This is a genomic window from Photobacterium sp. 270122K, assembly GCF_059941365.1.
The window spans coordinates 1-57,496 of sequence record NZ_JBPOEN010000017.1; the positions used below are offsets into that span (position 1 = coordinate 1).

At 52.4% G+C, this 57,496-nt stretch carries 59 protein-coding genes (1 of these 59 cut by a window edge); 20 read left to right on the top strand and 39 right to left on the bottom strand.

What is annotated here, in order from left to right:
• The first annotated feature begins 248 nt into the window (after positions 1-248).
• Entirely contained in the window at positions 249-797 is a 549-nt protein-coding gene (locus tag ACSF8W_RS22485) for a gamma carbonic anhydrase family protein (protein ID WP_500849329.1), read from the top strand.
• Positions 798-802: 5 nt separating this feature from the next.
• On the opposite strand, the gene ACSF8W_RS22490 is transcribed toward ACSF8W_RS22485, so the two are convergent.
• The 4 genes from ACSF8W_RS22490 to tsaC all read right to left on the bottom strand — a co-directional run bounded on the left by ACSF8W_RS22490 (position 803) and on the right by tsaC (position 3,482).
• Complete coding sequence (locus tag ACSF8W_RS22490; RefSeq protein WP_500849330.1) at positions 803-1,066, bottom strand: DUF1488 family protein; 264 nt, start codon at positions 1,064-1,066, stop codon at positions 803-805.
• 26 nt (positions 1,067-1,092) lie between these two features.
• On the bottom strand, positions 1,093-1,914 hold the full coding sequence (gene aroE / locus ACSF8W_RS22495) for a shikimate dehydrogenase (protein WP_500849331.1): 822 nt from the start codon (positions 1,912-1,914) through the stop codon (positions 1,093-1,095).
• Between the two features lie 99 nt (positions 1,915-2,013).
• A complete protein-coding gene (hemF, locus tag ACSF8W_RS22500; RefSeq protein ID WP_500849332.1) occupies positions 2,014-2,919 on the bottom strand; it encodes an oxygen-dependent coproporphyrinogen oxidase in 906 nt (301 codons plus the stop codon).
• Between the two features lie 5 nt (positions 2,920-2,924).
• Positions 2,925-3,482, bottom strand: a complete 558-nt coding sequence (tsaC, locus tag ACSF8W_RS22505) for an L-threonylcarbamoyladenylate synthase type 1 TsaC (RefSeq protein WP_500849333.1) — start codon at positions 3,480-3,482, stop codon at positions 2,925-2,927.
• A 204-nt stretch (positions 3,483-3,686) separates the two neighbouring features.
• Here tsaC and purE point away from each other — a divergent pair, with 204 nt between their 5' ends.
• Both purE and ACSF8W_RS22515 read left to right on the top strand, forming a co-directional pair.
• Positions 3,687-4,178: a 5-(carboxyamino)imidazole ribonucleotide mutase gene (gene purE, locus ACSF8W_RS22510; protein WP_500849334.1), complete on the top strand. Its 492-nt coding sequence runs from the start codon at positions 3,687-3,689 to the stop codon at positions 4,176-4,178.
• Positions 4,175-5,293 carry a 5-(carboxyamino)imidazole ribonucleotide synthase gene (locus ACSF8W_RS22515; RefSeq protein WP_500849335.1) on the top strand — a complete coding sequence of 373 codons (1,119 nt, stop codon included), beginning with the start codon at positions 4,175-4,177 and terminating at the stop codon, positions 5,291-5,293. The genes purE and ACSF8W_RS22515 overlap by 4 nt, the downstream gene beginning before the upstream one ends.
• A 98-nt stretch (positions 5,294-5,391) precedes the next feature.
• Here ACSF8W_RS22515 and ACSF8W_RS22520 read toward each other — a convergent pair whose 3' ends face one another.
• Genes ACSF8W_RS22520 through ACSF8W_RS22535 form a run of 4 tightly spaced genes read right to left on the bottom strand, consistent with a single transcriptional unit; the run spans position 5,392 to position 8,626 of the window.
• Positions 5,392-5,964: a DNA topoisomerase family protein gene (locus ACSF8W_RS22520; RefSeq protein ID WP_500849336.1), complete on the bottom strand. Its 573-nt coding sequence runs from the start codon at positions 5,962-5,964 to the stop codon at positions 5,392-5,394.
• A gap of 34 nt (positions 5,965-5,998) precedes the next feature.
• Positions 5,999-6,475 (bottom strand): DUF494 family protein, encoded by a 477-nt coding sequence (locus ACSF8W_RS22525; RefSeq protein ID WP_500849394.1) that lies wholly within the window; start codon positions 6,473-6,475, stop codon positions 5,999-6,001.
• Positions 6,475-7,569 carry a DNA-processing protein DprA gene (dprA, locus tag ACSF8W_RS22530; RefSeq protein WP_500849337.1) on the bottom strand — a complete coding sequence of 365 codons (1,095 nt, stop codon included), beginning with the start codon at positions 7,567-7,569 and terminating at the stop codon, positions 6,475-6,477. Before dprA ends, ACSF8W_RS22525 begins: the two co-directional genes overlap by 1 nt.
• Entirely contained in the window at positions 7,562-8,626 is a 1,065-nt protein-coding gene (locus ACSF8W_RS22535; RefSeq protein ID WP_428478141.1) for a LysM peptidoglycan-binding domain-containing protein, read from the bottom strand. The genes dprA and ACSF8W_RS22535 overlap by 8 nt, the downstream gene beginning before the upstream one ends.
• Before the next feature lie 303 nt (positions 8,627-8,929).
• Between ACSF8W_RS22535 and def the strand changes: the two genes are divergently transcribed.
• The 5 genes from def to ACSF8W_RS22560 all read left to right on the top strand — a co-directional run bounded on the left by def (position 8,930) and on the right by ACSF8W_RS22560 (position 14,810).
• Positions 8,930-9,451 (top strand): peptide deformylase, encoded by a 522-nt coding sequence (gene def, locus ACSF8W_RS22540; protein ID WP_428478142.1) that lies wholly within the window; start codon positions 8,930-8,932, stop codon positions 9,449-9,451.
• Positions 9,452-9,477: 26 nt separating this feature from the next.
• A complete protein-coding gene (fmt, locus tag ACSF8W_RS22545) occupies positions 9,478-10,422 on the top strand; it encodes a methionyl-tRNA formyltransferase (protein ID WP_500849338.1) in 945 nt (314 codons plus the stop codon).
• Positions 10,423-10,501: 79 nt separating this feature from the next.
• Positions 10,502-11,797, top strand: a complete 1,296-nt coding sequence (gene rsmB / locus ACSF8W_RS22550) for a 16S rRNA (cytosine(967)-C(5))-methyltransferase RsmB (protein WP_500849339.1) — start codon at positions 10,502-10,504, stop codon at positions 11,795-11,797.
• A 185-nt stretch (positions 11,798-11,982) separates the two neighbouring features.
• Complete coding sequence (gene trkA / locus ACSF8W_RS22555; protein WP_500849340.1) at positions 11,983-13,359, top strand: Trk system potassium transporter TrkA; 1,377 nt, start codon at positions 11,983-11,985, stop codon at positions 13,357-13,359.
• A gap of 5 nt (positions 13,360-13,364) precedes the next feature.
• On the top strand, positions 13,365-14,810 hold the full coding sequence (locus ACSF8W_RS22560) for a TrkH family potassium uptake protein (RefSeq protein WP_500849341.1): 1,446 nt from the start codon (positions 13,365-13,367) through the stop codon (positions 14,808-14,810).
• A 95-nt stretch (positions 14,811-14,905) separates the two neighbouring features.
• Here the strand turns inward: ACSF8W_RS22560 and trhA are convergent, their stop codons facing one another.
• The 3 genes from trhA to ACSF8W_RS22575 all read right to left on the bottom strand — a co-directional run bounded on the left by trhA (position 14,906) and on the right by ACSF8W_RS22575 (position 17,414).
• A complete protein-coding gene (gene trhA / locus ACSF8W_RS22565; RefSeq protein ID WP_500849342.1) occupies positions 14,906-15,571 on the bottom strand; it encodes a PAQR family membrane homeostasis protein TrhA in 666 nt (221 codons plus the stop codon).
• Between the two features lie 210 nt (positions 15,572-15,781).
• Positions 15,782-16,570 carry a sporulation protein gene (locus tag ACSF8W_RS22570; protein WP_500849343.1) on the bottom strand — a complete coding sequence of 263 codons (789 nt, stop codon included), beginning with the start codon at positions 16,568-16,570 and terminating at the stop codon, positions 15,782-15,784.
• A gap of 166 nt (positions 16,571-16,736) precedes the next feature.
• Entirely contained in the window at positions 16,737-17,414 is a 678-nt protein-coding gene (locus tag ACSF8W_RS22575; RefSeq protein ID WP_500849344.1) for a FadR/GntR family transcriptional regulator, read from the bottom strand.
• Between the two features lie 349 nt (positions 17,415-17,763).
• On the opposite strand from ACSF8W_RS22575, the gene ACSF8W_RS22580 reads away from it, so the two are divergent.
• From ACSF8W_RS22580 to ACSF8W_RS22600, 5 genes are all read left to right on the top strand, one after another.
• Positions 17,764-17,937, top strand: a complete 174-nt coding sequence (locus tag ACSF8W_RS22580) for a hypothetical protein (RefSeq protein WP_500849345.1) — start codon at positions 17,764-17,766, stop codon at positions 17,935-17,937.
• A gap of 124 nt (positions 17,938-18,061) precedes the next feature.
• Positions 18,062-18,328: a YihD family protein gene (locus ACSF8W_RS22585; RefSeq protein WP_500849346.1), complete on the top strand. Its 267-nt coding sequence runs from the start codon at positions 18,062-18,064 to the stop codon at positions 18,326-18,328.
• A 371-nt stretch (positions 18,329-18,699) separates the two neighbouring features.
• Positions 18,700-20,142 carry a cytochrome c oxidase accessory protein CcoG gene (gene ccoG / locus ACSF8W_RS22590; RefSeq protein WP_500849347.1) on the top strand — a complete coding sequence of 481 codons (1,443 nt, stop codon included), beginning with the start codon at positions 18,700-18,702 and terminating at the stop codon, positions 20,140-20,142.
• A gap of 178 nt (positions 20,143-20,320) precedes the next feature.
• A complete protein-coding gene (locus ACSF8W_RS22595) occupies positions 20,321-21,310 on the top strand; it encodes a serine/threonine protein kinase (RefSeq protein WP_500849348.1) in 990 nt (329 codons plus the stop codon).
• 69 nt (positions 21,311-21,379) lie between these two features.
• A complete protein-coding gene (locus ACSF8W_RS22600) occupies positions 21,380-21,982 on the top strand; it encodes a DsbA family protein (RefSeq protein WP_500849349.1) in 603 nt (200 codons plus the stop codon).
• A 124-nt stretch (positions 21,983-22,106) separates the two neighbouring features.
• On the opposite strand, the gene ACSF8W_RS22605 is transcribed toward ACSF8W_RS22600, so the two are convergent.
• A complete protein-coding gene (locus ACSF8W_RS22605; RefSeq protein ID WP_500849350.1) occupies positions 22,107-23,633 on the bottom strand; it encodes a YifB family Mg chelatase-like AAA ATPase in 1,527 nt (508 codons plus the stop codon).
• A gap of 374 nt (positions 23,634-24,007) precedes the next feature.
• Between ACSF8W_RS22605 and ilvG the strand changes: the two genes are divergently transcribed.
• The 5 genes from ilvG to ilvA all read left to right on the top strand — a co-directional run bounded on the left by ilvG (position 24,008) and on the right by ilvA (position 30,337).
• Positions 24,008-25,654, top strand: coding sequence for an acetolactate synthase 2 catalytic subunit (gene ilvG, locus ACSF8W_RS22610; RefSeq protein WP_500849351.1), 1,647 nt, complete (start codon positions 24,008-24,010; stop codon positions 25,652-25,654).
• Positions 25,654-25,917 carry an acetolactate synthase 2 small subunit gene (gene ilvM, locus ACSF8W_RS22615; RefSeq protein ID WP_428478157.1) on the top strand — a complete coding sequence of 88 codons (264 nt, stop codon included), beginning with the start codon at positions 25,654-25,656 and terminating at the stop codon, positions 25,915-25,917. Before ilvG ends, ilvM begins: the two co-directional genes overlap by 1 nt.
• A 2-nt stretch (positions 25,918-25,919) precedes the next feature.
• Positions 25,920-26,855 (top strand): branched-chain-amino-acid transaminase, encoded by a 936-nt coding sequence (gene ilvE, locus ACSF8W_RS22620; RefSeq protein WP_500849352.1) that lies wholly within the window; start codon positions 25,920-25,922, stop codon positions 26,853-26,855.
• 66 nt (positions 26,856-26,921) lie between these two features.
• Complete coding sequence (ilvD, locus tag ACSF8W_RS22625) at positions 26,922-28,763, top strand: dihydroxy-acid dehydratase (protein WP_500849353.1); 1,842 nt, start codon at positions 26,922-26,924, stop codon at positions 28,761-28,763.
• Positions 28,764-28,768: 5 nt separating this feature from the next.
• Positions 28,769-30,337, top strand: coding sequence for a threonine ammonia-lyase, biosynthetic (ilvA, locus tag ACSF8W_RS22630; protein WP_500849395.1), 1,569 nt, complete (start codon positions 28,769-28,771; stop codon positions 30,335-30,337).
• 114 nt (positions 30,338-30,451) lie between these two features.
• On the opposite strand, the gene ACSF8W_RS22635 is transcribed toward ilvA, so the two are convergent.
• The 27 genes from ACSF8W_RS22635 to ACSF8W_RS22765 all read right to left on the bottom strand — a co-directional run bounded on the left by ACSF8W_RS22635 (position 30,452) and on the right by ACSF8W_RS22765 (position 54,776).
• Positions 30,452-30,811 carry a helix-turn-helix domain-containing protein gene (locus tag ACSF8W_RS22635; RefSeq protein ID WP_500849354.1) on the bottom strand — a complete coding sequence of 120 codons (360 nt, stop codon included), beginning with the start codon at positions 30,809-30,811 and terminating at the stop codon, positions 30,452-30,454.
• A 212-nt stretch (positions 30,812-31,023) separates the two neighbouring features.
• Positions 31,024-31,401 (bottom strand): helix-turn-helix transcriptional regulator, encoded by a 378-nt coding sequence (locus ACSF8W_RS22640; RefSeq protein ID WP_428478161.1) that lies wholly within the window; start codon positions 31,399-31,401, stop codon positions 31,024-31,026.
• A 294-nt stretch (positions 31,402-31,695) separates the two neighbouring features.
• On the bottom strand, positions 31,696-33,531 hold the full coding sequence (gene glmS, locus ACSF8W_RS22645) for a glutamine--fructose-6-phosphate transaminase (isomerizing) (RefSeq protein WP_500849355.1): 1,836 nt from the start codon (positions 33,529-33,531) through the stop codon (positions 31,696-31,698).
• Between the two features lie 17 nt (positions 33,532-33,548).
• Positions 33,549-34,316 (bottom strand): DeoR/GlpR family DNA-binding transcription regulator, encoded by a 768-nt coding sequence (locus tag ACSF8W_RS22650; protein ID WP_500849356.1) that lies wholly within the window; start codon positions 34,314-34,316, stop codon positions 33,549-33,551.
• 224 nt (positions 34,317-34,540) lie between these two features.
• Positions 34,541-35,902 (bottom strand): bifunctional UDP-N-acetylglucosamine diphosphorylase/glucosamine-1-phosphate N-acetyltransferase GlmU, encoded by a 1,362-nt coding sequence (gene glmU, locus ACSF8W_RS22655; protein WP_500849357.1) that lies wholly within the window; start codon positions 35,900-35,902, stop codon positions 34,541-34,543.
• A 214-nt stretch (positions 35,903-36,116) separates the two neighbouring features.
• Positions 36,117-36,539 (bottom strand): F0F1 ATP synthase subunit epsilon, encoded by a 423-nt coding sequence (locus tag ACSF8W_RS22660; RefSeq protein ID WP_428478165.1) that lies wholly within the window; start codon positions 36,537-36,539, stop codon positions 36,117-36,119.
• 17 nt (positions 36,540-36,556) lie between these two features.
• A complete protein-coding gene (gene atpD, locus ACSF8W_RS22665; protein ID WP_500849358.1) occupies positions 36,557-37,963 on the bottom strand; it encodes a F0F1 ATP synthase subunit beta in 1,407 nt (468 codons plus the stop codon).
• Positions 37,964-37,996: 33 nt separating this feature from the next.
• Positions 37,997-38,863: a F0F1 ATP synthase subunit gamma gene (gene atpG, locus ACSF8W_RS22670; RefSeq protein ID WP_500849359.1), complete on the bottom strand. Its 867-nt coding sequence runs from the start codon at positions 38,861-38,863 to the stop codon at positions 37,997-37,999.
• Between the two features lie 44 nt (positions 38,864-38,907).
• The gene (gene atpA, locus ACSF8W_RS22675) at positions 38,908-40,449 is read right to left on the bottom strand and encodes a F0F1 ATP synthase subunit alpha (protein WP_500849360.1); all 1,542 of its coding nucleotides are present in this window, start codon (positions 40,447-40,449) and stop codon (positions 38,908-38,910) included.
• Between the two features lie 16 nt (positions 40,450-40,465).
• Entirely contained in the window at positions 40,466-40,999 is a 534-nt protein-coding gene (gene atpH, locus ACSF8W_RS22680; protein ID WP_500849361.1) for a F0F1 ATP synthase subunit delta, read from the bottom strand.
• Between the two features lie 16 nt (positions 41,000-41,015).
• A complete protein-coding gene (gene atpF / locus ACSF8W_RS22685; RefSeq protein WP_428478170.1) occupies positions 41,016-41,486 on the bottom strand; it encodes a F0F1 ATP synthase subunit B in 471 nt (156 codons plus the stop codon).
• Positions 41,487-41,532: 46 nt separating this feature from the next.
• Positions 41,533-41,790: a F0F1 ATP synthase subunit C gene (gene atpE / locus ACSF8W_RS22690; RefSeq protein WP_005372317.1), complete on the bottom strand. Its 258-nt coding sequence runs from the start codon at positions 41,788-41,790 to the stop codon at positions 41,533-41,535.
• 67 nt (positions 41,791-41,857) lie between these two features.
• Positions 41,858-42,646 (bottom strand): F0F1 ATP synthase subunit A, encoded by a 789-nt coding sequence (atpB, locus tag ACSF8W_RS22695; protein ID WP_500849362.1) that lies wholly within the window; start codon positions 42,644-42,646, stop codon positions 41,858-41,860.
• Between the two features lie 8 nt (positions 42,647-42,654).
• Entirely contained in the window at positions 42,655-43,044 is a 390-nt protein-coding gene (locus ACSF8W_RS22700; RefSeq protein ID WP_500849363.1) for a F0F1 ATP synthase subunit I, read from the bottom strand.
• 178 nt (positions 43,045-43,222) lie between these two features.
• The gene (locus tag ACSF8W_RS22705; protein WP_500849364.1) at positions 43,223-44,116 is read right to left on the bottom strand and encodes a ParB/RepB/Spo0J family partition protein; all 894 of its coding nucleotides are present in this window, start codon (positions 44,114-44,116) and stop codon (positions 43,223-43,225) included.
• A gap of 9 nt (positions 44,117-44,125) precedes the next feature.
• Positions 44,126-44,920, bottom strand: a complete 795-nt coding sequence (locus tag ACSF8W_RS22710) for a ParA family protein (protein ID WP_428478174.1) — start codon at positions 44,918-44,920, stop codon at positions 44,126-44,128.
• 16 nt (positions 44,921-44,936) lie between these two features.
• Positions 44,937-45,557, bottom strand: a complete 621-nt coding sequence (gene rsmG, locus ACSF8W_RS22715; protein ID WP_500849365.1) for a 16S rRNA (guanine(527)-N(7))-methyltransferase RsmG — start codon at positions 45,555-45,557, stop codon at positions 44,937-44,939.
• Between the two features lie 9 nt (positions 45,558-45,566).
• On the bottom strand, positions 45,567-47,456 hold the full coding sequence (gene mnmG, locus ACSF8W_RS22720) for a tRNA uridine-5-carboxymethylaminomethyl(34) synthesis enzyme MnmG (RefSeq protein WP_500849366.1): 1,890 nt from the start codon (positions 47,454-47,456) through the stop codon (positions 45,567-45,569).
• Positions 47,457-47,884: 428 nt separating this feature from the next.
• Positions 47,885-48,331, bottom strand: a complete 447-nt coding sequence (gene mioC, locus ACSF8W_RS22725; RefSeq protein ID WP_500849367.1) for an FMN-binding protein MioC — start codon at positions 48,329-48,331, stop codon at positions 47,885-47,887.
• 196 nt (positions 48,332-48,527) lie between these two features.
• Positions 48,528-49,895 (bottom strand): tRNA uridine-5-carboxymethylaminomethyl(34) synthesis GTPase MnmE, encoded by a 1,368-nt coding sequence (gene mnmE, locus ACSF8W_RS22730; protein WP_500849368.1) that lies wholly within the window; start codon positions 49,893-49,895, stop codon positions 48,528-48,530.
• 96 nt (positions 49,896-49,991) lie between these two features.
• On the bottom strand, positions 49,992-51,605 hold the full coding sequence (gene yidC, locus ACSF8W_RS22735) for a membrane protein insertase YidC (protein WP_500849369.1): 1,614 nt from the start codon (positions 51,603-51,605) through the stop codon (positions 49,992-49,994).
• Between the two features lie 2 nt (positions 51,606-51,607).
• On the bottom strand, positions 51,608-51,865 hold the full coding sequence (gene yidD, locus ACSF8W_RS22740) for a membrane protein insertion efficiency factor YidD (RefSeq protein WP_428478180.1): 258 nt from the start codon (positions 51,863-51,865) through the stop codon (positions 51,608-51,610).
• A complete protein-coding gene (rnpA, locus tag ACSF8W_RS22745) occupies positions 51,832-52,188 on the bottom strand; it encodes a ribonuclease P protein component (protein ID WP_500849370.1) in 357 nt (118 codons plus the stop codon). The genes yidD and rnpA overlap by 34 nt, the downstream gene beginning before the upstream one ends.
• 12 nt (positions 52,189-52,200) lie before the next feature.
• On the bottom strand, positions 52,201-52,335 hold the full coding sequence (rpmH, locus tag ACSF8W_RS22750) for a 50S ribosomal protein L34 (protein WP_082210903.1): 135 nt from the start codon (positions 52,333-52,335) through the stop codon (positions 52,201-52,203).
• Positions 52,336-52,486: 151 nt separating this feature from the next.
• Positions 52,487-53,257: an amino acid ABC transporter ATP-binding protein gene (locus ACSF8W_RS22755; protein WP_500849371.1), complete on the bottom strand. Its 771-nt coding sequence runs from the start codon at positions 53,255-53,257 to the stop codon at positions 52,487-52,489.
• Positions 53,254-53,925 (bottom strand): amino acid ABC transporter permease, encoded by a 672-nt coding sequence (locus tag ACSF8W_RS22760; protein WP_500849372.1) that lies wholly within the window; start codon positions 53,923-53,925, stop codon positions 53,254-53,256. Before ACSF8W_RS22760 ends, ACSF8W_RS22755 begins: the two co-directional genes overlap by 4 nt.
• Before the next feature lie 95 nt (positions 53,926-54,020).
• The gene (locus ACSF8W_RS22765; protein WP_500849373.1) at positions 54,021-54,776 is read right to left on the bottom strand and encodes an amino acid ABC transporter substrate-binding protein; all 756 of its coding nucleotides are present in this window, start codon (positions 54,774-54,776) and stop codon (positions 54,021-54,023) included.
• A 306-nt stretch (positions 54,777-55,082) separates the two neighbouring features.
• Here ACSF8W_RS22765 and dnaA point away from each other — a divergent pair, with 306 nt between their 5' ends.
• Both dnaA and dnaN read left to right on the top strand, forming a co-directional pair.
• A complete protein-coding gene (gene dnaA, locus ACSF8W_RS22770) occupies positions 55,083-56,492 on the top strand; it encodes a chromosomal replication initiator protein DnaA (protein ID WP_500849374.1) in 1,410 nt (469 codons plus the stop codon).
• Position 56,493: 1 nt separating this feature from the next.
• A protein-coding gene (gene dnaN, locus ACSF8W_RS22775) for a DNA polymerase III subunit beta (protein ID WP_500849375.1) crosses the window boundary here: on the top strand, positions 56,494-57,496 show its 5' portion. It continues 98 nt past the right edge of the window; 1,003 of the gene's 1,101 nt are visible here — the first part of the coding sequence; the start codon lies at positions 56,494-56,496; its stop codon lies off the right edge, out of view.

The following is a 57,496-nucleotide window of genomic DNA, read 5'->3' on the forward strand; positions in this document are numbered from 1 at the left end:
CACACAGATTGCATGGTCAAATTGTTAAAGAACAATACTGAATTACGTTGCCGGCTAGCGCCGCTGTCCGTGTCAGTGAGGTCGCATTATAGAGCGTTCGATCACATTGGCAAGGGGCATTTCAAAAAAACTTCATATTTCAAGGTCGAGTGTGCAATTATCGAACAAAGCCTGTTTTTTATGATGTTAATACCATCAATAGCGGGCTTATTAGGCAGATTTAACTTCTCTTTCTAAGGCATAACTTCATGAATACTTATCTTCGTCCCTATAAAGGGATCTTTCCAACACTCGCGACGACGGTTTATGTTGACCCCGCCGCGGTACTCATTGGTGACATCACCTTAGCGGAAGATACCAGTATATGGCCACTGGTTGCCGCACGTGGCGATGTAAACACCATCCGCATTGGTGCCAGAAGCAATATTCAGGATGGCAGTGTTTTACATGTCAGTCGTCCTACTGAGGATAATCCGCACGGCTACCCTTTATTCATTGGTGAAGACGTGACGGTTGGCCATAAGGCCATGCTGCATGGCTGCCAAATTGGCGATCGGGTATTGGTCGGCATGGGCGCCATCATTTTAGATGGGGCGATTGTCGAAGAGGACGTCATTATCGGGGCGGGCAGTTTAGTGCCACCGAATAAGCGTTTAGAGAGTGGCTATCTTTATATCGGCAGTCCTGTCAAACAAGCACGTCCCTTAACCGATAAAGAACGTGCTTTTCTGCTTCATTCAGCTGAGAACTATGTCTTACTTAAAAACACCTATGCTGACGAATGTGATCACGGTTAGCGACCTTACCCAATCTCAATATCGCCATCCTGATTGAACGCTTCATCATCAATCAAGGCTTCGGCTTCTTCTTCCAAATCAAACCGACATTCACTGAATGCCGTCAGAGTCATCTCCTCGGTAGGCAGTGAGCGTTGGCAAAACTGCTCCAGCCACACGCGGGTAACCCAGCACGTAATCAACTGACCCCCCTGTAGGGCAGGGAAGTTCACCGCTTGACGCGCGGCATCCCACTCTTCGCGATCCGCAAATAGAATATTTTGATTCATGGTTCTCTTCTTTATTGTTGCTGGCTTTATTGCTGCAAGGTACGACGCAATTCACGTTGCACCTGTCTTGCGCCCGGACGGATCCCCCGCCACAGCATAAAACTTTCCGCAGCCTGACCGACCAACATCCCTAAACCGTCCATCACCACACGGGCGCCCAGATCTTTGGCCCATTGATTGAAGGTTGTTGTCCCCGAACCATACACCATGTCATAGCACACGGTTTCAGGCCGGATCAATGCGGCGGGGATGCCGGGTAACTGCTGACTTAAACTGGCAGAGGTCGAGTTAATAATAATATCAAACGTCGCCGTCTCAAGCTGATCCAACGCACGCGCATCGACCTCGCCGTACGCGGCAAACGTACTCGCCAGTTGCTCCGCCTTCGCCAGTGTGCGGTTCGTCAGGGTTAATGATGCCGGTTGTTGGGCCAATAACGGTAAAATCACGCCTCGCGCCGCACCGCCGGCACCGATTAACAGGATACGCTTTTCCGCCAGCGGTAACGCATGCTGCAATAAATCTTGCACGAGGCCTTCACCGTCAGTGTTATCCCCAAGGATCTCACCATCATCCAGCTTTTTTAAGGTGTTCACCGCCCCTGCTAAACGGGCTCGGTCTGTCAGCCGATCTGCATACGTAAAAGCCTGCTCTTTAAAAGGCACGGTAATGTTGCACCCGCGGCCACCTTCCGCAAAGAAATGATCGGCTGCCGCCGTGAACCCATCCAATGCCACCCACTGCGTTTGATACGTCATGCTTTGGGCGGTTTGACGCGCAAATAGGGTATGAATAAACGGAGATTTACTTTGATCGATCGGGTTTCCAAAGACGACATACTTATCCATGCAACATTTTCCTTTTCTTTTCGGCGGGCGACCCAATGAGTGACGCCGCATACCAATCCACCCAACAGTGTGCCGACAACTCAACACACCGTGTTTTATCTACCACTCACGCGGTGTCAGATACTCATCATAGAGTGCGGCTTCTGCCGATCCGGGGACTGGCGTGTAGGCGTATTCCCAACGGGCGAGGGGAGGCATCGACATCAAAATCGACTCGGTGCGTCCACCGCTTTGCAAACCAAACAAGGTACCGCGATCGTACACCAAGTTAAATTCCACATACCGGCCACGACGATACAACTGGAATTCACGCTCACGTTCACCGTAGGGCAGAGTATGGCGCTGTGCGACGATCGGCAAATACGCATCAAGATAACCGTTACCGACCGCTTGCATATACGCAAAGCTCTTCTCAAAGCCCCATTTATTCAGATCATCAAAAAAAAGCCCGCCGACACCGCGGGTTTCATTGCGATGAGGCAAATAGAAGTATTTATCACACCAGGCTTTGTGCTCGGCATAGACCGACTCACCAAATGGCGCACACAACGCCTTTGCCGTGTCATGCCAGTGTTGGCAATCGGCGTCAAACGGATAAAACGGCGTTAAGTCAAACCCACCACCAAACCACCAAACCGGTGCCTCACCGTCTTTCTCGGCGATAAAGAAGCGAACATTGGCATGAGAAGTCGGCACGTACGGGTTATTGGGGTGCACCACCAGCGATACGCCCATGGCTTCAAATCGACGACCGGCCAACTCCGGACGGTGTGCCGTCGCAGAAGCGGGCATCTGCGCCCCAAACACATGGGAGAAATTCACTCCCGCCTGCTCAAACACCAACCCTTGTCGTAAAACGCGGCTGCGGCCACCGCCGCCCGCTTCACGCAGCCACTCATCTTGTTCAAAGGTTGCGCCGCCATCTTGACGGGTCAAGGACTCACAAATCCGGTCTTGAAGATCGAGTAAGAACGCCTTTACGGCCGCTTTATCCACTGCCTGCATGCTATTTATCCTTGTCGGAAGACATTTCCGGTTTGCGCATCCCGGATCTCAGACGGGTTATCCCGCCCCTCTGTTTCACCGTGTAAAATGGCAGCCAAGTGGTCGCCTAACTGCTCCGTCACTTCGGCAATGGTGCGACCCGGCTCTAGCCCCGTCAAATTGGCACTGGTTGAGGTGATCGGTTTACCAAAAGCCAGACACAACGCCTGTACCTGTGGATGATCCGTCACACGCACCGCAATGGTGTCAAACTGACCGGTTAAAAACGCGGGCACCTGTGGTTGCGTCGGCATCACCCACGTCACTGGCCCAGGCCAAGAGGCAAAAATACGCGCTTTTTGCGCTTCACTTAATTGGCTGTCATCCACATACGCGGCCAATTGTGCGTAATTGGCGGCAATCAAGATCAGGCCCTTCTCAATCGGACGCTGCTTCAATGCCAAGAGTTTCTGTACTGCCTGCTCACTATCGGGATCACACCCCACCCCAAACACCGCTTCGGTTGGGTAGGCAATGACCTCTTCCTGCTGCAAAGCAGCAACCACTTGATTCAGGTTATCCACGCATTCCTCGTTTTAGTGCTTTGGCCGCAGCCTTTTTTAACCTTCTTGTTACCTATCTTACCGACTCCTTTGTCACAACTCCATGCTCGTTATGGTTTGTTTCAATTTCACTGACGCAAACGTTTTCCTTCACATATTTTCACCGTATAATGCGACAATACGCATTGGTACTCTCAACGTTTAGTTACCCCAAAGGAGATCGGGATGAAAGTGGGAATCATCATGGGCTCAAAGTCTGACTGGCCAACCATGCAGCACGCTGCTGAGATGTTAGATCGTTTTAATGTTGCATACGAAACCAAGGTGGTTTCTGCCCACCGCACTCCACACCTGTTGGCGGAATACGCTGAAAGCGCACAAGCACGCGGCATCAAAGTGATCATCGCAGGGGCAGGGGGCGCAGCTCACCTGCCGGGCATGACAGCCGCGTATACGTGTCTGCCAGTGCTTGGGGTACCGGTACAATCTCGCGCCCTAAAGGGCATGGACTCCCTGTTGTCTATCGTGCAGATGCCAAAAGGCATTGCCGTCGGCACGCTTGCCATTGGGGAAGCCGGTGCCGCCAATGCGGGTCTGCTTGCCGCACAAATCATCGGGACACAAGATGCCACTGTACAAGCCGCTGTCGAAGCGTTTCGTCAGGCACAGACCGAGACCGTATTGAGCAACCCCAATCCGGCCGAGGACGCAGAATGAAAGTCTTAGTTCTGGGCGCAGGACAGTTAGCACGGATGATGTCACTGGCCGGTGCGCCGCTCAATATTGAGGTGTTTGCCTACGACATTGCGACCGGCAATGTCGTGCATCCCTTAACCCAGCAAGTCAGATTGAAAGGTCTCGATACTGCCATGACTTACGCCGATGTCATCACGGCCGAGTTTGAACACGTGCCTCATGATGTCTTGGCGATTTGTGAAAAGAGTAAGAAGTTTCTGCCGACGACCACGGCCATTAAAGCGGGTGGGGATCGCCGTTTAGAAAAAGCCTTGCTGGATCAGGCAGGTGTTCGCAATGCCCGCTATACCACCATTACCTGCCGTGCTGATCTCGATAGCGCCATCGACCACATCGGGCTACCGATGGTATTGAAAAGTGCATTGGGCGGTTATGACGGTAAAGGCCAATGGCGCCTCAAGCAACGTACCGATGTTGATGCCATTTGGCCAGACATCGCTGACTTCATGGCACAAACGGACAATCAAGCGATTGTGGCTGAAGAGTTTGTCCCGTTTGATCGTGAAGTGTCCCTGATTGGCGTGCGAGGCAAAGACGGCAGTGTGGCAATCTACCCACTGACAGAAAATGTGCACACCCAAGGGGTATTAAGCCTGTCGACGGCGCTCACAGGCAACGAAGCTTTACAAACGCAGGCGGAATCGATATTCCACGCCTTGGCAACCTCACTCGATTATGTCGGCGTGTTAGCGATTGAATGCTTTGATGTCGGCGGGCAACTGCTGGTCAATGAGATCGCCCCGCGCGTCCATAACTCCGGCCATTGGACTCAACAAGGCGCTGAAACCTGTCAGTTTGAAAACCACCTGCGTGCGGTGACCGGTTTACCGCTCGGCAGTACCGCACTGATCCGTCCAACGGCGATGATCAATATCTTGGGTGAAGATAGCGTGTCACCCGCCGTCTTGGCCGACCCACATTGTCACATCCATTGGTACGGGAAAGAAAAACGTCCAGGGCGCAAGATGGGACACATTAACGTGTGCGCCGCCACGCCAGCCGCGCTGCAAGATGCCCTGCGAGACGTCGCCAAACATTTGGATCCCATCGCGTTTCCCGCCCTTGAGCGCGCTTAATCCCACACGCTAAAACGCTCTAAAACGAAAAAAGCCAGCAATCGCTGGCTTTTTTGTGTGTGGTGCGAATTGGGTCGTGGATCTCTGACGTGGACGTTCTACTCTGCCTCGGCAGTATCCTGATAAGCGTGACAACGGCGATCCGCACACTGCAAGCGGAGACCACTCGCCAGTTTCTTCTCAAGCAAAAGTGGAAAACCACACTGCTGACACTGACCCGCGACAGGCTTCATATTGACGGCAAACCGGCACCCCGGATAACTGTCACACGCATAGAACACCTTGCCGTAACGCGATTTACGCTCAACCAAATGCCCTTTTCCGCACTCCGGACACGCCAATTGTGTCGCTGCCGCTTTTTTCTCTGGCGACGCGATATAGTGGCAAGTCGGGTAGCTATGACAGCCGATAAACATGCCATAACGGCCTTGGCGTAACACCAACTCATCCCCGCAATCCGGACACGGCGTGGCCAAATGCTTCACGATATGGCCATCATTTTGATGGAGAGGTTTGATGTACGCGCAGTCAGGATAACCACTGCAACCCAAAAACGGACCGTGCTTACCATGACGCATCACCAATGCTTGCTGACATTGCGGACATGTTTGTTCATGTTCCAATGCTTGCTCATGGGCGGAAAATAATTGCGGGTTAATTTTTCCTGACATACGACTCGACTATCTTAGGGTGTCTCGCCACCCATCAATGGATATTGCCATCTTCCATGCCATACAGCAGCTCTTCCATCTGACTGTACTCACTTTCATTGCCTGGCGCATTGAACAACACCATCAAAATGATCCACTTGAGATCATCTAAGCAGAAATCGTTCGCTTCAAGTTCCATCACGCGATCAATCACCATTTCACGCGTATCAGCACCCAGCACATCGATTTGCTCGAGATACGTCAGAAAACCACGGCATGTTACATCCAGACGGATCATTTCTTGCGTCGTATAAATACGCATCGATGTGATCGCGCTGCTGTGCACGTAAGGCGTATTTTCGGTTTCCTGTAGCGCAGCCAGCTTCTCAAGCCAGTTTAACGCTTTATAGATATCATCTTTATGGAAGCCGGCGCGCAGCAATTCCTCAGACAACTCATCCTGATCCACCATCAGATCCACATCGCTGTGAATATAGGTTTCAAACAGGTACATAAGGATATCCATCATAATTAGCCCCTCCTCGTTCTGATATAGCCACCTGGCACGGAAGTGACCCACCCTTGCAGCTCACATTCTAATAACTGCATCATGACTTCATGGACGGGTAGCCCACTTCGTTCAGCAACTACATCTACGGGTGTTGCTTCACTGCCTACGGTAGCCAACAGCGCTGGAAATGGCAATTCTTCATTTTCAGGTTCTTCACCCCGTCGGTTTGAATGGTTATTTTTCACACACTCCGTGAGGGCGCCCACCTCTTCAAAGATATCGACCGGGGTTTCAACCAATTTCGCACCATTTTTAATCAAGGCATGGCATCCCCGACTCCCGGCGTAACGGATCGGCCCCGGTAAAGCAAAGACCTCTCGCCCTTGCTCTAACGCATAACGGGCGGTGACCAAAGAGCCACTCTTTTGCGCAGCCTCAACCACTAATACGCCCACCGACAACCCGCTGATCACCCGATTTCGACGCGGGAAATTCTGCGGACGTGGCGCTTCATCCGGCCAAAACTCGGACACCAACGCCCCTTGCTCGGCAATGGCCGCGGCCAAGTCACGGTGCTTGGCCGGATAAATCCGATCCAATCCCGAGCCCAACACCGCCACGGTCGCCCCACCATTTTTTAATGCGCCATAGTGCGCCTGTCCATCGATCCCTAAGGCCAATCCGCTGGTCACGACATAATCAGCCGCCACCAAGGCCGCGGCAAACTCATACGCCGCCTCGCGCCCGTCCAAACTGGCCGAGCGGCTACCAATCACCGCCAATTGCGGCTCATGCAGCCAGCGCGTTTCTCCGCGCACAAACAATAACGGGGGTGGGGAGGCGATTTCTTTGAGCAGTAGAGGGTAATCCGGCGAGTCGAGCGTAAGAATCGTATGGTTCGGCAGTTCAGCCCATTTCAGGCTATGGGCAATTTTTGCCGCAGGGGGATGGAGATAATGCTGAATTTGCGCGGGTGTCAGGCCAGCTTGTGCTAGCTCCGCAGCAGTCATGCGCGTTAAGTCTTGCGGAGTGACGTGTTGCAGTAACCGGGTAATGCGGTGCCCACCGAGGGTCGGCACCGCAGCCAAGCGTAACCAGGCGTGAAGATCAACCATTCGTCTTTGGCGGCAGGGCAAGGGTGCCCGGTGCTACAGGTTCAGACGACTTGGTGATCACGGCAATACTGAAATGCTCGTAAGGGCGGATCACCACAATTTCCCCGACTGGTATTTGATGCAATGTGAAGTTTTTCTGGCTACCCAGCTTCTGGTACTCATAGTCACCTTTACGGCCAACCACATCCACACCGGCACGGAACAGTTGGAACACATGCCCCGCAGCCACACCATCAAGGTGACCATGATCAATCACCACGGTTTCGTGTGTGGCGATGAAATTGATCCCGCTAAAGTGACCTAAAATTTTCGCATTCAAATCTGCTGGCGGCTCAGACGGCGAGAAGCTCAGGTTCAATTGCTCACTCGGCAACGGCGCTGGCAGCAACACATCGTTCTGACGCACTTCGTAGCCCAAGGTCGTCAGCGTCAGCGCGCTCATCTTATCTTCGGTGCCCGCGACGGTTCCGCGTGCGATCTCTTTCATCGTCATGACTTTCACTTCTCGGCTTTCGCCATCTTCAAGATCACGCTCAAAGACCATGTCAGGACGGTAAATCCACCACTCATCGCCGGTTTCCAGTTCACTGTCGACCCAGACGGTATCGCCTTGCGTCATGAAATCACGGGCATTACTTTCACCCAACACGCGAGGCAAACGCTCAAGGTGTTGCGGGGTCATCAATTTGTCCTGTGCCAAATACGGCATCATCAAGGAAGATTGCAACGTGGTGATCGGCGCACGGATCACACGTGCTTGCGGTGAGAGATGAACGCGTTTTTTCAAACTCAAACGCGGTTGGCCATCCACCCAGATCAGATGTAACTGATCGCCAGGATAGATAAGGTGGGGGTTTTTAATGTAGTCATTAACCTGCCACAGTTCAGGCCACAACCAAGGGTTCGATAAAAAATGTGCCGAGATATCCCACAAGGTATCGCCTTTCTTAACGGTATACACCTCTGGCGCACCTTCGATAAGCTTTAACTGCTGGGCAGTTGCCCAAGCACTCGCAGTCAGACCGGCCAGCACCAATATCATGACTCGCAGCCACATGCATCACATCCTTTTCTTAACTCCGTTGCGTCCCATCCACCATGGGGGACCCATCCCACAACGTTGTAGGCTGACATTGGTGACAACCTCTGTCTAGCGCAAGCCAATAATATTCATCGAGTTTTAGGTCTATCTCACTTTTTAACTCAAGGTGTTGCAAGCGGTTTACCCAATCGCCCCGCGCGCGGCGGATCCCCCCGTCTCGTCGATTCATCGGAGTACTGTTATTTGACCGGTAAAATGACTAGAATTAGACCAACTAAACGCACCACCTATCAGTACTGTCTTTTAAAACGAGTTTCTATGTCTGTATTGCAAGTATTAACATTTCCTGACGACCGCCTACGCACAGTAGCAGCACCGGTTGAAGCCGTTACACCCGAGATCCAGAAAATTGTCGATGACATGCTGGACACCATGTATGACGAAGAAGGGATCGGTCTCGCTGCAACGCAAGTAGATATCCACCAACGTATCGTGGTGATCGACATCTCAGAAGCGCGCGACGAACCAATGGTGCTGATCAACCCAGAACTCATTGAAAAACGCGGTGAAGACGGCATTGAAGAAGGCTGTCTATCGGTACCGGGTGCACGCGCACTGGTTGAGCGCGCGGCAGAAGTGACCGTCAAAGCACTGGATCGCGATGGCAATGCGTACCAATTTGAGGCTGACGATCTGCTGGCCATTTGTGTGCAGCACGAATTGGATCACCTTAACGGCACACTTTTCGTTGACTACCTGTCACCGCTAAAGCGTAAGCGCATTCAAGACAAACTGACCAAAATTAAACGCTTTAACGAAAAAAACGCGCACAACGCGTAGTCAATGACATCAAAAGGAAACGTACCTTGAGCAAACCTTTGAAAATCGTTTTTGCAGGTACTCCGGACTTCGCCGCCCGTCATTTGGCGGCGTTGTTGTCTTCGGAGCACGAGGTTATTGCGGTCTACACCCAGCCTGATCGCCCAGCTGGTCGCGGTAAAAAACTGACCGCCAGCCCTGTGAAACAAATGGCCCTTGAGCACAATATTGCGGTGTACCAGCCGGAAAATTTCAAGTCAGACGAAGCCAAACAAGCCTTAACCGATCTGGATGCCGACCTGATGGTGGTCGTGGCCTATGGCCTACTGCTTCCTCAAGCGGTACTGGATACCCCGAAACTGGGTTGTATCAACGTACACGGTTCGATTTTGCCACGCTGGCGTGGTGCTGCCCCAATCCAGCGCTCAATCTGGGCCGGTGATACCGAAACGGGTGTGACCATCATGCAGATGGATATCGGCTTGGATACCGGTGACATGCTGAGTATCGCCACTTTGCCGATCGACGCGACCGACACCAGTGCCACCATGTATGAAAAATTGGCGGAACTGGGCCCAGTGGCTTTGATTGATTGCTTGGGGGATATCGCGAACGGCACGGCCGTGCCAGTGAAACAAGACGATGAACAAGCGAACTACGCCAAGAAGCTGAGCAAAGAAGAAGCGCAGATTGACTGGGCGATGGACGCGGTGGCGATTGAACGTTGCGTACGTGCCTTCAATCCGTGGCCAATGAGCTACTTCACCGTGGCCGAGCAAAACGTCAAAGTATGGCGCACCGACGTTGTCGCGGTTGATCATGGCCAGCCTGCGGGCACCATTTTGTCTGCGGACAAACACGGTATTGTCGTGGCAACCGGTAAAGACGCGTTGCGCCTGCTGGAACTTCAGCCTCCGGGTAAGAAAGCCATGGGTACACAGGATATCATGAACTCGCGCCGAGAATGGTTTGAACCTGGCTCCGTACTGTAAATTGTTAAAGGGCCAGTGCTAGCACTGGCCTTACTTTTTCCCCTCTGATCCCACTGCTGCGACAGCGTAGGGGAATCGAATGCAGGATACCCGCATGAATGTAAGAGCCGCTGCGGCGAAAGTCATCTATCAGGTCGTCGATCAAGGTCAGTCCTTGTCAAACGCCCTGCCAGCCGCACAACAAGAGATTAAAGATCGCGATCACGCCCTGTTGCAAGAGATCTGCTACGGCGTATTGCGCTGGCTACCGCGCCTTGAGTCGGTCACCAACCAACTCATGGACAAGCCACTGAAAGGCAAACAACGTGTCTTCCATCACCTGATCCTTGTCGGTCTGTATCAACTAGGCTACATGCGCATTCCTGCCCATGCGGCAGTAGCAGAAACCGTGGATGCCACGAAAACCTTGAAAAAGCCGCAACTGCGCGGGCTTATCAACGCCATTTTACGTAACTACCAACGCCAGAAAGACGCGTTGGACGCACAGGCGCTCAGCCATGATGCGGGTCGCTACGGTCACCCAAGCTGGTTGCTGAAACTGCTGAAAGCCAGTTACCCAGACCAACTGGACAGCATTGTCGAAGCGAATAATACCAAAGCCCCAATGTGGCTGCGTGTAAACCGTCAGCACCATACCCGTGATGCGTACCGCGTGCTGCTGGATGAGGCTGGTATCGCGACCGATCTACACCCAGAAGCCCCTGACGCACTGAAACTGCACAGCCCGTGCGATGTCACCAAGCTGCCAGGTTTTGCCGACGGTTGGGTGTCGGTACAGGATGCCGCGGCGCAATTGTCCGTGGAATTCTTACAGCCCCAGGCGGGTGAATTGATCCTGGACTGCTGTGCAGCCCCTGGCGGTAAAACCGCACATATCATGGAGCGCCAGCCGGATACGCGTGTGGTTGCGATTGACTGTGACGATCACCGTCTCAAGCGTGTGCACGAAAACCTGCAGCGCCTTAACTTGGATGCACAAGTGCTGTGTGCCGATGCCCGTTACCCTGAGCAATGGTGGCAGGGCGAGCAATTTGACCGCATTTTGCTGGATGCACCGTGTTCAGCCACGGGCGTTATTCGCCGTCACCCTGACATCAAATGGCTACGCCGCGCGGATGACATTACGGCACTGGCTGTTTTGCAGGCCGAAATTGTCGATGCCATGTGGCAGCAGTTGAAGCCTGGCGGTACCTTGGTGTACGCCACCTGCTCTATCACTCCACAGGAAAACCGCGATCAAGTATCAGCCTTCCTGAGCCGCACCGCCGATGCCACCCTGATCGGCAGCGAGCTGGCAAATCCGGGGCGTCAAATCCTGCCCGGTGAGCATGATATGGATGGCTTCTACTACGCAGTCATGAAAAAATCCGCATAATACCTATGCATTTTTAAAGCGGAACTTGGCTACCAAGTTCCGCTTTTTCGTCCCATTACGCGGATAAAATACGACTGTTAATGACACTTTACCCAAGATGGGAAAGGACAGCAGGTAAGCGTTCTGCATGACCCTCATGCCGAAGCGTAGTAACCTACAACGAGTAAATTAATCAGGCACATGCTATGAAAATTATCATTCTCGGTGCAGGCCAAGTTGGCGGCACCTTGGCCGAAAACCTGGTCGGCGAGAACAACGATATCACCATCGTCGATAAGGATCCCGAGCGCCTGCGCGAACTGCAGGACAAATACGATCTGCGGGTTGTGCAAGGCTACGCCAGCCACCCACGCACCCTGCGTGAAGCCGGCGCCCAAGATGCCGACATGTTAGTGTCCGTCACCAACTCTGACGAAACTAACATGATCGCCTGCCAAATCGCGTTTACCCTCTTCAATACCCCTAATCGCGTGGCCCGTATTCGCTCCCCGGAATACCTCAAAGAAAAAGAAAACTTATTCCAGTCTGACGCAGTCCCTGTCGATCACCTGATCGCCCCGGAAGAGCTGGTCACCGGTTACATCGAACGTTTGATTGAATACCCAGGTGCCTTGCAGGTCGTGGGCTTTGCTGAAGACAAAGTGGGCCTAGTGGCAGTGAAGGCATACTACGGTGGTCCGCTGGTTGGTAACGCCCTGTCTGCATTGCGTGAGCACATGCCGCACATTGATACCCGCGTCGCGGCGATTTTCCGCCAAGGCCGTCCTATCCGCCCGCGTGGAACAACCATCATTGAAGCCGATGATGAAGTGTTCTTCGTCGCGGCCAGCAACCATATTCGCTCGGTCATGAGTGAACTGCAGCGTCTGGAAAAACCGTACAAACGCCTGATGATTGTCGGCGGCGGTAACATCGGGGCCGGCTTAGCCCGTCGTTTAGAGCAGAACTACAGCGTCAAACTGATCGAACGCAACCCTGAGCGCGCTGAAAACCTGTCTGAGATGCTGGAAAACACCATCGTCTTCTGTGGTGATGCTTCCGATCAGGAATTGCTCAGCGAAGAGCACATCGAACAAATCGACGTGTTCATTGCAGTGACCAACGACGACGAAGCCAACATCATGTCAGCCATGCTGGCCAAACGCATGGGCGCGAAGAAAGTGATGGTACTGATCCAACGTGGCGCGTATGTCGACTTGGTTCAGGGCGGCACCATTGATATTGCCATTTCGCCGCAGCAGGCCACCATTTCCGCCTTGCTGACCCACGTACGTAAAGCCGATATCGTGAACGTTTCCTCCTTGCGCCGTGGCGCAGCCGAAGCGATTGAAGCCATTGCCCATGGCGATGCGAGCACCTCGAAAGTGGTGGGGCGTGCCGTCGGTGACATCAAACTGCCACCGGGTACCACCATCGGTGCCGTGGTACGCGGCGAAGAAGTCCTTATTGCCCATGATCGCACCGTGATAGAGCAAGATGATCACGTCGTGATGTTCCTGGTCGACAAGAAATACATTCCAGACGTTGAACGCCTGTTCCAACCTAGTCCGTTCTTCCTGTAATTATTATGGTTAACTATCGTCCTATACTGTTCGTGATCGGGCTGGTCTTATCAAAGATCGCCCTGTTCATGTATGTGCCCACATTAGTGGCATTTTTCACCGGCACCGAAGGGTTCATTGATTTTGCAACCTCAGTGATCATCACTCACTGTGTGGCTTTCCTGTGCCTGACGTTTGGCCGTACCAGCGATTTCAAACTGGGGGTGCGGGACATGTTCCTGATCACCACCTTGGTCTGGACTATTGCCAGTGCGTTCGCGGCGCTGCCGTTTGTCTTTATTAACCACATCAGCTTCACTGATGCCTATTTCGAGACCATGTCGGGGATCACCACGACCGGCTCCACCGTCCTGAGCGGACTCGATGACATGGCACCGAGTATTCTGCTGTGGCGTTCGACGTTGCAATGGCTCGGCGGGATCGGGTTCATCGTGATGGGCGTGGCGATCTTGCCCATGCTCAATGTCGGCGGGATGCGTTTGTTCCAAACCGAGTCTTCGGATTGGTCAGAGAAAAGCTCCCCCCGTACCAAGAGTGTGGCCAAGAACATCGTCAACGTATACCTCAGCCTGACCGGCTTGTGCTTCCTCGGCTTTATGCTGGCGGGCATGGACACGTTCGATGCGATCAACCATGCCTTTACCACCTTGTCGACCGGCGGTTATTCCACCTCTGACAGCTCGATGAACGGCTTTTCCCACAGTGCTCACTGGGTGGCAACGCTGTTTATGTTTGCCGGGGGATTACCGTTCCTGTTGTTTGTGCAGGTATTGCGTAAGAAAGCCCCTATGGCGCTACTCAACGATGCGCAGGTGCGCGGCTACACCTTATTGGTGCTGGTCACAGGGGTTGCCGTCGCCATCTGGCTGACATTGACCTTGAATTACACTTTCCTCGATGCGTTGCGGGTGTCGTTATTCAATATCGTCTCTGTCGTGACCACAACAGGCTTTGGTCTGGATGACTTCACGGCTTGGGGCCCGTTCCCGATGATCGTGTTTGCCTTCATCATGCTGGTCGGGGGCTGTTCAGGTTCGACCGCGGGCGGGATCAAAATCTTCCGTTTTCAGGTTGCGTTTGCCCTGTTACGTAAGCAAATGATGCAGCTGATCCACCCATCAGGCGTGTTCATTCAGCGCTATAACGGCCGCCCAGTGACCGATGATATCGTGCGTTCGGTGGTGGCTTTCGCGCTGACCTTCATCCTAACTATCGTCATTGTGGCGGGGATCTTGGGCATGATGGGGCTGGATGCCGTCACCAGTATTACCGGTGCCGTTACCGCCGTGGCCAACGTGGGACCGGGCATGGGCACCATCATCGGCCCGACCGGTAACTTCTCAACCTTGCCGGACTTGGCCAAATGGACCTTGAGCTTTGGCATGCTGATGGGGCGTTTGGAAATCCTGACCGTGTTGGTGGTGTTCTTCCCCGCCTTCTGGCGTAACTAACACGGACACCGCGTTCATCTCGCGTATCGCGCATAAAAAAGAGAGCCGTATGGGCTCTCTTTTTTTCGCTTATCGGCACAGGCATCATACGGCGACTAAGACGACACCGGATGCACGTAATAATAAATCGCGAAAAAGTGACATACCGTGCCGCCCAACACAAACAAGTGCCAAATGGCATGGTTGTAAGGAATGCGCTTATTGACGTAAAACACCACCCCCACCGAATACAACACCCCGCCTAATGCCAGCAACACCAAGCCACCGGTTGCCAGTGATGTCGCCAGCGGGTAAATGGCGATCAAAGAAAGCCAGCCCATGGTCAAATAGGTCGCCAGTGACAACCGCTTAAAACGGTAAACGAACACAATTTTGATCACGATACCAATCAGCGCGATCCCCCAAATGACCGCCATCAACGTCATGGCGAAGGGCGTGCGTAAGGCAACCAACAAAAAGGGCGTGTACGTACCGGCAATCAACAGGTAGATCGCACAGTGGTCAAAGGTTTTCAACGCACGCTTGGCCCGTTGGAAAGGAATGGCATGGTAGAGGGTGGACGCGAGATACAGCAAAATCATGCTGGCGCCATAGATACTGAAGCTGGTGACACTCAGCAGATCGGCATGGGCAGCCACTGCCTGATTCAAAAGCAACACCAGACCGACGATACCAAACAGCATCCCGATCCCATGTGTCACGCTGTTTGCCACTTCTTCAGCAACAGAATACGCCGCACCGGCGGCTTGCGGTTTTGCCATCTCTGCGATCCCTAAATAACCTTGATACCCGACATTATTGTCGCGTATGCCTCATAGTAAGGCAGTATGACACAGTCTAGCTTACAAGTGTACGCCGAAATAATCGTGATTATGTAAGCAAATACCTCACCGCGTTAGGGGAAATGCCTGCCACAGTGCCAGACCGTGGCGGCTTAACATCACATTGTTGTGTTGAGGAATCGGTCATGTTTAGGTATAGCTGTCGAGGAAAGCCAAGACCTGCTCACCGGCTTGCTGAGGGTGCAAGCTGGCGGGCAATTCACAATACCGATGCAGCTCGCCGCGGCCGAGCAACCCCGACAGCATGCCGGACAATCCATGTTGGTGGCGATCGACCTCAAACCACAGCTTCAGGTTCTCCGCATCCCGATACGTGACGATTTCCAGCTCCCGCCAGCGCCCATGGTACGGCCCAGACACCGGCACAAACTCAAATTCTTGCACAAACGGCAGGGCAAACCCCTTCGCCGCTTCGCATTCCACCTGACGGATCCGCAACCCGGCCAACTCCAACGCGGTAAACACGCCATCCAGCAGCGGATCGGGACGGACGGTTAAGCGGTCTTGATCGCGGGGATCAATCGCCAGCGCAATATCCAGCCGCGTGTCTAACCACACTTTGGATTCGCCCACGGTGATCGGGGTATTAAAGGGCAGGGCTAAGCTGGCCTCAAAATGGCGCACCTCATCCGGTTGGACGGTAAACGCATAGGGCAGGGTCCATGCCGCCAGTACACAGGTCTGATTCACGGTTTCGACCCGGTTTTGGCTCTCGCCCTGACTAGCGCTCACTTCTTCTTTGTAATGGCAACACAGGGCCAGCTCGATGTTGTCGACTTGCTGTTCGACTTTACCGCCATGCACCTGCACATCGACCAAGAGCGTGTCACCGGGGATCAACACATCCTGCTGAATGACGGTATCAACACGCGCCGCGCCCATACCTAAACTGGCTAAACTTTTACGAAATAACGACATCTCAGCGCCTCCTTTGCGTCATACACCAACAGGACATACCCTACCGACATAATAGAATACTATGAACTGAAATTTATATAGCAGGGAATGCGCCGGATCTGCAACCTCTGTCTTGAGGTTCTGCTAGGCAAACAAAAAAACGAAGCACTCGGCTTCGTTTCTTGCATTATTTGAGGAGGTCTATCGCCGCTTGACGCGCCGCATCCGGATCGCGGGCCATGATCCCGTCGACCACGCGCTGGTGAAGATCCAGCTTAATGACCTTATCACGCGTGATCACGCGGAAGTAATTTTCAAACACCGCTTTGAACAAATTGCCAAACGGGCTAATGAAATGGTTGCCGGAGGCAAAATAAATCAACTGGTGGTAACGGGTATCCACGTCAATCCAACGGTCTTGATCAAAATGATCACCCAGCGCATGCATCTCAGCCATCAATACGCACAGCGCCTCGCGATCTTCATCGCTCGCATTCATCGCTGTCATCGCTGCCGCTTCGGGCTCCAGGGCCAATCGCACACGCTGAAATTCTTGCACCAACTCGTCATGCTGCTCGAAGTTGAGCCACGCGAGCAAATCTTGATCCAAATAATTCCAGTTACGCTTAGGCAGCACACGAGTACCAATGCGCGGACGTGGCAATACCATGCCTTTCGCTGCCAACATCTTAATCGCTTCACGAATGGCGGTACGACTCACGCCATACATTTCACCCAGCTCCACTTCACCGGGCAAAATCTCACCGGGTGCCGTTTCACCCCGTAAAATTTGCTGACCGATCGACTCCGCCAGTTTATAGGACAGATTACGGCTCGTGACCTGTCGCTGCTCCGCTTGCTCCATTGACTTCCTCCAAAGGCTTTTGTTATTGCCCGCTCGGCGATATCGGCCGACTGGCTCTTAGTTGCCAACATGGCAGCATTAGACCATAAAGCTGCGGCAGAGAAACGGCTTATCTTCACAGATGCCGATATCGTTAACAGTTCCCTTTTTTCTCCCGACGAGAAGGGGATGAAACCATCTCGAAATATGGTCAATAATCACTCGACTTAAGAATAGGTTATTGCTATCCTCGCGGCGAAAAAAACAGCACATCCCCTGATTTCCGGCGAGGAACGGCTCAGCCAGCGACACAGCGACGGAAATACGGTATTAACTTTGGCCACGGACGCGCCTCATCAATAGGTGAATCATGCGCCCTGCTTCTTTCCGCTACACCACGCCTCGCAGCCCATCCCGCCTGCGTACCACTTCGCACGCCCCGACGTATAAGGCCAAGCCACAAACGGCGACCGTTTCACCGCTGCCAAGCCCTACGACAACGGCCCCAGTACCGACGCCGGTACATAGCGAACAAGCCGCCTAATAAGGCGACGAAAGGCAGCCAGAAGGGCTGCCTTTTATTTGTATCATGCCTGTGTTTGTTATACCGTTACCCCCACAAAAACTATGACAATAATATTCATCAGCCTTTATTTGTGGAGTGATCTATGAAGACGCATCGCGTAAACGAACTTATCGAACTGTTGCACCCAGAGTGGCAAAAAGATCCGGATTTGAACCTAGTTGAATTCCTGCTAAAACTGGCAGAAGAAGCCAAATACGAAGGCCGTCTGGACGAGTTAACTGACGATGTCCTGATTTACCACCTGAAAATGCGTAACAGCGACAAACAAGACATGATCCCAGGCCTTGCGAAAGACTGTGAAGATGATTTCAAAACCGCGATCCTCCGTGCCCGCGGCATCATCAAGTAAGCCTGCTGCCAGTTAGCCTTGGGCTAGCTGGCCTGCTCTTTTTTATCCCGCTGCTTTTTATTCCTCTATTTTTCCCTCAGCTCGCTTTTTCCCTCCCGCTTCGCTTTTTATCGCTCTGTTTTTTCACCAGCATCCTACTGTTTTACTTTCTCGCCCTGTTACATACGCACCCTTTCTCGTTACCGTTATCCCCGCGAGATCTCAATTCTGATCGGCCTGCGCCCATCCGTTGACCGGCTGGGATATACTCGGCGATAACAATTTCGTCCCATTAGCAACGTCTTTATTACAACACCTGATCACAGGGAGGCCGAGAGCGAGTCGGCCATTGATCCCTCGCCGCACGGCAGGGTCTTAAAGGAAGCCATGTCATGAGCCAAGATAAAATAGAGATAAAGGATGTCACGCCGCCGGCGGATCACCCACCCACCCAGCGTAACCCGCACACCCACACGGGCAGCACGGATCGCTTCAATCCCAGTAACCGCATTTATGTCCGAGCGGTTAAAGGCCTTTACCAACAATTACGCCGCCGCATGGGGGCGATATTAATGCTGCTGTTCATGGGATTGCCTTGGCTGCCTTATGGCGACAGACAGGCCATTTTGCTCGACATCGAACACCAACAATTTCATTTCTTTGGGACCACCTTCTGGCCGCAAGATCTCACCTTACTGGCCACCTTATTTGTGATCGCCGCCTTTGCCCTGTTTTTTATCACCACCTTTTTAGGGCGCGTCTGGTGTGGTTACCTCTGTCCACAAACAGTCTGGACCTTTATCTACATCTGGTTTGAAGAAAAGCTCGAAGGCGCGGCCAATAAACGGCGCAAGCAAGACAGTTTGCCCCTGACCCGACCGTTGCTGTGGCGTAAAATCCTCAAACACCTCGCTTGGTTGGCCGTGGCCTTAGCCACCGGCTTAACCTTCATTGGTTATTTCCTGCCGATACACACCTTGGTGATTGACTTTTTTACCGCCAACGTCAGTTTCTGGGCCGGATTCTGGGTGCTGTTTTTCACCGCTTGCACCTATGCCAATGCGGGCTGGATGCGCACTATCGTCTGCCTGCACATGTGTCCGTACGCACGCTTTCAATCTGCCATGTTTGATAAAGACACCTACATCGTGGGCTATGATGCCGCGCGCGGAGAACAACGCGGCCCTCGCTCTCGCAAACACGATCACAACGCGCAAGGGCTGGGTGACTGCATTAATTGCAACTTGTGTGTGCAAGTGTGCCCGACGGGGATTGATATTCGTGATGGCCTGCAATACGAATGCATTAACTGCGGGGCCTGTGTCGATGCCTGTGATGAAACCATGAAAAAGATGGGTTACGCGCCCCGCTTACTCAGCTATACCACCGAGCACAAACTGGAAGGGCATAAAACCACGATACTGCGCCCCAAACTGTTGGGGTATGGCACAGTGATGGGCGCGATGATCGGCCTCTTTTTCTATTTGCTGCAAGCGGTACAACCAATGGGCTTAGACGTGCTGCGCGATCGCAGCCAACTGTTCAAAATCAACAGTGAAGGCTTGGTGGAAAACACCTATACCCTGAAAATCCTCAATAAAACCCAGCAGCCAGCCCAGTATCAACTGGCCGTACACGGGCTTGACGCGGTGCAGTGGTACGGGGAACAACGCATTCACGTCGCCGCCGGCGAGATTTTCACCCTACCGATCAGCTTAGGGATCGCGCCTGAAGCGCTGGTATCACCGATTTCGGCGATCACCTTCACGCTCACGCGTACCGGTGATGCCCATCACATCGAAACCGAAAGCCGTTTTATCGGGGAGTTACGCTAACCACCGACGCCAGCCATACCTGACCATCCAATGAAAAAGAGTGTAAAGACAAGGCCGGTAACGGCCTTTCTTTATTATGATGGACGCCTTCCAACCACGGGCTTATCTTGCGGGCACTGCAGGTTTAGTACGGGTTGAGTGGTATACTTGAGTACTTTTACTTCGCGGACTTTGTCTTATGACCCAACAGAACGGTTTTAGCTTTGCCGATCTCGGCCCCGATCAGCTTTTAGATGCGCTTGACAGTACCGGCATTCGCGCCGAATCCGGCCTGTTAGCCCTGAACAGCTATGAAAACCGGGTGTATCAATTCACCGCCGAAGACGGCGCGCGTTACGTCACCAAGTTCTACCGTCCGCAGCGCTGGAGCGATGCGCAAATTGCCGAAGAGCACCAATTCACCCTTGCGCTGGCCGAGCAAGAGATCCCGGTTGCCGCACCGATTGTGCTTAATGGCCAGACGCTGCACCATTTTAATGGTCACCGTTTTGCCTTGTTCCCGAGTTTGGGCGGTCGTCAGTTTGAAGTGGATAATTTTGACCAACTGGAATGGGTCGGACGTTTTCTTGGCCGCATCCATCAAGTCGGCAAGCAGCAGGCCTTTGCGCACCGTCCGACAATGGGGCTGGATGAATACCTGCATCAACCGCGACAGGTACTGGAAAACACCACTCTGATCCCCGATCACCTCAAGCAGGCCTTCTTTTCCGATCTCGACCTGCTGATCCGTGAACTGACCCAATACTGGGACACCGACTGGACCAGCGTACGTCTGCACGGCGATTGCCATCCAGGTAATATTCTGTGGCGTGACGGGCCACTGTTTGTTGATTTAGACGATGCGCGTAATGGCCCCGCGGTACAAGATTTGTGGATGCTGCTCAATGGTGAACGTCATGATCAATTGGCCCAATTAGACACAATTTTGGACGCATATAACGAATTTTCAGATTTTGACCCGCGCCAATTGAAACTCATTGAGCCTTTGCGCGGTCTTAGAATGGTACATTACATGGCATGGCTGGCACGACGCTGGGAAGATCCCGCGTTCCCGCTCGCATTTCCTTGGTTTGCCGACGCCAAGTATTGGGAAGGGCAAGTGCTGGCCTTCAAAGAGCAACTGGCGGCATTGCATGAAGCCCCATTGCAACTGACGCCACAATGGTAATAACATTAATAATATCAATGGATAAGTAACGTCGTTATTTCAATCCTTTTTAAGGGAGTAATTCGCAACATGTTTAAAAAGTTTTTCATTCTGATCAGTGCGGTTCTGTTTTCCGTTTCCGTGCACGCCGCGTCCTTCAAAGAAGGGGATCACTATAAGGTGTTGGATCTGCCAAAATCCAGCAGTCCTATCGTGACGGAGTTCTACTCGTTCTACTGCCCGGCCTGTTACCGTTTTGAACCGATGATTCAGGAGCTGAAAAAAGCCCTGCCAGACAATGCAAAATTGCAGAAAAACCATGTCTCTTTCATGGGCGGCGACATGGGTAACTCCATGAGCAAAGCGTATGCAACATCCGTGGTATTGGGCGTAGAAAACAAGATCACACCGGTGTTGTTTAATCGCATTCACGACATGCAAAAGCCGCCACGTAACGATGCCGAACTGCGTCAGATCTTCATCGATGAAGGCGTAAAGGCTGAAGACTTTGACGGTGCGTTCAACAGCTTTGCGGTGAACTCCATGGTTAACCGTTACAACAAAGCATTCAAAGACAGTGGCCTGACCGGTGTACCGTCTGTTGTCGTGAACAACAAGTACGTGGTACAGACAGGTAAACTCCGCTCTGCCGATGAGTACTTTGCACTGGTTAACTTCTTGCTGACCAAATAATCTTCGCCCGACGCACAGCGTTCGTCAGCGATAAAAAAAGGGCCGTATGGCCCTTTTTTCTTGTCTTTTTTTAGCGATTAACGCCCCAAGCGTCACGCCTTCCCATGCTCCCTCGTGAGCACAGCTATGCCGTTTGTGCCGTTAACTGACGCAATAATCGGTCCATCGACCGATACCCGAGTGCCTCCGCTAAATGCCCCCGGGTGATCGCCTCACTGCCCGCCAAATCCGCAATGGTCCGTGCCACTTTGATGATGCGATGATACGCCCGGATCGATAACCCCAACTGATGCAGCGCGGTTTCCAAGAACTCCGCATCACTGCGCACTAAGGCACAGTGGCTATCCAACTCTCGGGTCGACAACAAGGCATTGACCTTGCCCGAGCGCGTTAACATCGTCTCACGGGCCGCGTGCACCCGCGCGCGGATCACCTCGCTGGGCTCACCGCGATCGCCCCCTTCCGCCAGCGTGCCGCGGGGCAGGGCGGGGATCTCAATTGACATATCAAAACGGTCTAATAGCGGGCCGGATAAACGGCTGAGATAACGCAAAATGGCCTGCGGATTGGTACGCGACTGGTTCCCTTCGTAATACCCGGTCGGGCTGGGGTTGAGTGCCCCGATCAACTGAAAGCGGGCAGGGAAGGTGGTTTTACTGGTGGCGCGAGAGATCACAATCTCGCCCGATTCCAACGGTTCGCGCAACGAATCCAGCACTTTGCGCTCAAATTCCGGCATTTCGTCCAAAAACAGAATGCCATTATGAGACAGTGAGATCTCCCCCGGCCGAGGCACCGATCCGCCGCCGACCAGTGCCGCCATTGAACTGGAATGGTGCGGCGTACGAAACGGACGTTGACGCCAATTGCCTTCATGGATCCATTGCGGCGTGAGGGAGGTTACCGCCGCGGTTTGCAGCGCTTCCTCAATGCTCATGTCCGGCAATAAATCACGCAGGCGAGAAGCCAGCATGGTTTTCCCTGTACCGGGCGGCCCTAAAAACAGCAAATTATGGCCACCCGCAGCGGCAATTTCTAACGCCCGCTTGCCTTGTTGCTGGCCGATAATGTCCTGCATATCCCGCTCATTGCCAGTTTTTACGGCTACGGCCGGGGGTGACTGCGTCAGCCCCAAGGCGGTTTGGCCGTGCAGATGAGCACACACCGCCAACAAAGACGGCGCGGATTTATGCAAGGTTTTTCCCACCAGCGCCACTTGATCCCCGTTACTGTCGGGCACCACCAGACAACGCCCCGCCTGTTTGGCAGCCAACGCCGCGGGCAATGCACCTTTCACCGGCCGCAATTCGCCCGATAGCGCCAATTCCCCTAAAAATTCATAATCGCGTACCGCCTTCAGCGGGATTTGCTCTGAAGCCGCCAAAATCCCCAAGGCGATCGGCAAATCAAACCGGCCACCTTCCTTGGGCAGATCGGCAGGCGCCAAATTCACCGTGATCCGCCGAGACGGAAATTCAAATCCCGCATTGACGATGGCACTGCGTACCCGATCTTTCGCTTCTTTGACACTCGTTTCCGGTAACCCCACCAGCGCCAATGCCGGCATACCGTTACTGATATGGACCTCGACCGTCACGGCTGGCGCTTCCACCCCAACACACGCACGGCTGTGAACTATAGCCAGGTTCATGCTTCACCATCCTGATAACACTTTCATCAAATAAGTTAATGAATTACTTAAAATAAGTTTCACTAATAGACTATTTATGCAGATAAGATGGTAAATAATTTATACTTTTTGCTTGTCATGTGAGCAATCTCTGTGTTACCACTTAGTAAACACAACGTATAAACACAAAAACCGGACAGACAGTCAATGCGATTTACCGTTCACGCCCTCATTCTCATTCTCAACGTCATCGTGGTGATTATTCAGCCGCGAGGGGGGCGAGCAGGCGGAAAATCGTAACGAAAAGAACGAACGCAAACCAGCCCCCGCAGCCACATGGCTCGGGGGCTTTTTTTTGAATAGCACGTCGCAACGAAGGCACAGGGAGAGCAGCGATGACGGGAGCAGAGTTAGTCGTAAAAGCGCTGCATCAGCAGGGAATTAAAACCATTTTTGGCTATCCGGGCGGGGCGATCATGCCGATCTATGACGCCTTGTACGATGGCGGGGTGGAGCACATTTTATGTCGCCATGAACAAGGGGCCGCGATGGCCGCCATTGGCATGGCGCGCGCCACGCAAGACGTTGCCGTGTGTATGGCCACCTCCGGCCCCGGCGCCACCAACCTCGTCACCGGTTTAGCGGATGCCTTTTTGGACTCCGTGCCCCTTGTGGCAATCACCGGCCAAGTGGCCAGTTCACACATCGGTACCGATGCCTTTCAGGAAATGGATGTGATTGGCATGTCCTTGGCCTGTACCAAACACAGCTACTTAGTCACCGACATTGCCGAACTGGCCCCCACCTTAGCGGAAGCCTTTGAAGTGGCCAAATGCGGCCGGCCGGGCCCCGTGATTGTCGATATCGCCAAAGATGTGCAGCTGGCGCAAGCGCCCGTTGCGCTGTTACCGCCAATCACGCCACCGCCTATCCCGACCGTGACCCCCGACCAACTGCATGATGCCCAAACCTTGTTGTCTGCCAGTCAACGTCCGGTGCTGTATGTGGGGGGCGGTGTCCAATTGGCGAAAGCCACCCACACCGTACGCCAGTTTCTCGACCTTAACCCGATGCCCTCTGTCAGTACCTTAAAAGGCTTGGGCTCTGTGGCGCGCCATGATCCGCACTACCTGGGCATGCTCGGTATGCACGGCACCAAAGCGGCCAATTTAATCGTACAAGAGTGTGATTTGCTGATCGTGGTCGGCGCTCGCTTTGATGATCGGGTGACCGGCAAACTCGACACGTTCGCCCCGCACGCCAAAGTGATCCATATAGACATCGATGCCGCGGAATTTAACAAACTGCGTCATGCACACGCCCCGTTGCGAGGGGACATCAACGTGGTCTTGCCTCAGCTGGAACTGAGCCAAGATATCAGTGACTGGGTGCGCTACAGCGAGCAACTGCGCCAGCAGTTCAAATGGCGCTACGATCACCCGGGTGAGCTGATCTACGCCCCGTTACTCATGAAGCAACTGTCTGACATCATGCCTGACAGCACCATGATCTCGACCGATGTCGGCCAGCACCAAATGTGGGCCGCCCAACATATTCAGCCGCGTGAGCCACAAAATTACATCACCTCTGCCGGCCTTGGCACCATGGGCTTTGGCTTACCTGCCGCGATGGGCGCCAAAGTGGCACGGCCGGACGATGAGTCGGTACTGATCTCCGGTGATGGCTCGTTCATGATGAATGTGCAAGAACTGGCGACGCTCAAGCGTCGCCAAATACCGGTCAAAATGGTGCTGATCAACAACCAGCGTCTGGGCATGGTCCGCCAATGGCAGTCTTTGTTTTTTGACGGTCGCCACAGTGAAACCATCCTTGATGACAACCCCGATTTTGTCACCTTGGCGAAGGCCTTTGATATTCCCGGTCACACCATCACCCGCAAGGAAGAAGTGCTACCCGCCCTGCAAACCCTGCTAGCCAGCAAGACCGCGTACTTGCTCCATGTGCTGATCGACGAAGAAGAGAATGTGTGGCCATTGGTACCACCGGGCGCCGCCAACCAAGACATGCTGGAGAACACCTAATGGATAGATATTTACTCGACATCAAGGCCGATGATAAACCAGTATTACTAGAGCGGATCTTACGCGTGATCCGCCACCGCGGTTTTGTGATCAAGCAAGTGAATGCCACCCAAAACCACGAAAGCAAAATCGCCAGTATCGAAATACTTGTCGACAGTGACCGTCCTATCACCACGCTGATCAACCAAATCGAAAAGCTTTGGGATATCCGCACCGTCGAAACCACGCTCGTTGAGCACCAATCGTTTTTAAGGAAAGAATAACAATGGCAAATACAGCGGATTATATTTGGTTTAACGGTGAAATGGTGCCTTGGGCAGATGCCAACGTCCACGTGCTGACTCATGCAATGCATTACGGCACGTCCGTGTTTGAAGGGATTCGCTGCTACAACACCCCGAACGGCCCGGCCGTTTTCCGCCATAAAGAACACATGGTCAGGCTGAAAAATTCCGCCAAAATTTACCGTTTCCCGATCCCTTACAGTGTCGATACCCTGATGGAAGTGTGCCGAGAAACCTTGCGCGCGAACAAACTGGAATCGGCCTATATCCGCCCGCTCGCGTATGTCGGCAATGTGGGGCTGGGTGTGTGCCCGCCCGTCGGAACCGAAATGGAACTGATTATGGCCGCCTTCCCGTGGGGCTCTTACCTTGGGGAAGAAGCACTGGAAAATGGCGTGGATGCGATGATTTCAAGCTGGCACCGTGCGGCGCCGAACACCATTCCTACCGCGGCTAAAGCGGGCGGTAACTACCTGTCTTCCTTGTTGGTCGGTGGCGAAGCCCGCCGTCACGGTTATGCCGAAGGGATCGCCCTGAGTGTGGATGGCTACCTGTCTGAAGGCGCAGGGGAAAATCTGTTTGTGATCAGCAATGGCGTCCTCTTTACCCCACCGACCACCAGCGCGATTCTGCCGGGGATCACCCGCGACACCATCATGACGCTGGCCAAAGCGCGCGGTTATGAAGTACGCGAAGAAAACATTGCCCGTGAAGCCCTTTACCTTGCCGATGAAGTCTTCATGACCGGGACGGCCGCCGAAATTGTGCCAGTACGCAGCGTGGATCAAATCACCGTCGGGGAAGGCAAGCGCGGGCCCGTGACCAAAGTGCTGCAAGAAGCGTACTTTGGCCTGTTCAACGGCACCACCGAAGACAAGTGGGGCTGGTTGGATTACGTTTACCCTGCCGATAAGTAATGAATACTCGGCTGCCCGCTGTCATCGCCACAGCGGGCAGTGCCATACAGCAAAAGGATTGTCGTTATGCCTAAGTACCGTTCCGCCACCACCACCCACGGCCGCAACATGGCCGGTGCCCGCGCCCTGTGGCGTGCCACCGGGGTCAAAGATGAAGATTTTGGTAAGCCGATCATCGCCGTCGTGAACTCCTTCACCCAATTTGTTCCCGGCCACGTGCACCTCAAAGATCTCGGCCAACTGGTGGCGAGAGAAATCGAAGAAGCGGGCGGTATTGCTAAAGAATTCAACACCATTGCTGTCGATGATGGGATCGCAATGGGCCATGGTGGGATGTTGTATTCCCTGCCGTCCCGCGAGCTGATCGCCGACTCCGTCGAGTACATGGTCAATGCCCACTGTGCCGATGCCATGGTGTGTATCTCCAACTGTGACAAAATCACCCCGGGCATGCTGATGGCCTCACTGCGCCTCAATATTCCGGTGATTTTTGTCTCTGGTGGCCCGATGGAAGCCGGCAAAACCAAACTGTCGGATCAGATCCTCAAGCTGGATCTGGTGGATGCGATGATCCAAGGGGCTGATCCCACGGTATCCGATGAACAAAGTGAGCAGATCGAACGATCCGCCTGCCCGACCTGTGGATCATGCTCGGGCATGTTCACCGCCAACTCCATGAATTGCCTGACCGAAGCCCTTGGTCTCAGCCAGCCGGGTAACGGCTCCATGCTGGCGACCCACGCCGACCGTGAGCAACTGTTCATCAAAGCCGGCCAACGTATTGTCGAGCTCACCAAACGTTACTACCTTAATGATGACAGCAATGCCTTGCCACGTAATATCGCCAACAAAAAAGCGTTCGAGAATGCGATGGCACTGGATATTGCGATGGGCGGATCCACCAATACGGTGCTGCATTTATTGGCGGCGGCACAGGAAGGGGAGATCGACTTTACGATGGACGATATCGATCGTATGTCTCGCCGTGTTCCCCACCTGTGTAAAGTCGCCCCATCAACGCCGAAATACCACATGGAAGATGTCCACCGAGCGGGCGGCGTCTATGGCATTTTAGGGGAATTGGATCGTGCCGGCCTGTTCCACAGCGAGTGCTATAACATTCTTGGACAGACCTTCGCCCAAACCCTGCCGATGTACGACATTGCTGTGACGGACACCCCTGAAATCATCGATTTCTTCCGCGCCGGCCCGGCCGGTATTCGTACCACGAAAGCCTTTTCACAAAACTGCCGTTGGGACACAGTCGATAATGACCGTGAAAACGGCTGTATCCGTACCCAAGCCCACGCCTTTAGTCAAGACGGCGGCTTGGCCGTACTGTCCGGCAACATGGCGCTTAACGGCTGTATCGTCAAAACCGCTGGCGTCGACGACAGTTGCCTGACCTTTACTGGGCCGGCCGTGGTGTTTGAAAGCCAAGATACTGCCGTTGAAGGCATTTTATCCGGTCACGTGAAAGCCGGGGATGTCGTGGTGATCCGCTATGAAGGACCTAAAGGCGGCCCGGGCATGCAAGAGATGCTGTACCCGACCACGTACCTCAAGTCGATGGGACTGGGCAAAGACTGCGCCCTGATCACCGATGGACGTTTCTCCGGTGGCACCAGTGGCCTGTCGATTGGCCATGTTTCTCCGGAAGCGGCCAGCGGTGGCACCATTGGCTTGATTGAAAACGGCGACACCATTGCGATTGATATTCCGAACCGCACCATTGATCTGCAGGTCGATGACGCCACATTGGCCACACGCCGCGAGCAGGCAGACCAACGCGGCTGGAAACCGGTCGATCGCCAGCGTGAGGTCTCACTCGCCTTGCGCGCCTACGCCCTGTTAGCCACCAGTGCCGACAAAGGGGCTGTGCGCGATAAGTCGAAGTTGGAAGGATAGCGATGATGAATAACGCCCCGCAATGCGAGACACGCGAAAACACGGCGACCGCCCCCAGCGGGGCCGATTACTTGCGCGAGATCTTACGCGCGCCGGTTTATGAAATTGCGCAAGTCACCCCCCTGCAACCGATGAAACGTCTGACGGCTCGCTTGGGCAACCAGATCCACCTGAAGCGTGAAGATCGCCAACCCGTGCATTCTTTTAAGCTGCGCGGCGCCTACAACATGATGGCCCAACTGACTGATGCACAACGTCAGGCCGGTGTGATTGCCGCTTCTGCGGGCAATCACGCGCAGGGATTGGCGCTGTCAGGGCAACAACTGGGGGTACAAGCGACCATTGTGATGCCACGCACTACGCCCGACATTAAAGTCGATGCGGTGCGCAGTTTTGGCGGCAAAGTGGTACTCCATGGCAGTAACTTTGACGAAGCCAAAGGCCATGCCGAGCAACTGGCGGATGAACATGGCTACACCTTCATTCCGCCGTTCGATCACCCGGCGGTGATCGCCGGTCAGGGCACGATTGGAGTCGAATTGGTGCAGCAAAATGGCCATCTCGATTACATTTTTGTCCCAGTCGGGGGCGGCGGCTTGGCCGCCGGCATCGCGGTGCTGATCAAGCAACTGATGCCCAACATCAAGGTGATTGGGGTCGAAGCGGAAGATTCAGCCTGTCTACGGGCGGCGCTGGATGCGGGTCAGCCGGTGATGCTGGATCAAGTCGGCATGTTTGCCGACGGGGTCGCGGTCAAACGCATCGGCAGTGAGACGTTCCGTGTCTGTCAGCAGTATTTGGATGATGCCATCACGGTCAGCAGCGATGAAATTTGCTCGGCGGTAAAAGATATTTTTGAAGATACCCGTGCCATTGCAGAGCCCTCAGGGGCGCTGTCACTGGCTGGGCTGAAAAAGTATGCCGACACCCATCAGGTACAGAACAAGCAAATGGCGGCGATTTTGTCCGGCGCAAACCTCAACTTCCACGGGCTGCGCTATGTGTCGGAACGTTGTGAGTTGGGGGAAAAACGCGAAGGATTACTGGCGGTCACGATCCCAGAACAACCGGGAGCCTTTCTTCATTTCTGCCACCTGCTCGGGGGGCGTGCGGTGACGGAGTTTAACTACCGTTACAGCGATGCGCAGCTGGCGAATGTGTTTGTCGGGGTACGCTTGCTACAAGGGCAAGACGAGCTCGACAGTATCATTCAAGATCTGCGTAAAGGTGGCTATCCGGTCGTGGATCTGTCTGATGATGAGATGGCGAAAGTGCATGTGCGCTATATGATCGGCGGACGACCGTCCAAGCCACTCAAAGAGCGTCTGTACAGTTTTGAATTTCCAGAATATCCCGGGGCGCTGATCAAGTTCCTCAATACGTTGGGCACGCATTGGAACATCAGCCTGTTTAACTACCGCAATCACGGGGCTGACTATGGTCGGGTCTTGTGTGGTTTCGAGTTGGAAGAGGCGGATCTGTTGTCGTTCACCAGCCACTTACGTGAACTGGGCTATCAATGGAAAGATGAAACCAATAATCCGGCTTATCGCTTTTTCTTAGCGCAGGGTTAGTTTCTCGACCTTGATATCGCCAAGCTTTAGAGCATGGCTTTGTCACCATCACGTAACAGCCCCTAGCACGTCACCTCATAAGATGGCATGTTAGGGGCTGTTTTTTTGCCCGTCTTATTGTGCGGTGACATACCGAATACAGGCTTGTAATTGCAGTATATGGCTTTCCACCAGCGGCTGACGTAGCGTCGCGGGCAGCTGCGCATACAACGGAGGCAATGCGTGTAAATCCCCTTCCCATTCCCCTTGTGGGGGCGGTGTCACCGGCTCACCCACAAACCACGCCAGTGGCCGCTGGGTCAGTATCGCAATACTGAGCAAGGTTGTGACACGCGGTTCCGTTTTACCGGACTCCAAATCCAAATACGTTTGCCGGGCAATACCCAGCTGTTTGGCCATCGCCACTTGCGAGATCCCTGTCGCTTCCCGTGCCGCTTTGATCCGCTTTGCAATTTGCGGTTTGATGGTGTCCATTTTGTACCCCTTGAACACGATGCTGACGCATCCCACACCGACATGCTGGTGTGTTGACGCCATACGGCTATACATAGTCAGGAAATTATCCCTTACCGTTATATGTAAAGACGACGCACAAACCGTCAAAACGTGATCGCTCGTCACCAATGCACAGATAGGGAGACAGCCGCACTCGATGAGTGCCAGCATTAACGGGCACAATTGGTGATTTATTTATCACGTTGTGTCAGCGCACGGGTATATTCAGCCATAAAACCGGCGAGATTTATGCTCTGTTGCAAAATCACATTACGTGCAGAATGGGGCAGGCGACTGAAATACTGCAACAACCGGTCAATCTCTTCTTTGTATTCACTCTCTAAGATCTCAATCCCTTCATCCCCGTAGACAAACCAAGTTAAGGGACGCTCCGTGATTTCTGCGATCTCAGACAGTACCCGGACTTTCGGCTCTGTTTTCCCGGTTTCCAAGTCCAAATACGTCTGCCTAGCCACTTTCAACTGCTGCGCCATATGGACTTGGGTAAGGCCTTTCCACTCACGCGCTTCCTTGATACGTGCCGCTATCTTCGCTTTCGGATCTGTCATGTCACTCCTCCTGCTATCGCATAATGAATAATGCCTAACTTTCATTACTAGGATGCACAACATAAGCCAACTTGCAGAGAACAACAAAAAGCCATAAAAACAACAACATAAAATAAAGTAAAAGGGGCGTGTTGTAATATGAGTCGCATTTTCGTTACCCGTCAGCCCGCGATTACCAATTCGCAACACTCACACAAAAGGGCAGGCATCCTTGCCTAGAGAATAGACGCCCGTTATCCACGAGGCATAAAAAAAGCACCCCGAAAGGTGCTTCTGATTCGACGCTCGCGAGGATCACTCCACGGTGACGGCTTTCGCCAGGTTACGTGGCTGATCCACATCGGTCCCTTTGATCAGCGCCACATGGTAGGCCAGCAACTGCATCGGGACGGTATAGAAAATCGGGGCGATCACATCATCCACGCGCGGCATGGTGATGATCTTCATCCCTTCGCACGCTTCAAAACCCGCTTCACTGTCCGCAAAGACATACAGCAAGCCGCCACGTGCTCGCACTTCTTCAATGTTGGATTTCAGTTTTTCCAACAGATCATTGGTCGGGGCCACCACGATCACCGGCATATCCGCATCAATCAGGGCTAAAGGCCCGTGTTTCAATTCACCTGCGGCATACGCTTCGGCGTGAATGTAAGAGATCTCTTTCAGCTTCAAGGACGCTTCTACCGCAATCGGGTAAAACTCACCACGGCCAAGGAACAGGGCATGTTGCTTATCGGCAAAGTCTTCCGCAAGCTGTTCAATCGGCTTATCAAACGCCAGCGCTTTTTCAATGTGCGTTGGGAGGGCATGCAGCGCATCCACAATCTGCTGCTCTTTGATGCGATCAATGGTGCCTTTTTCCTTGCCCAGCGCCGTGACAAACATCAGTAACGCCACCAGCTGGGTGGTAAAGGCTTTGGTGGAAGCCACACCAATTTCGGTACCCGCACGGGTCATGAAGGCCAAATCCGATTCACGCACCAAAGATGAGCCCGCAACGTTACACACCGTCATCGCTGACATGTAGCCTTTCTCTTTCGCCAAACGCAATGCGGCGAGGGTATCCGCGGTTTCCCCCGACTGCGACAAGGTGATCAGTAAGCTGTTCGGACGGGTCACAAACGGACGGTAACGGAACTCCGACGCAATTTCGACATCACAGCTGACACCGGCCATGGCTTCAAACCAATAACGGGCGACCATACCGGCGTTATATGACGTACCACACGCCACAATTTGTACGTGCTCCACATTCTCAAGAATATCTTTCGCGCCACTGCCGATGCTTTCCACCACCACCGAGCCGTTGCTGATACGGCCTTCCATGGTGTTGATCAACGCGCTTGGCTGCTCATAGATCTCTTTTTGCATGTAGTGACGGTACAGGCCTTTGTCAGCCGCATCCTGCTGCAGGTTCGATTCATGCACCTCACGCTGTACCGGCTCACCGTGGGTATCAAACACATTCACCGTACGGCGGGTAATTTCCGCCACGTCCCCTTCTTCGAGGAACATAAAGCGGCGGGTGACATTCAATAGCGCCAGCTGATCCGAGGCCAAAAAGTTTTCACCGACACCTAAACCAATCACCAACGGGCTACCAGAACGCGCCACGACCACGCGCTCCGGATCACGGCGATCCATCACCACCGTGCCATACGCGCCTTCCAGTTGGGTCACGGTTTTCTGTACCGCTTCCAGTAAGGTCGCAGACGTGCGCAATTCCCATTCCACTAAGTGAGCAATCACTTCGGTATCCGTCTGAGAAAGGAACTCATAGCCACGGGCAACCAAGCTATCACGCAACGCCTCATGATTCTCAATGATACCGTTGTGCACCAAGGCGATGTGATCCCCCGACATGTGAGGATGGGCATTGGCTTCTGACGGCTCACCGTGTGTCGCCCAACGGGTATGGGCAATGCCCGTTCCCCCCACCAGTGGGGCTTGCTCAACCGCTTCTGCAAGCGCCTGTACTTTGCCTAAACGGCGCACACGCTGTAGGTCGCCTTGCGGATCCACCACAGCCACACCGGCGGAATCATAGCCGCGGTATTCCAAACGGCGTAAGCCTTCAATTAAGATCTCTGCTACATCACGTTGCGCTACCGCGCCCACAATCCCACACATCGTTGTTCACTCCTAAATTATGCGTCTGCCGCGCAAATCACTTGCACGCCATGTTGTTCAATTTGTTGTTTCGCAACCATGTCCAACCCATCATCGGTGATCAGGGTACTGATACTCGCCCACGGCAATTCCAAATTCGGGATCTTACGCCCGACCTTGGTGGACTCCACCATCACCACGACTTCACGGGCCACCTCTGCCATCACACGGCTTAAACCCACCAACTCATTAAAAGTTGTAGTCCCTCGATCGGTATCTATGCCATCGGCACCGATGAAAAGTTGATCGAAGTCATACGAACGCAGCACCGATTCCGCCACTTGACCTTGAAAAGCCTCGGAATGGGGATCCCACGTACCGCCCGTCATCAATAACGTCGGTTCGTTTTCCAGTTCATTAAGCGCATTGGCGACATTGAGCGAATTGGTCATGACCACCAACCCGTGTTTATCCCCTAATAAGCTCAGCAAACTGGCCGTGGTACTGCCACTGTCAATGATGATGCGATTGTGGTCTCGGATCCGTGCTGCCGCCGCTTTGGCGATGGCTAACTTACGAACCGAAATATACTCTTCCACTTCATTGACCATTTCCGTCGGGATCGCCACCGCACCGCCATAGCGACGCAGTAATAAGCCATTTTTTTCCAAGGCAGCCAAATCCTTACGAATTGTAACCTCGGAGGTAGCAAAGTGCTTTGCCAGTGAGTCGACACTCACCTCGCCCTGCTCATTGACCATCACAAGGATAGAATGGCGGCGTTGTTGGGTATTTCTCTTGGACATGTAATTACGAACTGATAGCTATAAGTTTCGATATGAAAGATAGGATAGCAGAGCAAAACTTTTAAGATCAAGCCCACTCAATTAATTTTTTAGACGAAAGAAGGGGTTAGGGCAAAGGAGAGGAAATAAGAAGGAGAGGGATAAACTCGGAACTCGGAAAATGATTCGCCAGAAACAACAAAGGCAAGGGGAGCCCTTGCCTTCTTTCATCGTCACGGTGAGGATTACTTTTGTTTCACCGGACGCTTCCAGCCTTTAATCGTGCGGGCTGGTGCGCGAGTGATCACTAACTCGCCCTCACCGATATTACGGTTAATGGTCGCACCGGCACCGATCGTTGCACCGTTGGCCACTTTAACCGGGGCGATCAATTGGGTGTCAGAGCCGACAAACACGTCATCGCCGATTTCGGTCTTGAATTTGTTCGCGCCATCGTAGTTGCAGGTAATGGTACCGGCACCTATGTTCACGCGCTCACCGATTTCCGCATCGCCCAGATACGTCAGGTGGTTGGCTTTTGAGCCTTTACCCAGACGCGCTTGTTTGATTTCCACGAAGTTACCCACGTGGGCATCAGCGACCAATTCTGCGCCAGGGCGTAAACGGCTAAATGGCCCCACCGTACAATCTTCACCCACGGTAGCGCCTTCAATGATGCTGTAAGGGCGGACAATCGTGTTGTCGTCGATTTCACAGTCCTTCAGGACACAACCAGCACCGATCATCACGTTGTTCCCCAACGACACGCTGCCTTCGATGATCACGTTCACGTCGATTTCGACGTCGGTACCGCACTGCAGCTCACCGCGCAGATCAAAACGGGCCGGATCACGCAACATCACGCCTTGCTCAAGCAAACGCTCAGCCTGCATCGCTTGGAACGCACGCTCTAGCTTCGCCAGTTGAATACGGTTGTTGACGCCTTCCACTTCAATGGCACGCACAGGGTGTACCGCTTCTACCGCACGACCTTCGTTGTGGGCAATTTCAATGATATCCGTCAGGTAGTATTCACCCTGCGAATTGTCATTTTTCAGCGCCGACAACCAACGTTTCAGATCGCCACCGTTGGCCACCATCACGCCGGTATTGATTTCTTTGATCAGCTTCTGCTCTTCACTGGCATCTTTCTGCTCAACAATCGCCACAACCGGGCCATTGCGACGCACAATACGGCCATAGCCCGTCGGATCATCCAATACCACGGTCAGCAAGGCAATGCCACCGCTCGGCTGAGCATCCAGTAGGTTTTCCAGTGTTTCCGCACTGATCAACGGCACATCGCCGTACAGGATCAAGACTTTTTCGTCGTCGGCAAGCGCAGGGCAAGCTTGATTGACCGCATGGCCAGTACCTAACTGTTCGGCTTGCAGCACCCACTGTACCGGCTCATCGGCCAATACGGCTTGCATTTGGTCGCCACCATGCCCATAGACCAGGTGTACGTTATTCGCCCCGAGACCCATGCACGTGTCGATCACGTGTTTGGCCATCGGTTTACCTGCTAAGGTATGCAGTACCTTTGGCAGATTGGAGTACATGCGGGTTCCCTTACCCGCCGCCAAGATCACAGCACTGAAGCTCATAATCACCTATTCCTCTTGGTGCATATTTAAAGTCATCACTTACCGCATTGTATCGACTTGCAGTAACTGGGTTAAGGAAAAACATTGTTTTTTTACTTAGCCTGACATCATTATGCCACTCTCGCATACTAGCGGCTACCGCCTTCCCTTTGCCGGCATCGCGCAGAGATAAAAAAAGCGACCCGAGGGTCGCTTTTTTACATCGTCTGCCGAATTAGCGGGCTTTCTTAGTCAGCTCAATAACACGAAGCTGAGCAATGGCCTTCGCCAGATCACTGGCTGCCTGGGCAAAGTCGATATCACCGTGCTGATTGTGGATTCGCTCCTCAGCCTGGCGTTTTGCTTCTTCCGCTTTCGCCGCATCCAAGTCTTGGCCACGGATCGCCGTATCCGCCAGTACGGTAACCGCACTTGGCTGTACTTCCAGCATGCCGCCCGACAGGTAAATTACCTCTTCGTCGCCATTCTGCTTGGTGATACGTACCATACCTGGGGTGATAGCGGTCAGCAGCGGGGTGTGTCCTGCGTGAATACCCAGTTCACCTTCGCTACCGGTCACCTGAATGTTTTCAGCACGGCCAGAGAACAAACGTTGCTCTGCGCTGACGACGTCCAGATGGAAGGTTATCGCTGCCATGTCGCCTCCTACTTAGCTTAAAGCTTCTTCGCTTTTTCCAATACGTCTTCAATCGCGCCGCAGTACATGAATGCCTGCTCTGGGATATCATCGTATTCGCCAGCAAGAATGCCTTTGAAACTACGCAATGTCTCTTTAAGAGATACGTAGATGCCTGGGTCACCGGTGAAGACTTCAGCAACGTGGTAAGGCTGAGTCAAGAAACGCTCAATCTTACGTGCACGGGATACCGCTTGCTTATCAGCTTCTGATAGCTCGTCCATACCCAAAATTGCAATGATGTCTTTTAGCTCTTTGTAACGCTGCAGCAAGCTCTGAACGCCACGCGCGATGTCGTAGTGTTCCTGACCAACCACCAATGGGTCTAGCATACGTGATGTAGAATCCAATGGGTCGATCGCTGGGTATAGACCCAGAGACGCGATCTGACGAGACAGTACAACGGTCGCATCCAAGTGAGCAAACGTGGTTGCTGGTGATGGATCCGTCAAGTCATCGGCAGGGACGTATACCGCCTGTACAGACGTGATAGAGCCTGACTTGGTTGACGTGATACGTTCCTGAAGGACACCCATCTCTTCTGCCAGCGTTGGCTGGTAACCTACCGCTGATGGCATACGGCCAAGCAGTGCAGATACTTCTGTCCCTGCTAGGGTATAACGGTAGATGTTATCGATGAACAACAGTACGTCACGGCCTTCATCACGGAAACGCTCAGCCATGGTCAGACCCGTCAGAGCAACACGTAGACGGTTACCTGGTGGCTCGTTCATCTGGCCGTAAACCATTGCTACTTTTGATAGCTCAGGATTTTCAACGTTTACAACGCCGGCTTCCTGCATTTCAAAGTAGAAGTCGTTACCTTCACGTGTACGCTCACCTACACCAGCAAATACCGACAGGCCTGAGTGTTGTAGGGCGATGTTGTTGATCAGTTCCATCATGTTGACGGTTTTACCTACACCGGCACCACCGAACAGACCGATTTTACCACCCTTCGCGAATGGACAAATCAAGTCGATAACTTTCACGCCAGTTTCTAGCAGTTCAGTTACATTTGACTGATCTTCGTAGCTTGGTGCTTCACGGTGAATCGCGTAACGCTCTTTCTCACCGATCTCACCACACTCATCAATTGGCTGACCCAGAACGTTCATGATACGTCCTAGTGTTGCAGTACCAACTGGAACTTCAATTGGGCGGCCTGTATTTTCAACAGACAAACCACGACGCAAGCCATCAGAAGTACCCATTGCGATACCACGTACAACGCCGCCACCTAGCTGCTGCTGCACTTCAAGAACCAGTGTACCGTTCTCTTTTGCATCAACATGAAGGGCATCGTATACCTGTGGTACAGAGTCCTGTGGAAACTCGACGTCGACTACCGCACCGATGATCTGTACGATCTTACCTGTAGCCATCGTTTAATCCTCTAAACTTATTAATTCTTTGCCTTAAACAGCAGCTGCACCGGAAACGATTTCTGACAACTCTTGTGTAATCGCCGCCTGACGGGCTTTGTTGTACACCAGTTGTAGGTCGTTAATTAAATCTCCGGCGTTATCTGTTGCTGCTTTCATCGCAACCATTCGAGCCGCTTGCTCACTGGCAAGGTTCTCAACCACGCCCTGATAAACCTGTGATTCCACATAGCGGACCAACAGGGTATCGAGTAGGGGCTTTGGCTCGGGCTCATAAATGTAGTCCCAAGAGTGGTTACGCTGCATGTCTTCGTCTTCCGACTTAGGCAAAGGCAGCAATTGATCAATCACGGGTTCCTGCACCATGGTGTTTACAAACTGGTTGTAAACCAAATACAGGCGATCCAATTGGCCTTCATCATATTTCTTCAGCATCACGCCAACCGTACCAATCAGTTCATCCACTGAAGGCTTGTCACCCAGGCCAGAGACCTGTGCAACCACGTTGCCGCCATAGCTGTTAAAGAATGCCGTCGCCTTTGCGCCAATCAGCGCTAAATCAACGTCGGCACCTTGATCTGACCAGCCTTGAATGTCGTGGATAGCTTGTTTGAACAAGTTAATGTTCAAGCCACCACACAGGCCGCGGTCAGTCGAAACAATGATGTAACCCACGCGCTTGGCTTCACGCTCCTCAAGATAAGGGTGCTTATACTCGAGGCTACCAAGGGCGATATGACCGATCACTTTGCGCATAGTTTGTGCGTATGGACGAGATGATTCCATTGCATCTTGCGTTTTACGCATTTTCGATGCGGCAACCATTTCCATCGCTTTTGTGATCTTCTGTGTGTTTTTCACACTACCGATCTTGTTACGTATCTCTTTTGCGCTGGCCATCGTTACTCTCCGTTAGTGGGTGATCGCAAGCGATCACCAACCAATTACCAAGTCTGGGTCGCTTTGAAATCTTCAACCAGTTTCACGAACTGAGCTTCGATTTCATCATTCCACGCACCCGTTTCATCAACCTGAGACACAAGCTCAGCGAATTGACCTTTGGCGTATGAAAGCAACGCAGATTCGAAGTCAGCAAGCTTAGTCAGCTCAACATCGTTCAAATAGCCTTTTTCAGCAGCAAAAATCACTACCGCCTGTTCGAAGACAGACATCGGTGCATACTGCTTTTGCTTCATCAATTCAGTCACTTTCTGACCGTGATCAAGCTGCTTCTTCGTCGCATCATCGAGGTCAGACGAGAACTGAGCAAACGCCGCCAGTTCACGGTACTGTGCCAGTGCGGTACGGATACCACCAGACAGCTTCTTGATGATTTTTGACTGTGCCGCACCACCTACACGCGATACAGAGATACCTGGGTCAACCGCAGGGCGGATACCGGCATTGAAAAGCTCTGTCTGTAGGAAGATCTGGCCATCAGTGATGGAGATAACGTTGGTCGGTACGAACGCAGAAACGTCACCGGCTTGCGTTTCAATGATCGGCAATGCCGTCAATGAACCTGTACGACCTTTTACTTCACCGTTAGTGAACTGCTCTACATAGTGTTCGTTAACACGTGCTGCACGCTCTAGAAGACGAGAGTGGAGGTAGAAAACGTCACCAGGGAATGCTTCACGGCCCGGTGGGCGCTTCAGCAACAGTGAAATTTGACGGTAAGCCACAGCCTGCTTAGACAGATCATCATAAACGATCAATGCGTCTTCGCCGCGGTCACGGAAGTACTCACCCATTGCACAACCTGCATACGGTGCAAGGTACTGCAGTGCTGCTGCTTCAGAAGCAGAAGCCACAACCACAATGGTGTTTTCCAACGCGCCATGCTCTTCCAGCTTACGTACAACGTTCGCAATGGTTGAGGCTTTCTGGCCGATAGCAACATACACAGAGTAAATACCAGAGTTCTTCTGGTTGATGATGGCATCGATAGCCATCGCCGTTTTACCTGTCTGACGGTCACCGATCACCAACTCACGCTGGCCACGGCCGATAGGGATCATCGAGTCAACGGCTTTGTAGCCGGTCTGTACTGGCTGATCAACCGATTTACGGTCGATAACGCCCGGTGCAATCACTTCAACAGGAGAGAATGTCTCTGTTTCGATTGGACCTTTACCATCGATTGGCTCGCCCAGGGTATTCACGACACGACCAAGCAGGGCTTTACCTACTGGCACTTCAAGAATACGACCGGTACCGGTTACTTTCATGCCTTCCTGAAGGTTGGCATAAGGGCCCATTACAACCGCACCCACCGAGTCACGCTCAAGGTTCAGTGCCAGTGCGTAACGGCCGCCTGGTAATTCAATCATTTCACCTTGCATTACGTCTGCAAGGCCATGGATACGAAGGATACCGTCACTCACAGAGATGATCGTACCTTCGTTACGCGCTTCACTTACAACGTTGAAATTTTCAATACGCTGTTTGATCAGTGCGCTAATTTCCGTGGAATTAAGTTGCATGCTCCAATTCCCCAAATCAAGACTGCAAAGCATCGCTCAGGCGGTCTAACTTGCCGCGTACTGAGTTATCGATGACCAAGTCTCCGGCTCTAATTACAACCCCAGCAATCAGGGTCTCGTCTACACTGCAATTCAGCTTCACTTTACGCTCAAGACGCTGTTCCAGCTTCTTGCTGATGGCTTCAAGTTGGCTATCGTCCAAGGTAATCGCAGAGATCACATCAGCCTCGATAGTCTTCTCCTGCTCGCTTTTCAGCAGCAGAAACTCGTCACACACAGCAGGAAGCGCTTTAAGACGTCCATTTTCCGCCATCACCTTTAGCAGGTTCTGGCCGAATTCGTTGAGTTGCTCACCACACACTGACACGAAAATTTCCGTCAGTTTGTCAGCAGCATAACCGCTATCAAGGATGTCCTTGATAGTCTCGTTTTTTGCTACTTCGGCAGCAAAGGTGAGCATTTCAGCCCATTGGGCCAGCTCACCTTTCTCAACCGCGAAATCAAAGGCTGCTTTAGCGTAGGGGCGTGCGATGGTAGTCATATCCGACATGTGCTTGCCCCTTTAATTACAGTTCTGCAGTGACTTTGTTAAGAAGATCAGCGTGCGCATCTTTATCGATAGTACGCTCAATGATTTTCTCAGCACCAATCACAGCCAGAGTTGCAACTTGTTTTCTTAGCTCATCACGAGCACGGTTACGTTCAGCTTCGATCTCAGCAAGACCTTGAGCCAGAATTTTATCGCGCTCAGCAAGGGCTTCCGCCTTCGCTTCATCAATGATCTGAGACTTGCGCTTATTGGCTTGCTCGACGATCTCAGTTGCAGTACGTTTTGCTTCTTTCAGTTGATCAGAAGCATTTGACTGCGCCAGGTTCAGGTCTTTGGCAGCGCGATCAGCAGCTGCCAAACCGTCAGCAATTTTTTTCTGACGTTCTTCGATCGCTTCCATGATAGGTGGCCACACATATTTCATGCAGAAGACCACAAACATAAAGAAGGCGATTGCCTGACCCAGCAAGGTTGCATTCATATTCACAACGCATCTCCTTAAAAAGGGTTGCTAGGATCCGTTCGTTCGTTGATTAACCAGCTAGCTGGCCAACGAATGGGTTTGCGAATGTGAATAGTAGAGCGATTACGATACCGATCATTGGAACCGCATCAAGTAGACCCGCAATGATGAACATCTTAACTTGAAGCATTGGTGCCATTTCAGGTTGACGTGCAGCACCTTCAAGGAACTTACCACCAAGAAGGGCGAAACCAATCGCAGTACCCAGTGAAGCAAGACCTACAATGATGCCCACGGCAATTGCAGAAAAGCTTAGTAAAGTTTCCATCACTATCTCCAGTTTATAGTTGTCGGCTAAAGTGCCAGTAAAAAATTGAATAATTTACAAATAATCGTTAATGATTGTCTTCATGCGCCTGAGACAGGTACACAATAGTCAACATCATAAACACGAACGCTTGAATTGTAATGACCAGGATGTGGAAAATTGCCCACGGTAACGACCCCAGCCACTGAGCCCACCACGGCATCAATGCCGCAATCAGGATAAACACCACCTCACCGGCGAACATGTTACCGAACAGACGCATGCCCAGTGAAATTGGTTTAGCCAGTAGCGAAACAATTTCAAGAAGCAGGTTGAACGGGATCATGACAGGGTGATTGAACGGGTGAAGAGCCAGTTCTTTCGCAAAGCCACCTAACCCTTTCACTTTGATGCTGTAGTAGATCATCAATGCGAAAACGCCCAGTGCCATTGCCATGGTGATGTTGACATCAGCCGTTGGTACCACCTTAAGATAAGGAATACCCAGCCAATGCTCTGCAGGATAAGGAAGAAAATCAATTGGCACCAAGTCCATGATGTTCATCAGCAAAATCCAACAGAAAATGGTCAGAGCCAGAGGAGCTATCAGCGGGTTGCGGCCATGGAAAGTATCTTTGACGTTAGAGTCAACGAACTCAACCAAAATCTCCACAAAACACTGTAGTTTCCCAGGAACTCCTGATGTCGCTGATTTCGCAGCCTTGCGGAACACCCAAAGAAAGAGTAAACCGGTAAGGGCTGAGAAAAACAGGCTATCAATATGAACCGTCCAGAAGCCACCATCACCCACTGCCAAATTGGTCAGGTGGTGAGTAATGTAGCCCGACGGCGTTAGCGCTTCACCTGGCGCAGCCATAACTCATCCTATTTGTTGTTGTTAATGAATAAAACCGGCCCAAAGATGTTGATTCCGAGAGCCAGCAAATAGGTCAGTTTGAGGGGAACAAGTTCCACCTCGACATACAGGTAAACAACGGCAAAGAGAATGACCGTGATGAGGATTTTCAGCACTTCGCCACCAAAGAAGGACGCCATGATCAAACGGGCCTTGCGGGCACCGCTGAACAAAAACGCACAGCTGGCAAAGACGGCGTTAGCGATCACAAAGATCCCACCACCGATTAATGCAGAGATTCCCCAGTCAACACTGACAGCAAATACTGCCAAGATTGCCGTTGCTAACACGACGCCAGATTGTAGCAACAGTAACCGTTTCGCCAATTGGCGTCCCGGCTTAACCAGCGCCGATACCATGTATTCGTTCCTCGAGTCCTTTCCTCTGCACATACAGCGTGCTGGGAAAACTGCGAAAATTATACGGCTCATTAGATTGAATGCAATCTAATCGCAGCAAAAAAAAGTGTTAGATTTTACAACACAATAACTTGATCACGGCATTGTAAATTTTGCAACAATTTATGCACGTTTTGTGTCACATTTCGTCGCCGAACATTGCAAGAAGTTGCTTAAGCTTGTCAGCTTCATCAAAGCGAATAACGATTTTTCCTTTACCGCTTTTCTGCTGATCGATCGCCACTTGGGCGCCAAATCGCTCACTTAGGCGATTTTCTACCGCTTCTAACGCCGGATCCATGGCCGCTTTTTTCGGGGCAATGGTCGGATTTTGCAACTGCTTGACCAAGCGTTCGGTTTCACGCACCGTTAACATGCGCGCTACAACCTGCTGCGCAATATCCAGCTGTTGGTCGGCGGTTAAGGGCAGCAAAGCACGGGCATGGCCCATCTCTAACTGCTTACGCTCGACCATCTGCTTTACCGCATCGGTTAACTGGTTCAAACGCAATAAGTTAGACACGGCTGCGCGTGATTTACCGACGGCTTCGGCGATTTGCTGGTGCGTCAGGGAAAACTCCTGCTGCAAACGTGCCAATGCCTGCGCTTCCTCAATGGCATTGAGATCTTCGCGCTGAATATTTTCAATCAACGCAATCGCAATCGTCGCTCGGTCATCGACCGCCTTGATGATACAAGGCACAGCCTGAAGCCCCGCTTGACGGGCCGCGCGCCAACGGCGTTCACCGGCGATGATCTCAAACTGCTGCGGCGCGATTTCACGCACCACAATCGGTTGGATCACCCCTTGCGCACGGATAGAGTCGGCCAACTCGGCTAACGCCTCAGGCGACATATCACGGCGCGGCTGGTACTGACCCGCCACCAATTGTGTGGTCGCTAACGTCTGTAATTGGCCGTCTGCCGACAGGGTTTGTGCCTGTTCCGCTTTCTGTTGACGCTGTAGGGCCACCGAGCTGGTTGCCAGTAACGCATCAAGGCCCTTTCCAAGGCCTCGTTTATTCATGTTCATGGTTGACCCTTATGCATCGACCGTGTCGGCACTGCGCGCGATTTCATCGCGTCGAATGATCTCCCCAGCCAATGCCAGGTAGGCTTTTGCACCACTGGAATATTTGTCGTAGTACATGGCAGGGCGACCGTGGCTTGGCGCTTCAGCCAAACGCACGTTGCGTGGGATCACGGTTCGATAGACTTTGTCGCCAAAATGCTTTTTCAGCTGTTGCGACACCTCATTGGCGAGACGGTTACGCGGATCATACATCGTACGTAACAAGCCTTCGATTTTGAGGTTGCTATTGACGACAGCCGTCAGTTTACTGATGGTATCCATCAATGCCGTTAAGCCCTCAAGGGCAAAATACTCGCATTGCATCGGTACCAAGACCGAATCTGCGGCAGTCATAGCATTGATTGTAAGAAGGTTTAAGGCGGGAGGACAATCAATAAAGATGAAATCATAGTTACCACGAACACCCTCTAAAGTGGTACGTAAACGGACCTCTCGGGCGAACACTTCCATCAATTTGATTTCCGCTGCGGTGACGTCACCATTGGCAGCTATCAGGTGATAGCCGCCCGTGGTTTCTTTGATCACAACATCATTGAAAGGGGTTTCTTCGACAAGAAGCTCATACGCGGTCGCATCGACCTGGTATTTGTCCACACCGCTCGCCATGGTGGCGTTGCCTTGGGGATCCAAATCAATCACCAACACCTTGCGTTGCGTCGCAGCTAATGAAGCTGCCAAGTTGACACACGTTGTGGTTTTACCCACGCCTCCCTTCTGGTTGGCTACCGCTATGACTCTTCCCACAAAAAAACCTCATCCATTAACCCTTTGCAGCCAAGATTACTAGATGACGCTCGCCTTCTAACTCGGGAACTTGCAAAGATTTGACCTCTGTCACAGAACACCATGTCGGTAATTCTGCCACTTCCTGTTGATTGAACTGTCCTTTCAGTGCCAAGAAGCACCCTTGCTCCGTTGGCAGATGCTGACACCATGACACCATATCGTTCAGTGAGGCAAAGGCACGGCTCAATACCATGTCAAAGCCTACCTCCGGCTGGAACGCTTCCACACGGCTCTGTACCGGGGTTACGTTGGTGATTTTCAGCTCATGGAGCACCTGACGAATGAAGCGGATACGCTTACCCAAGCTATCGAGCAGGGTGAAGTCTTTGTCCGGATTCATGATCGCCAGTGGGATCCCAGGCAAGCCTGGGCCCGTACCGACATCGATAAAGCGCTCACCCTGTAAGTGAGGGCTTACCACAATGCTATCCATGATATGTTTCACTAACATCTCATACGGATCGCGGACTGAGGTCAGATTATACGCTTTATTCCACTTATCCAGCATGGCGACATAGCCAACCAGCTGATCAATCTGCTGTTCTGTGACCGTCAGGTCAGTTTGCGCGATCAATTGCGCTAAACGTTGTTTCACGATGCACTCCTAAGCGCCTTTTTTTAACACGCCCTGTTTTTTAAGGAAAACCAACAGAATAGAAATCGCCGCTGGCGTAATGCCTGAAATACGCGACGCCATACCGATGGTTTCAGGACGGGCATCATTGAGCTTCAATACCACTTCGTTCGACAGGCCTTTTACTTGGCTGTAGTCCATATCTAACGGCAGCTTGGTATTCTCATGACGCAGGGATTTTTCCACTTCGTCCTTCTGACGATCAATATACCCTTGGTATTTGACCTGAATTTCCACTTGCTCGCTGGCTTGAGCGTCTTCGTGCGCCGGGCCGAACATGTCAATGGTCGTCAGTTGTTCATACGTCACTTCCGGACGGCGTAGCAGATCTTCACCGCTCGCTTCACGGGCGATCGGCGTTTTCAGGATCGCATTCACAGCCGCCACCTGCTCAGAGGTTGGTGTGACCCAAATCCCTTTCAGACGTTGACGCTCGGTTTCCATGTTTTCCATTTTCTGGTTGAAGCGCGCCCAACGTTCATCGTCCACCAAACCGAATTGGCGACCCATTTCCGTCAAACGTAAATCCGCGTTGTCTTCACGCAGTAGCAAACGGTATTCCGCGCGTGAGGTGAACATACGGTACGGCTCTTTGGTGCCCATGGTCGACAAGTCGTCGATCAATACGCCCATGTAAGCCTGATCACGACGCGGGCTCCAGCCTTCTTTGTCTTGGGCTGACAGCGCGGCATTCATCCCCGCTAACAAACCTTGCGCCGCCGCTTCTTCATAACCGGTGGTGCCGTTGATTTGACCCGCAAAGAACAGACCATCAATGAATTTGGTTTCAAACGTCTGCTTCAAATCGCGCGGATCAAAGAAATCGTATTCAATCGCATAACCCGGACGCATGATAGCGGCATTTTCAAAGCCTTTCATGGAGCGCACGATTTGCATCTGTACATCAAACGGCAAACTGGTTGAGATCCCGTTCGGGTATAACTCATGCGTCGTTAAACCTTCAGGCTCGATGAAGATCTGGTGACTGTTTTTATCGGCAAAGCGCATGACTTTGTCTTCGATCGACGGACAGTAACGCGGACCGATCCCTTCGATCACGCCAGAATACATCGGGCTGCGATCCAAGTTATTACGGATCACATCGTGCGTTTTCTCATTGGTGTGTGTGATGAAACACGGGATCTGACGCGGATGATCCGATTGCTTGCCCATAAACGAGAACAATGGGGTCGGGTTATCACCGTGCTGGGCTTCCAATTGGCTGAAATCGACCGTACGCGCATCAATACGTGGTGGCGTACCGGTTTTCAGACGATCCACGCGGAAAGGCAATTCACGCAGGCGTGATGCCAATGCGATCGACGGTGGATCCCCGGCGCGACCGCCACTGTAATTTTCAAGACCAATGTGGATCTTGCCGCCTAGGAAGGTGCCGACGGTTAAAACAACCGCTTTGGCTCGGAACTTCAGTCCCATTTTCGTTACAGCACCCACCACGCGGTGGTTTTCAATGATCAAATCATCAACAGATTGCTGGAACAGTGTTAGGTTGGGTTGGTTTTCCAACGCTTCACGAACAGCGGCCTTGTACAGGGCGCGGTCAGCCTGGGCACGGGTTGCACGCACCGCTGGGCCTTTGGACGCGTTGAGGGTACGGAACTGGATCCCGCCCTTATCAATGGCCTGGGCCATCAAACCACCCAGGGCATCAACTTCTTTAACCAGGTGTCCTTTCCCGATCCCGCCGATCGCCGGGTTGCATGACATCTGTCCCAACGTATCGATGTTGTGTGTCAGCAATAAGGTTTTTTGTCCCATACGGGCGGCCGCCAATGCGGCTTCTGTCCCAGCATGGCCGCCACCAACGACGATGACATCAAAATTGTCCTGGTAAAACATGAAACTACCTCGGGTATTCAAAATTGGCAGTGCGTTGTCTTTGCGCAAAGGGGGATCATTCTATCCTGTTTCGCGAAAAGAGAGAATCTTTCCTGAAGATCATTTGATCCAAGAAGATGAGCTCTTTAAATATATATAAGATCTTTTAAAGAGATCTTCTGTTAGATCTATTATATAGATCGCCCGATCGTGTGGATAAGTGATAAATGATCCTAATGATCATGTTGTTAGGGAGGATCATTTGCTGTGGAGCAGCTTGGATCTTCATAAGGATTAGCTGGGATCAAAAACAGCACTTATCAACAAGGGGATCCGAGTGGATAAGTTATTAAATGGATAACTATGGGTTGATCACCGTTTAGAACTATAGTTATCCACAGAAAAAAGATCAAAAAAAGCCAAAAATGAGGACTCTTTTTGGCCTGTTTTTACGCATTCAGGGTGGTTTTCCACGTTTCCAGCCACTGTTCAGCGGGATCTTCAGGCACTGGATCGCGTGATACATCGATATCAAGGCGATCCCCTAAGCGTGTGGCGCCCAATGCTTGCAGTTGCTGATCAATGTTTTTCGCCGCGGCACAGAAGGTATCGTAACTGCTGTCCCCTAAGCCAACGACGCCGTATTGTAGGCCGCTGAGATCGGGTTGTTCGTCGCGCAATTGCGCCATGAACGGCTGAATATTGTCTGGGTAGTCGCCAGCACCGTGTGTGGCACAAACAATCAGCCATACAGAGGCAATATCGAGGTCATTAAGGTTGGGATGATTGTGGATATCGGTGTCATGACCGGCTTGGTCAAGTAAATCGGCCAGATGATCGGCAACGTACTCAGCACCGCCGAGGGTACTGCCGGTGATCAAAGTGATTAAGCTCATGGTTTCTCTCTTGGCTACGCGTTGGGATATTCATGCACAGTCAGGCTATGCACAGGCATTGTATCGCCTCTGGCCAGAGATATCAGTAGGATCCAAAGAGAAAGAAGGGGATGTCGAGAGGGGTTATGCACAGCCTGTCCAGATGATCCCAGACAGACTGTGGAGGGGATCGTAAGCCCGTGACGGGCCGGATCCGTTATTTACCGATACAGAACGAGGTGAAGATCCGACCCAAAAGATCGTCAGAGGTGAACTCACCGGTGATTTCACTCAGGTGCTGCTGGGCTAAACGCAGCTCTTCCGCCAAAATTTCACCGGCCATGTAACCTTCAAGCTGCTCTTTACCTATTTCTAAGTGGCTGGCTGCACGCTCCAGGGCGTCCAGGTGACGACGACGTGCCATGAAGCCGCCTTCCGTGGTACCGGCAAAGCCCATGCAGGCTTTCAAGTGCTCACGCAGGCTATCGATGCCGTCATTGGTACGGGCAGACAAGCGGATCAGCGTCGGGTTATTCACATGGCAGATCCCGGCGGTTTCACCGGTCAGTTCCACTTTATTACGGATCACGGTAATGCCAAGACCCGCTGGCAGGCGTTCGATAAACTCCGGCCAAATCTCTGCCGGATCGGTGGCGTCAGTGTCGGTACTGTCAACCATGAACAGGACGCGGTCGGCTTGTTGGATTTCATCCCATGCGCGCTCAATACCGATGCGCTCGACTTCGTCAGAGGCCTCTCGCAGGCCGGCGGTGTCGATGATATGCAGTGGCATGCCATCGATGTGGATATGCTCACGCAGGACGTCACGGGTGGTCCCGGCGATGTCAGTCACGATGGCACTGTCTTTGCCTGACAGGGCGTTCAGCAGGCTGGATTTGCCGGCGTTCGGACGCCCCGCAATGACCACCTTCATCCCTTCACGCATGATCGCGCCTTGGTTGGCTTCACGGCGTACCGCATCCAGACGGTCAATGATGCCGTGCAGATCGCCCGTGACTTTGCCATCAGAGAGAAAATCGATTTCTTCTTCCGGGAAATCAATCGCGGCTTCGACATAGATACGCAGGTGGATCAGGGCTTCGACCAGCTCGTTGACGCGCTGTGAGAAGGCGCCTTGCAATGATTTGAACGCGCTTTTCGCGGCTTCTTCAGAGCTGGCATCAATCAAGTCAGCAATCGCTTCAGCTTGTGCCAAATCGAGTTTGTCATTCATGAACGCACGTTCGGAGAATTCCCCCGGGCGCGCCGGACGGATGCCGTCAATCTGCAGGATACGGCGGATCAGCATGTCCATCAGTACCGGGCCACCGTGGCCTTGCAGTTCCAGCACGTCTTCACCGGTGAAGGAATTCGGGCCTTTGAAGAACAAGGCGATACCTTGGTCCAGTGCGGTGCCGTCGTCGTTTTTGAACGGCAGGTATTCGGCGTAACGCGGTTTCAGTTCACGGCCTGCCACGGCGTGTGCCACGGTCGTCGCCAGTGGGCCGGAGACGCGAATAATGCCGACGCCGCCACGGCCGGGCGGTGTTGCCTGGGCAACAATGGTATCTGTATGTGCGATCATATTCTTAGCTTATTAATAAAGACGCTGTAATTGTAAACAGAGGCAATAAAAAAGGCGACCCGAAGGTCGCCTTTTCAACAAAGAGAGTCACCAGGGTTACTTGGTGTGCAGCCCTTTCTTCTCCAACGAACGGTAAATCAACGTTTGCTGGATCAGTGTTACGATGTTCGATACCAACCAGTACAGTACCAGACCCGCTGGGAACCATAGGAAGAAGAACGTGAACATGACCGGCATGAACGTCATGATCTTCTGCTGCATTGGATCGGTAACCGTGCTTGGGCTCATCTTCTGGATCATGAACATAGTGATACCCATCAGGATAGGTAGCACGTAGTACGGGTCTTGTGCCGACAAGTCATGGATCCAACCGAAGAATGGCGCGTGACGCAGTTCAACGGATTCCATCAGTGCCCAGTACAGCGCAATGAAGATAGGCATTTGTAGCAAGATAGGCAGACAGCCACCCAATGGGTTCACTTTCTCTTTCTTGTACAGTTCCATCATTTCTTGGCTCATGCGCTGGCGGTCGTCGCCAATACGCTCACGCATTGCTTGCAGCTTAGGCTGTAGCATGCGCATTTTTGCCATGGAGGTGTACTGTGCTTTGGTTAGCGGGTACATCGCACCACGTACGATGAACGTCAGGATGATGATTGCAACACCCCAGTTACCCACCAAGCCGTGAATGAATGACAGCAAGCTGTGTAGCGGGCTGGCAATAAACCATAGCCAACCGTAGTCCACGGTCAGGTTTAGGTTCGGTGCCGTCGCTTCCATTTGCTTTTGCAGTTTTGGACCGACCCACAAGGTGCTCTTGATGGTATCAGTTTGGCCTGCTGCGATGGTGGTCATTGGCAGACGCACGCCCATGTAGCCGTAGTCGCCCACGGTACGGGTGTACAGATTGCTCACGCCTTGCTCACGCGGGATCCATGCAGTCACGAAGTAGTGCTGCATCATGGCTGCCCAGCCGTGCTGTTTGATTTCTAGAGACAGGTTCTTGTCCTGCATCTCATCAAAGCTGTATTTTTTGTAGTTAACGTCATCAGCCGAGTAAGCGCCGCCACGGTACGTTGGCATCGTTAGGCTGCCACCGTCATCCATCAGGTTCTGCTTCAACTGCGCATACATCTGAACCGTTGTTGGTGCGTCACTCTGGTTGTCGATGGTGTAATCCACGTCAACCGCGTAGTCACCGCGTTTTAGCACATAGGTTTTGGTGTAGCTGATGCCGTCTTTGCTGTACGTCAGTGGTACACGCAATTCGTCTTGACCCGCAGCAAGCGTGAAGCTGTCTGCGGTGGCATGCAGTTGTGCACGGCTCGTCGAATCAATGCCGTTCGCGCCGATCAGGCCCGATTGTGCAGTGTAAACGTGGTTTTTAATATTTTTAAGCAGGACGAAGGGATCGGTTGAATCCAATTCGTTGTTGTAAGCAAGCAGTTTTGCTTCAACAATGTCGCCACCTAGCGTATCGACTGTAAGCGACAGGACATCGGTGTTAATGGTGATAAGGTGTTGAGAAGTGCCTTGATCGGGAATGGTCTGGCCTTCATCGGAATGCGAAGGAACATCACCACTGATGTTGGTTTGTTGCGCTACACCCTGGCTTTCTGGCTGTGGGTTGCTGTCCATGTTCCATTGCTGAAATAGCAGGAAAGAGACAAACAGTAGGGCAATTAACAGAATATTGCGTTGGGAATCCATCGTTAATTATCTCTGTCGTTATGCTTGGTTAGCGGAACGGGGTCGTAGCCACCGTCGGTTAAAGGATGACATCTTAATAGACGTTTCGCTGCGAACCAACCACCTTTTATCGCTCCATGCGCTTTTATTGCTTCAATGGCATATTGAGAACATGTGGGGGTAAAGCGACAACGGGGCCCAATAAGCGGACTTATTGCCAGTTGGTAAAAGCGGACTAGTCCTACGACTAGCCACGCGAAGGGCGAGACAGGCGATGCCATAATTTGTCTAGCAATGTGAAAAGTTCTTCATTGCTCAACTCACTGGCACTCTTTTTAGCGATAACAACAAAATCCTTGGCTGGCAGATCAGCTTGCGTTAGGCGAAAACTCTCACGCGTGATGCGTTTGAATTGATTTCGACCGACAGCGGTTTTGATCTGTTTTTTGGGTACAGCAAGGCCGAGACGTGGATGGTCAAGGTTGTTAGGACGGGCAAGAATGGTCAAGTGGGGAGAGCCAGCACGATGAGCTTGCTGGAAGACTTTTTTGTAATGTTCGGGAGTTAGCAGACGTAACTCCCGAGGAAAAGCGAGCTTATTCAAAATAATCAGTGATTATTTAGAAAGACGCTTACGGCCTTTAGCGCGACGTGCGTTGATTACAGCGCGACCGTTCTTAGTAGCCATGCGTGCACGGAAGCCGTGAGTACGCTTGCGCTTTAGAACTGTTGGTTGAAAAGTGCGTTTCATGGGTATTACCTTAAATTAACTGATCAGTTTTTAAGTATTGTCTAGGTTTCCGACTGCGAACAATCGGCTGCCTCTAAACAAAGAGGCGGAATTGTAATCACTGGCTTTTAAATAGTCAATCATTACAGCCGTAGAAACTACGGGCGCTGAATTATACTTCGTCTGCGGCAGAGTGCAAGGATCCTGCGTGGATCCCCACTTGTTTTAGGAACTTTTTTAACCGAGGATCCTGTGGTTGGGTGAAGATCTGGCTCGGCGGTCCTTGTTCAACCAGCCCACCATCGGCCATAAAGATCACCCGATCAGCCACTTCGCGAGCAAATTGCATCTCATGCGTGACCACCAACATGGTTTGGTGACGACGCGCTAACTGCTTCATCAGGGTCAGTACTTCTCCGACCCATTCCGGATCTAACGCGGAAGTGGGCTCATCAAACAGCAATAATTCTGGTGTTAATGCCATCGCCCGACCGATCCCAACCCGTTGTTGTTGGCCGCCGGAGAGCGCGGCAGGGTAGTGATCGCCTTTATCGCCAAGGCCGATATCGTCCAAAATCGCCTGTGCATGATCATGGGCGGCGTTTTTATCCCAGCCTTTTACGGTGATCAGGCCTTCTGCGATATTTTGTCGCGCAGTAAGATGCGAAAACAGCGCATAGTGTTGAAACACAAAGCCGGTTTTGCGCCGCAGTGCCAATACGTCTTTGGCTTTTGCGTGCGCACTGTTGACGGTGAGGCCATCAATGGTGATGTGGCCGGTGTCGGCGGTGTCGAGAAAGTTAATGCAGCGTAATAAGGTCGATTTCCCGGTGCCGGACGGGCCGATCACCACCACAATTTCGCCTTTTTCAATCTGTAACTGCAGATCATTAAACACGGTGTGCTCACCAAAGCGTTTGGTCAGGTTATTGAGTGTGATCATCGTAAAAATGCCTTATTGAGATGGGCCTCTGCCCAGTGTTGCAGCTGAGTAAGTACTAACACGATGGCCCAATAAATCAGGGCGACGGCCAGAAAAGCTTCAAAAAACTTAAAGCTGGATGCGGCTTCCATCTGCGCCTTGGCCATGATTTCCGCCACGCCAAGGGTAAACGCCAGCGAGGTGGATTTGATCATATCGATGAAGTAGTTCATCAGTGATGGCAGGGCAACGCGGGTGGCTTGCGGCAAAATGATGCGGCGCATCGCTTGCCATTCTGTCATCCCAATCGACAAGCTGGCTTCGTGTTGACTGCGATCGACGCCATTGATGGCGGCGCGGATGCTTTCAGCCATGTACGCGGCGAAATGCAAGGTTAACCCCAGCACAGCGGCGCTGAAGGCATCGAGGCCAATAAACACCGGGAATAATTGAGGCAAGCCGTAATACAGCAAGAACAATTGCACCAGCAGTGGCGTGCCACGAAAAAAGCTGATGTATAGCTGACTGAGTGGATTGAGGATCGGTACGCGGTAAAGCCGCATTAACGCTAAACCGAGCGCCAGGATCACGGCGAAGACGCCGCCCCATAATGCCATTTCTAAGGTGGTGCCGAGATAGCGCACCAGCAACGGCAGCAAGGACAGCATGTAATCAACATCAAAACCCATGATGGTGCCTCAGTGTGTGGTGAAAAAGAAAAAGAGAGAAGCCGGTAGACGCCAAGCCCAGTGGAAAGGCTTGGCGAGGGAGCGGATGGGGCGATTTATTGGGTAATGTCAGTGCCAAACCATTTCATCGACAAGGCGCGCAGGGTGCCGTCTTTCTGCATCGCGCTCAGGGCGATATCTACCTCATCGCGCAGCTGTTGGCCTTTGGCCGTATTGGCAAAGGGCCAGGCATTTTCGATTTTTTCAAACGGTTCGCCGACCTGTTGCAGGGGCAGATTGGCTTTTTGGATCAGGGCGGCTGAAGAGAGGCGATCCATCACAAAGGCATCGGTCCGGCCCAGTGCGACATCGTGTTCAATCCCGCTGTCGTAGGTTTTGATGGTGATGTCGCTGGCGTTATCGAGCTGGCGAAGCAGTTGCTCGTAGTTGGATCCCAAGTTCACGCCCACGGTTTTGCCGCTGAGATCGGCAGTGGTGTGGATGGTGTCATTGCCTTTACGTACCACCAACTGGGCGCCGTCAATCACATAAGGCTGTGAGAACACAAATTTGGCTTCACGGGCCGGGGTAATGGTGATTTGGTTGGAGATGGTATCGATACGGCCGGTTTCTAGCAGCCCGAACAATCCTGAGAAACTGGCGGTGACAAACTCGACGTTATAGTCATTGCGTTTGCCGATGTCCTGCCACACATCGACTTCAAAGCCTTGGAGCTGGTCATTTTTGACAAATGTGAATGGAAAATAGCGGCCAGACATGCCGACTTTGATGTCGGTGGCGGCAACGGCGCTGTGCGAAAGGGTTAGAACCACAAGGAGTGGGGCAAAGGCGCGTTTCATCCAGTTTTTCATACTGCAACTCCGGATATTGTAATGATGATGTGCTATGTCGACCATCCTATCCGGAAGAAGTCGGTTTTTTTAAATAACTTGGAGTTATTTCAAATAACCGTTTGTTAGGCTTGTTTGGGGGTAATTGTTCATGACTTTGTGGGTAAGCAGGGGTAAAAGTGTGTTGATCTTCCCTTTTCATGTGCGATCCATGTGAATAAGTCTGATCTTATTCACCGGATCTGCGATCTCTTTGCTGGCGATCCTGCGCCAGCGGGTATAAAATTGCATCCCTTTTGTGTTTAGTTATTCAGTGTGGAGTCGAACTTGTCATCTTCGTTATGGTTGCAGTGCCTTCAACGCCTTCAAGAAGAACTCCCTGCAACAGAATTCAGTATGTGGCTTCGACCGCTTCAGGCAGAGTTGAACGACAATACGTTGACCTTGTTCGCGCCGAACCGTTTTGTGCTTGATTGGGTTCGCGATAAGTACCTCAACAACATCAACCGTCTGCTGAATGAGTTCTGCGGTAATGACGTGCCGATCCTGCGATTTGAGGTCGGTAGCCGTCCGGTCATCGTGCCGCCACCGCAGCCTGCTGTTGTGCCTGCACCGGTGATCGCCCCAGCCGCGGTGTCCACACTGAACGATGAACCGCCCGCCCGTCGTTGGGAACCTGCGCCGTCACCGGTTCAGCCAGAGTCGCAATCGGGCTACCGCTCGAACGTGAACCCGAAGCATAACTTCAATAACTTTGTTGAAGGTAAGTCGAACCAGTTAGGTTTGGCGGCGTGCCGTCAGGTGGCGGATAACCCAGGTGCGGCATATAACCCACTGTTTTTATACGGCGGCACCGGTTTGGGTAAAACCCACTTGTTGCATGCGGTGGGCAACGCGATTGCCGATCGCAAACCCAATGCCAAAGTGGTGTACATGCACTCCGAGCGTTTTGTGCAGGACATGGTGAAAGCCCTGCAAAATAACGCGATTGAAGAGTTCAAGCGTTACTACCGCAGCGTTGATGCATTGCTGATCGATGACATCCAGTTTTTTGCTAATAAAGAGCGTTCACAAGAAGAGTTCTTCCATACCTTTAATGCGTTATTGGAAGGCAATCAGCAGATCATTTTGACCTCTGACCGTTACCCGCGTGAAATTAATGGGGTGGAAGACCGCCTGAAATCACGCTTTGGTTGGGGGCTGACGGTGGCCATTGAGCCGCCCGAGCTAGAAACCCGCGTCGCCATCCTGATGAAGAAGGCGGAAGATCATAATATCCGTCTGGCAGACGAAGTGGCCTTCTTTATTGCCAAGCGCTTACGTTCGAATGTGCGTGAACTGGAAGGGGCGCTAAACCGTGTGATTGCCAATGCCAACTTTACCGGCCGTGCGATCACCATTGATTTTGTCCGTGAAGCCCTGCGCGATTTGCTGGCTTTGCAGGAAAAATTGGTCACCATCGACAATATTCAAAAGACGGTGGCCGAATACTATAAAATTAAGATGGCTGATATGCTGTCCAAACGTCGCTCGCGTTCGGTCGCGCGTCCTCGCCAGATGGCGATGGCCCTGGCCAAAGAGTTGACGAACCACAGTCTGCCGGAAATCGGCGATGCGTTTGGTGGCCGTGACCACACCACGGTACTGCATGCCTGCCGTAAGATCGAGCAGTTGCGTGAAGAAAGCCACGACATCAAAGAAGACTATTCCAACCTCATTAGAACATTGTCGTCTTAATATGAAATTTACCGTAGCACGCGAACACTTATTAAAACCCCTTCAGCAGGTTTCAGGTGCCTTGGGTAGCCGCCCATCGCTGCCCATTTTGGGTAACATCCTGATGGTGGTTGATGACGGTTGTCTGTCGATGACCGGTACCGATCTGGAAGTGGAAATGATCGCCCGCCTGGCACTGGAAGGGGATTTTGCCCCGGGTGCCGTCACGGTCCCGTCGCGTAAATTCCTCGATATTTGCCGAGGATTGCCGGACAGCGCTGTGATCACGGTGGCCTTAGAAGGGGATCGCGTGATCATCCGTTCTGGCCGTAGCCGTTATACGCTGTCTGTGTTGCCGGCGGCGGATTTCCCGAACATCGAAGACTGGCAGAGCGACGTCGAGCTGCGTTTGCCACAAGGGCGTATGCGTCAGCTGATCGACAGTACCCAGTTTTCCATGGCGCACCAAGATGTGCGTTATTACTTGAACGGCATGTTATTTGAAACCGATGGCCAGCAGTTGCGTTCTGTCGCGACCGATGGTCACCGTATGGCGGTGTGCGCCATTGCATTGGAAGAGGCCATGCCCGCCAAGCAGATCATTGTACCGCGTAAAGGGGTGATGGAGCTGATGCGTTTGCTCGACAGCCCAGACGACGACGTACAGATCCAAATCGGTCACTCGAACATTCGCGCGCAAGTGAACAACTATATTTTCACCTCGAAACTGGTTGATGGTCGTTTCCCTGATTATCGCCGTGTGTTACCGCAAAACAGCAACAAAGTGGTGGAAGCAAGCTGTGATGAACTGCGTAAAGCGTTCTCCCGCGCGGCGATTTTATCGAACGAAAAATTCCGTGGTGTTCGCGTGAATTTGTCTGAGGGTGAAATGCGCATTACCGCCAATAACCCTGAGCAGGAAGAAGCCGAAGAATTCTTGGATGTGAATTACCAAGGCGACCCGCTAGAGATTGGATTCAATGTGAGCTACGTGCTGGATGTGTTGAATACCCTGAAGTGCGAGC

Excerpts from the sequence above, each read along its gene's own strand:
- ACSF8W_RS22485 (WP_500849329.1), top strand. The coding sequence starts at position 249 with ATGAATACTTATCTTCGTCCCTATAAAGGGATCTTTCCAACACTCGCG.
- ACSF8W_RS22490 (WP_500849330.1), bottom strand. The coding sequence starts at position 1,066 with ATGAATCAAAATATTCTATTTGCGGATCGCGAAGAGTGGGATGCCGCG.
- aroE (WP_500849331.1), bottom strand. The coding sequence starts at position 1,914 with ATGGATAAGTATGTCGTCTTTGGAAACCCGATCGATCAAAGTAAATCT.
- hemF (WP_500849332.1), bottom strand. The coding sequence starts at position 2,919 with ATGCAGGCAGTGGATAAAGCGGCCGTAAAGGCGTTCTTACTCGATCTT.
- purE (WP_500849334.1), top strand. The coding sequence starts at position 3,687 with ATGAAAGTGGGAATCATCATGGGCTCAAAGTCTGACTGGCCAACCATG.
- ACSF8W_RS22515 (WP_500849335.1), top strand. The coding sequence starts at position 4,175 with ATGAAAGTCTTAGTTCTGGGCGCAGGACAGTTAGCACGGATGATGTCA.
- ACSF8W_RS22520 (WP_500849336.1), bottom strand. The coding sequence starts at position 5,964 with ATGTCAGGAAAAATTAACCCGCAATTATTTTCCGCCCATGAGCAAGCA.
- dprA (WP_500849337.1), bottom strand. The coding sequence starts at position 7,569 with ATGGTTGATCTTCACGCCTGGTTACGCTTGGCTGCGGTGCCGACCCTC.
- ACSF8W_RS22535 (WP_428478141.1), bottom strand. The coding sequence starts at position 8,626 with ATGTGGCTGCGAGTCATGATATTGGTGCTGGCCGGTCTGACTGCGAGT.
- def (WP_428478142.1), top strand. The coding sequence starts at position 8,930 with ATGTCTGTATTGCAAGTATTAACATTTCCTGACGACCGCCTACGCACA.
- rsmB (WP_500849339.1), top strand. The coding sequence starts at position 10,502 with ATGCAGGATACCCGCATGAATGTAAGAGCCGCTGCGGCGAAAGTCATC.
- trkA (WP_500849340.1), top strand. The coding sequence starts at position 11,983 with ATGAAAATTATCATTCTCGGTGCAGGCCAAGTTGGCGGCACCTTGGCC.
- ACSF8W_RS22560 (WP_500849341.1), top strand. The coding sequence starts at position 13,365 with ATGGTTAACTATCGTCCTATACTGTTCGTGATCGGGCTGGTCTTATCA.
- trhA (WP_500849342.1), bottom strand. The coding sequence starts at position 15,571 with ATGGCAAAACCGCAAGCCGCCGGTGCGGCGTATTCTGTTGCTGAAGAA.
- ACSF8W_RS22570 (WP_500849343.1), bottom strand. The coding sequence starts at position 16,570 with ATGTCGTTATTTCGTAAAAGTTTAGCCAGTTTAGGTATGGGCGCGGCG.
- ACSF8W_RS22575 (WP_500849344.1), bottom strand. The coding sequence starts at position 17,414 with ATGGAGCAAGCGGAGCAGCGACAGGTCACGAGCCGTAATCTGTCCTAT.
- ACSF8W_RS22580 (WP_500849345.1), top strand. The coding sequence starts at position 17,764 with ATGCGCCCTGCTTCTTTCCGCTACACCACGCCTCGCAGCCCATCCCGC.
- ACSF8W_RS22585 (WP_500849346.1), top strand. The coding sequence starts at position 18,062 with ATGAAGACGCATCGCGTAAACGAACTTATCGAACTGTTGCACCCAGAG.
- ccoG (WP_500849347.1), top strand. The coding sequence starts at position 18,700 with ATGAGCCAAGATAAAATAGAGATAAAGGATGTCACGCCGCCGGCGGAT.
- ACSF8W_RS22595 (WP_500849348.1), top strand. The coding sequence starts at position 20,321 with ATGACCCAACAGAACGGTTTTAGCTTTGCCGATCTCGGCCCCGATCAG.
- ACSF8W_RS22600 (WP_500849349.1), top strand. The coding sequence starts at position 21,380 with ATGTTTAAAAAGTTTTTCATTCTGATCAGTGCGGTTCTGTTTTCCGTT.
- ACSF8W_RS22605 (WP_500849350.1), bottom strand. The coding sequence starts at position 23,633 with ATGAACCTGGCTATAGTTCACAGCCGTGCGTGTGTTGGGGTGGAAGCG.
- ilvG (WP_500849351.1), top strand. The coding sequence starts at position 24,008 with ATGACGGGAGCAGAGTTAGTCGTAAAAGCGCTGCATCAGCAGGGAATT.
- ilvM (WP_428478157.1), top strand. The coding sequence starts at position 25,654 with ATGGATAGATATTTACTCGACATCAAGGCCGATGATAAACCAGTATTA.
- ilvE (WP_500849352.1), top strand. The coding sequence starts at position 25,920 with ATGGCAAATACAGCGGATTATATTTGGTTTAACGGTGAAATGGTGCCT.
- ilvD (WP_500849353.1), top strand. The coding sequence starts at position 26,922 with ATGCCTAAGTACCGTTCCGCCACCACCACCCACGGCCGCAACATGGCC.
- ilvA (WP_500849395.1), top strand. The coding sequence starts at position 28,769 with ATGAATAACGCCCCGCAATGCGAGACACGCGAAAACACGGCGACCGCC.
- ACSF8W_RS22635 (WP_500849354.1), bottom strand. The coding sequence starts at position 30,811 with ATGGACACCATCAAACCGCAAATTGCAAAGCGGATCAAAGCGGCACGG.
- ACSF8W_RS22640 (WP_428478161.1), bottom strand. The coding sequence starts at position 31,401 with ATGACAGATCCGAAAGCGAAGATAGCGGCACGTATCAAGGAAGCGCGT.
- glmS (WP_500849355.1), bottom strand. The coding sequence starts at position 33,531 with ATGTGTGGGATTGTGGGCGCGGTAGCGCAACGTGATGTAGCAGAGATC.
- ACSF8W_RS22650 (WP_500849356.1), bottom strand. The coding sequence starts at position 34,316 with ATGTCCAAGAGAAATACCCAACAACGCCGCCATTCTATCCTTGTGATG.
- glmU (WP_500849357.1), bottom strand. The coding sequence starts at position 35,902 with ATGAGCTTCAGTGCTGTGATCTTGGCGGCGGGTAAGGGAACCCGCATG.
- ACSF8W_RS22660 (WP_428478165.1), bottom strand. The coding sequence starts at position 36,539 with ATGGCAGCGATAACCTTCCATCTGGACGTCGTCAGCGCAGAGCAACGT.
- atpD (WP_500849358.1), bottom strand. The coding sequence starts at position 37,963 with ATGGCTACAGGTAAGATCGTACAGATCATCGGTGCGGTAGTCGACGTC.
- atpG (WP_500849359.1), bottom strand. The coding sequence starts at position 38,863 with ATGGCCAGCGCAAAAGAGATACGTAACAAGATCGGTAGTGTGAAAAAC.
- atpA (WP_500849360.1), bottom strand. The coding sequence starts at position 40,449 with ATGCAACTTAATTCCACGGAAATTAGCGCACTGATCAAACAGCGTATT.
- atpH (WP_500849361.1), bottom strand. The coding sequence starts at position 40,999 with ATGTCGGATATGACTACCATCGCACGCCCCTACGCTAAAGCAGCCTTT.
- atpE (WP_005372317.1), bottom strand. The coding sequence starts at position 41,790 with ATGGAAACTTTACTAAGCTTTTCTGCAATTGCCGTGGGCATCATTGTA.
- atpB (WP_500849362.1), bottom strand. The coding sequence starts at position 42,646 with ATGGCTGCGCCAGGTGAAGCGCTAACGCCGTCGGGCTACATTACTCAC.
- ACSF8W_RS22700 (WP_500849363.1), bottom strand. The coding sequence starts at position 43,044 with ATGGTATCGGCGCTGGTTAAGCCGGGACGCCAATTGGCGAAACGGTTA.
- ACSF8W_RS22705 (WP_500849364.1), bottom strand. The coding sequence starts at position 44,116 with ATGAACATGAATAAACGAGGCCTTGGAAAGGGCCTTGATGCGTTACTG.
- mnmG (WP_500849366.1), bottom strand. The coding sequence starts at position 47,456 with ATGTTTTACCAGGACAATTTTGATGTCATCGTCGTTGGTGGCGGCCAT.
- mioC (WP_500849367.1), bottom strand. The coding sequence starts at position 48,331 with ATGAGCTTAATCACTTTGATCACCGGCAGTACCCTCGGCGGTGCTGAG.
- mnmE (WP_500849368.1), bottom strand. The coding sequence starts at position 49,895 with ATGATCGCACATACAGATACCATTGTTGCCCAGGCAACACCGCCCGGC.
- yidC (WP_500849369.1), bottom strand. The coding sequence starts at position 51,605 with ATGGATTCCCAACGCAATATTCTGTTAATTGCCCTACTGTTTGTCTCT.
- yidD (WP_428478180.1), bottom strand. The coding sequence starts at position 51,865 with ATGGCATCGCCTGTCTCGCCCTTCGCGTGGCTAGTCGTAGGACTAGTC.
- rpmH (WP_082210903.1), bottom strand. The coding sequence starts at position 52,335 with ATGAAACGCACTTTTCAACCAACAGTTCTAAAGCGCAAGCGTACTCAC.
- ACSF8W_RS22755 (WP_500849371.1), bottom strand. The coding sequence starts at position 53,257 with ATGATCACACTCAATAACCTGACCAAACGCTTTGGTGAGCACACCGTG.
- ACSF8W_RS22760 (WP_500849372.1), bottom strand. The coding sequence starts at position 53,925 with ATGGGTTTTGATGTTGATTACATGCTGTCCTTGCTGCCGTTGCTGGTG.
- ACSF8W_RS22765 (WP_500849373.1), bottom strand. The coding sequence starts at position 54,776 with ATGAAAAACTGGATGAAACGCGCCTTTGCCCCACTCCTTGTGGTTCTA.